The organism is Geodermatophilus sp. CPCC 205506 (genome assembly GCF_051383635.1).
Classification (GTDB): Bacteria; Actinomycetota; Actinomycetes; order Mycobacteriales; family Geodermatophilaceae; genus Geodermatophilus.
Genome location: NZ_JALPKP010000048.1, coordinates 1 through 43,292, shown reverse-complemented (window position 1 = coordinate 43,292; position 43,292 = coordinate 1). Strand labels below are relative to the sequence as shown.

The following is a 43,292-nucleotide window of genomic DNA, read 5'->3' as shown; positions in this document are numbered from 1 at the left end:
CGCCGCCCGTGCCGCCCGCCGGCCGGAGCCGCGTCCCGCCGCCCGCCCGGTGGCGGCGCCCCGCGCCGCCCCCGTGGAGACCCCGGTCGCCCCGGTGGAGGAGGTGCACCACACCGTCGGCCTGCCGCACCCGAGCCTGCCCCTGGCTCCGGTGCACCCGCTGCGCCCGGGCCGGGTGGTCGCCGCCCGCGCCGCGGCGCCGGCCGGCTGGCAGAACAGCGCCGTGGTGGGCCTCGACGACGACGACATCGGCTTCGCCGACATCGACGTCTACCAGCCCCGCAAGGTCGCCAACGGCTGAGCCGACGCTCCGGCGCCGCCCCCGTGGCGGCGCCGGAGCGCACGAACGGTAAGCTCTCGGTTCGTCAGGGGCTGTGGCGCAGACCGGTAGCGCACCTCGTTCGCATCGAGGGGGTCAGGGGTTCAAATCCCCTCAGCTCCACCCGACAGCACGACGCCCCGCCCGGGCTCTCCGGGCGGGGCGTCGTCGTCTGTGTGGGAGGTCCCCACCGTGGAGTCGCTCCGCGCACGGCCGACCACCCAGAGTGCCGGACCGTCCGGAGCGGCGCGGGCCTCCGGCGAGGCGCGTTGTCCGGGCCCGAGCCCTGCGGCACCGTCGCGCGGCATGCGGCAACGAGGCAGCGTCGTCCGTCGGTGGTCCGGCCGCGCCCTGCACCTGGGCGTGCTCGCGGCGCTCGCGGCGGGGACGCTGGCGGCCACGGCCGGCCCGGCCGGAGCTATCCCGGCGCTGACCGGTGGGTTCGTCGTCCAGGAGCTGCCCAGCGGCCAGGACGAGGCCCTCACCGACGTCGAGTTCCTGCCCGACGGCAGCTACCTCACCACCGGCAAGAACGGCCGGGTGGCGTGGGTGTCAGCGGACGGGGAGGCCCGGACGCTCGCCGAGCTGTCCGTGGTGACCACCGGCGACCACGGGCTGCTGGGCATCGCCGTCTCCCCGGACGCGGACACGGTCTACCTGACGCGCACCCTGGAGGTCGAGGGGCTGTGGACGGTGCGGCTGGCCGCCTGGACCCTCGTCGGCGGAGCCGCCCCGACCGCGCTGGCCGACGAGCGGGTCCTCTTCGAGCTGCCGGCCGGCACCGACACCCACGCGATGACCAGCGTGGTCGCCGACGACGACGACACCCTGTGGGCCTCGATCGGCGACAGCGCCGACCCCCGGATCGTCGACCCGCTGGCGCTGCGGGCCCTGGACCGCACCAGCGGCTACGGCAAGCTGCTGCACGTCCGCCCCGACGGCAGCGGGGTGCCGGAGAACCCGTTCTACGACCCGGACGCCCCGTCGTCGTGGCAGAGCCGGGTGTACGCCAGCGGCTTCCGCAGCCCGTTCCGGTTCAGCCTCGACCCGGTCACCGGCGTCCCCCTGCTCGGCGACGTCGGCCAGAACACGTGGGAGGAGGTGGACGTCGTCCGTCGCGGGGCGAGCTACGGCTGGCCGTGCTGGGAGGGCGACCTGCCGACGGCGGGCTACTCGGAGCTGCCGGCCTGCCAGGGCGTCCCCAACACCGCGCCGCTGCACTCCTACGTGCACGGACCGGCCGGAACCGCGGTCACCGGCGGCCTCGTCTACACCGGGACGGCGTACCCGGCCGAGTACCAGGGCGCCTACTTCTTCGGCGACTACTCCTCCCAGCGCGTCTACACGCTGCGCCACGACGACCAGGGCCGGCTGGTGCGGGCGCCGGAGGCCGACGGTTTCGGTGCGGACAACGGCGCACCCGTCTCCTTCGCCGCGCACCCCGGGAACGGGGACGTCGTCTGGGCCGACATCCGCGACAGCGTGCTCCAGCGACTGGTGTACGCGCCGGGCAACCGCCCGCCGCACGCGCGGGCCACGGCCACGGTGGAGGCCCTCACCAGGACGGTCACCTTCGACGGGGGCGGCTCGAGCGACCTGGACGGCGAGCCCCTGACCCACCGCTGGGACTTCGGCGACGGGGCCGTCGGTGAGGGCGCCCAGGCGGTGCACACCTACGCCGGGACCGGCACCGAGCCGGTGACCGCGACGCTCACGGTCACCGATCCCGGCGGGGCGACGGACACGACCACGGTGACCGTCGTGCCCGGCAACACCGCTCCGGTGCTCTCGCTCGACGCGCCGCCGGGCGACCGGCGGTGGGTCCCCGGCGAGCTGGTGCAGGCCTCGGCGACGGCGGTCGACGCCGAGGACGGCCCGCTGACCGTGCGGTGGCGCGAGGTGCTCGTGCACTGCAGCGCCGGGCTGTGCCACGACCACCCCGGCGAGTCCTCCACGGGGCCCGAGTACGCCCGGCCCTTCGTCGACCACGGTGAGGGCACCCGCATGGAGGTCGTCGTGACCGCGACCGACAGCGCCGGCGCCGAGGCCCGGGCCTCCTTCGTCCTCTACCCGGTGACGGCGGTCTGAGGTTCCGGCTTCCCGTCAGACGGCGCCGCGGAAGTCCGGCGGCCGCCGCTCGATGAACGCGCGCACGCCCTCGCGGCCCTCAGGATCGGCCGCGGACTCGGCGATCAGGCGCGCCTCGTCGTCCAGCTGCTCGTCCAGCGTCCGGACGGCGGCCTGCCGGACCAGCGCGCGGGTGCGGACCATCGCCCGGACCGGGCCGGCCGCCACCGCGTGCGCGAGCGCGATCGCCGCCTGGTGCACCTCCTCGTCCTCCACGAGGCGGGCGACCAGGCCGAACATGTGCGCCTCGGCGGCGGTGAGCGCCCCGTTGGTCAGCATGAGCTCCAGCGCGCGGGGCGCGCCGAGTGCCCGGGTGAGTGCCCACGAGGTGCCGCCGTCGGGGGAGAAGCCGATGGCGCCGTAGGCCGGCCGGATCTTGGTCGACCGGGCGCAGACGACGACGTCGCAGGCGCCGATGAGCCCGACCCCGGCACCGGCCACCGCCCCCTGGACCCCGGTGACGACCGGCACCGGGCAGTGCAGCAGTGCCCGGACGACCTCGTGCCAGTCGCGCGCGAGCCGGCCGACGTACCCGCCGAGGTCGTCGCTCGCGGCGAAGGTCTGGATGTCGCCGCCGACGCAGAACCGCTCGCCGTTGCCGAGCAGCAGCACGGTGCGGGTCTGCGGCGGGCGGTCGCGCAGGGCGGCGGCCAGCTCCTCGGCCATCGCCGGGTCGAGGGCGTTGCCCGCCTCCGGCCGGTCCAGGGTGATCCGCCAGACGTCACCGTCGATCCCGGTCAGCACCCGCGGCCGCTGCACTGCGCTGGTCATCGCCGTCCCTCCCGTGCCGGTGCCGTCACCGTAGGGGGCGCGGCCGCGGCCTGCTCAGAACCAGGAGGGGAACCACATCCGGTCCAGCCACTCGGCGTGCGACAGCGGCTGCCCGGTGAGCACCGGGTAGAAGAAGACGAACGTCGCGGCGACGACCCCCACGTACAGCGCGACGGCCGACAGCCCCACCTGGCGCCGCCACGGGTCGGCGCCGGGGCGGCCGAGCACGTCCTGCAGGACGAGGACGACGGCGAGCACGAAGAACGGCAGGACCGGAGCCGTGTAGAAGACGAACATCGTCCGCTCGGGGTTGAGGAACCAGGCTCCCCAGCCGGCGGCGATGGCGGTGGCCACGACGAGCGCGGCGGGGTCGCGGCGGGCGACCAGGCGCCAGACGAGCCAGACCAGCGCGGGCGCGAAGGCGAACCACAGCGTCGGCGTCCCGACCATCAAGATGTAGCGGACCACCTGGTCACCCGCGGAGTCGGTGAGCCCCTGCGGGTTCCACAGCAGGATCGGCCGGCCGTTCACCAGCCACGTCCACGGTCCCGACTCCCAGGGGTGCGGCGTCGACAGGCCGCTGTGGAACCGCAGCCACTCGGCGTGCTGGTGCCACAGCGAGCGCAGCGCGTCCGGGACCCACGGGACGGCCGTGTCCGGGTTCTGCTGCGCCCACGCCTTGCCCTGCGACGTCTCACCGAGGAACCAGCCGGTGAAGGCGGCCAGGTAGGTGAGCACGGGCACGGCGGCCAGCGCCCACAGCGCCCCGGGGAGCCCGCGGCGGGCCGCAACGAGCGTCGGACGGCGGACGCCGGCCTCGCGCCAGGCCGCGCGGTCCCACACCAGCGAGAGGACGGCGAACAGCGCCAGGAAGTAGATGCCGCTCCACTTCACCGCGCAGGCGCACCCGAGCAGGAACCCGGCAGCCAGCCGCCAGCCGCGCGGGCCGAGCGCGAAGCCGCCGGCGGCGCGGTCGCCCGCGGCCCGGACCCGCTCGCGCACCCGGTCGCGGTCGACCACCAGGCAGGCCACCGCGGAGACGACGAAGACCTGGAGGAACACGTCGAGCAGGCCGATGCGGGACAGCGTGAAGGCCACGCCGTCCAGCGCCAGGAGCACGCCGGCGACCAGGCCCAGCAGCGTCGAGCCGGTCAGCCGCCGGGTGAGCCGGGTGAGGACGACGACGGTGACCGTGCCGGCGACCACCGAGGGGACCCGCCAGCCGAACGAGTCATAGCCGAAGAGGTGGACGCCGCCGGCGATCAGCCACTTGCCCAGGGGCGGGTGGACGATGAACGTGTAGCCGCGGTTGTACTCGTGGCCCCACTCGAGCAGCTCCCGCGCCTCGGGCGGGTAGTACGCCTCGTCGAAGAGCAGGTCGCCGGGATAGCTGAGGTGCCACAGCCGGACGGCGGCGGTGGCCAGGGCGAGCACCGCGGTGAGCGCCCACGACAGCCAGGGGTCGGCCGGCAGGGGCGGCGTCCGGTCGCGGCGGGGGCGCGGCAGCGGCCGGCGGCGCACCGCCGACGGGCGGTCCCCGCCGGGCTCCCGGCCCGTCAGCTCGGGAGCCAGCACCGCCATGGGGCCAGGGTAGTGAAGGGACCCCCCTGCCCCCGGCACTCGCAGGCTCGCGCCGGGCCCCTGCAGGCGGGCCGGCGATTCCGGCCGTGACAGGCTCGGGCGCGTGACGGGACGTCTGGTGCTGGGTGGGGCGCCGCTGGGCCAGCCCGGGGACGTCGGCCCGCGGCTGCGGGCGGCCATGGCCGGTGCCGACGTCCTGGCGGTGGAGGACACCCGCCGGCTGCACCGGCTGGCTCAGGACCTCGAGGTGACGCTGACCGGCCGGGTGGTCACCTTCCACGAGTCGGTGGAGCGGTCCCGGCTGCCGGGGCTGCTCGCCGCGCTGGCCGAGGGGCAGACGGTGCTCCTGCTCACCGACGCCGGGATGCCATCGGTCTCCGACCCCGGCTACACGCTGGTGCGGGCGGCGATCGACGCGGGCGTGGCGGTCACGTCGGTGCCCGGACCGTCGGCGGTGACGACCGCGCTGGCGGTGTCCGGGCTGCCGGTCGACCGCTTCTGCTTCGAGGGGTTCCTGCCGCGCAAGGGCGGGGAGCGGCGGTCGCGGCTGGCCGGGCTGTCCGACGAGCGCCGCACGATGGTCTTCTTCGAGTCGCCGCACCGGCTGGCCGACGCGCTGACCGACGCGGCGGGCGCGTTCGGGCCCGACCGCGACGCCGCCGTCTGCCGGGAGCTGACCAAGACCCACGAGGAGGTCCGCCGGGGCACCCTCGCCGAGCTCGCGGACTGGGCGGCCGACGGGGTGAAGGGCGAGATCACGCTGGTCGTCGGCGGGGCGCCGGCCGGACCGGTGCCGCTCTCGCCCGCCGAGCTGGCCGCGGAGGTCGCGGCGGAGGAGGCGGCGGGCGCCACGCGCAAGGACGCCATCCGCGCCGTCGTCGTCCGGACCGGCCTGCCGCGCCGCACCGTCTACGACGCCGTCGTCGCCGCCAAGTCCCCGTGACGTCGCAGGCATAGGAAGCAATACGCACGTCTGCGCCGCCTCGACGTGGGCAGAGGATCCAATTCCCGCGCGGTCGACGGGTGGCCGGCACGCGAAGCGCCGGAGCGCGTCAGCTCACCCGGAGCTGGCTCGCCCGGGTCGCATAGACCTCGAGGACCCGCCGCCGCACGAGGTCAGGGTCGCGCCGGACGTCGGCGTAGGTGAACCGCAAGACCACCCAGCCCAGTGCGGCCAGCGCGGTGTCGCGTGCGAGGTCCTTGCGACGGTCCTCGGGAGAGGTGTGGTGCCGGGCACCGTCGAGCTCGACGGCGATCTTCACCTCCGGCCAGGCGCGATCGAGGCGGATCGCTCCACTCGGCAGCACGATCCGGTGCTGCCCGACGCTGCGTGGGACGGACGGGTGGCGGAAGACGTCGAGGACCCCGAGAGCCTCCAATTCGCTCTGGCAGCCGTCCTCTGCCAGGTCGATCGCCTGGGCGAGCAGCCGGTGCCCGCCGACGTTGGGTCGCTCCGCCAGAGCCCCCCGGAGGTGCAGCGCTGTGGTCAGTCCCTGACGGATGACGTCGAGCAGCAGGGGCCGCCGGTCGGCCGGGGCGAGCAGAGGCCATCCGTCGACGACCGAACGGGGCAGATCGGTGATCAGCAGGCCGCGGCGGACGACGCACTGCGGCGACTCGGGCGAGAACCGCAGGCGCCGGTGGACGATCAGGTCGGGTGCGCCGGCCCTGCGGATCGACTGGTCGACCGTCAGGTGCAGGGGGCGTTCCAGTGGCAGCACACCCCACACCGCCAGTGCTGTCGTGTGGCTGAGCGCGGCTGCGGGGCCGGCATGACGCAGTGCCGCGCGGAGCAGCAGGTCCTCGGTCATGCGACCGTCCGCAGCGCGGTAGACGTGCGGGAGGAGGCGAATGAGCGTGCGTCGTCCGATGTAGCCATCCAGCACGCTGCCGGGGACGCGCGCGAGCAGCTCCTGCCGGGTCGCCAGCCCGCCGTGCTCGTCCAACACCGCCGAGATCACCTGACGCCAATCCACGCGAGCAGGCTCACCGAAGGGAGGCCGTGCGTGGCGACGTCCGCCGGATCTGTGGACAGCGCAGTGCGACCCGACGACCGCCCCGCACGAGGCATAGGAAGCTTTTCCCACGTCTGCGGTCGGAGAACGTGCGAATAGCTTCCTATGCCTCGACTGCCGCGGTCAGAGCCAGCCGTTGCGCTTGAAGCCGCGGTAGAGGAGGACGCAGGCGGTCAGGATCACCAGCAGCACCAGCGGGTAACCGAAGCGCCAGGTCAGCTCGGGCATGTACTCGAAGTTCATCCCGTAGATCCCGGCGATGGCCGTGGGGACGGCGATGATCCCGGCCCAGGCGCTGATCTTCCGCATGTCCTCGTTGTCGGCCTGCGAGGTGCGCGCCAGCGAGGCCTGCAGGATCGAGGTCAGCAGCTCGTCGAGGCCGGAGACCTGGTCGCGGACGCGGATGGCGTGGTCCTCGACGTCCCGGAAGTACGAGCGCATGGCCTCCGGGACGACCTCGAACTGCCGCTGCGACAACCGCTGCAGCGGCACCTCCAGCGGGGAGACCGCCCGGCGCAGCGACATCAGCTCCCGCTTGAGCTGGTACAGCCGGCCGATGTCGTCGGAGCGCCGGTCGCTGAACACCGACGCCTCCAGCTCGTCGACGTCCTCCTCCACCTGGCTCGCGACGTCGACGAAGTCGTCGACCACCCGGTCGGCTACGCCGTACAGCACCGCCGCCGGCCCCAGGCACAGCAGCTCGCGCTGCTCCTCCAGGTTGCGGCGCAGGTCGGCCAGCCCCCCGTGCTCGCCGTGCCGGACCGTGATCACGTAGTGCGGGCCGAGGAACACCATCACCTCGCCGGTGTCGACCACCTCGCTGGTCGCGGTGAGCCGGTCGTGCTCCACGTACGTCGCGGTCTTGAGCACCATGAACAGGCCGTCGTCGTACCGCTCGAGCTTGGGGCGCTGGTGGGCGTAGACGGCGTCCTCGACGGCGAGGGGGTGCAGGCCGTACCGCTCGGCGATCGCGCCGAGCTCCACCTCGGTCGGCGCGTACAGCCCCAGCCAGACGAAGCCGCCCCGCTCGGTCGCCTCGCGCAGCGCGTCGTGCGGGTGGACCGGGTCCTGGCGGCGGCCGTCGACGTAGATCCCGCAGTCGACGACCGGGCTGAGCCCCTCGGCCCGGGACGGCGTCGTGCGCGGCGGGCCGGCCGGGCGGGGGCGGAGCGTCGGTGGCTCGGACTGGCCGGGGCGGAGGGTCGTTGGCTCGGCCGGCAGCCCCCCGGACGCACCGCGCGGGGTCTCGGTGCCGGTCATCCGCTCTCCTCTCCCGGGTCGCCCGTCCGGGTCGACCGGCTTGCCAGCGTAGGCATGCAGCCTGTCCACGACCGTGCGACGCTGCCCAGGTCGAGCTCCGCCGGCCGGACGCCGGCCCGCCGGGAGGGGACGCCGTGGCCGCGAACACGCGCCGGGTCAAGTCCGTCGAGGACTCCATCCGCGACACCGACGAACCCGAGCACCGGCTCAAGAAGAACCTCTCCGGCCTCGACCTCACCGTCTTCGGCGTCGGCGTCATCATCGGCACCGGGATCTTCGTGCTCACCGGGCTGGTCGCCCGGGACCAGGCCGGCCCAGCGGTGGCGATCAGCTTCGTCATCGCCGGCGTGGTCTGCGGGCTGGCCGCGCTGTGCTACGCCGAGTTCGCCTCAACCGTGCCGGTCGCCGGCTCGGCGTACACCTTCTCCTACGCGACCTTCGGCGAGTTCGTCGCCTGGATCATCGGCTGGGACCTCGTCCTCGAGCTGGCGCTGGGCGCCGCGACGGTGTCGGTGGGCTGGTCGGGCTACCTCAACCAGCTGCTCGACGACCTCGGGATGGCCCTGCCCACGTCGATCGCGGGGGAGACGGCGAGCTTCAACATCCCCGCGATGGTGATCGCGCTGGCCATGACCGCCGTCCTGGTGCTGGGCATCAAGCTCTCCTCGCGGGTCACCGCGGTCATCGTCGCGATCAAGCTGGCCGTCGTCCTGCTGGTGATCGTGGTCGGCCTGTTCTACGTCTCCGCCGACAACTACTCGCCGTTCATCCCGCCGGCCGAGCCGCCGGCCGAGGGGGAGAGCGGGCTGCACACCCCGCTCGTCCAGCTGCTCGGCTTCGCGCAGGGGAGCTTCGGGTGGAGCGGCGTGCTGGCCGGCGCCGCGATCGTCTTCTTCGCCTTCATCGGGTTCGACATCGTCGCGACGGCGGCGGAGGAGACGCGCAACCCGGGCAGGGACCTCCCGCGCGGGATCATCGGCTCGCTGGCCATCTGCACCACGCTCTACGTGGCCGTCTCGCTGGTCGTCGTCGGCATGCAGGAGTACACCGAGCTGTCGGCCGACGCGCCGCTGGCCGGGGCGTTCGCCGCCAACGGGCTGACGTTCTTCTCCAGCGTCATCTCCCTCGGTGCGCTGGCCGGCCTGACCTCGGTGGTCATGATCCTCATGCTCGGCCAGTCGCGGGTGCTGTTCGCGATGAGCCGGGACCACCTGCTGCCGGGCGGGCTGGCCCGTGTGCACCCGCGCTACGGCACGCCGTACAAGATCACCATCGCCACCGGCGCGGTCGTCGCGCTCCTGGCCGGCCTGGTCCCGCTCACCGCGCTGGCCGAGCTGGTCAACATCGGCACGCTCTTCGCGTTCCTGCTGGTGTCGGTCGGCGTGTGGCGGCTGCGGCGCACCCGGCCCGACCTCGAGCGGACCTTCCGGGTCCCGTTCGTCCAGGTGCTGCCGTGGGTCTCCGCCGCGGCCTGCCTCTGGCTGATGGCCAACCTCCCGGTCGACACCTGGCTGCGCTTCCTGGTGTGGATGCTGATCGGGATCGTCATCTACTTCGTCTACGGCCGCGGCCACAGCCGGATGGCGACCGGGGAGCGCGTCCCGGCGTCGACGGGCGGCAAGGACATCTCCCGCGCCTGAGCTCTCCTCCGGAGGGGTGAGGGGCACCTCCGTGGTCGTACAGCCGGCTCCCGCCGGCGCCGACCCGACTGGTGACCGTCGTCCCCGGCCAGGGAGAGCAGCACCGTGGCGAGCACCGTCCTCGACCCCCGGACCACCAGCGCACCGCCGTCCTCCGCGCGGGTCCACCCGCCGGTGACGGTGCTGGCGGCCGGCGCCGTCGCCGGCCTCGAGTCCGTGGCCCTGGTGGCCGGCGCGCTGACCGGGCTGGACGGCCTGCTGCTGTCCCCGCTGCGCCCCTCCGGCGCGCTGGTGGCGGTGGTCCTGGTCGCCCTGGCCGCGTGGGTGGTGCTGTGCGCCGGGGGTGGCGCGCTGCTCGTCGACGGGTCCGGACGGCGGCTGTTCACCGGTCTCGCCACCGCCGAGCTGGCCCTCGTCGGCGTGCTGCTGATGGCCAGCCTCGTCGGCCCGCTGCCCGCCGTCGCACCGGCCACGCTGCCGGCGCTGGTCCTGCTGCTCCTCGCCGTCCCGGTCGGGAAGCTGCTGCTCGCCGGCTCGCCCTCGGCGCTGGCCTGGGCGGCGCAGGGACCGCCGGTCCCGGCCGACCGCTCCGAGACCGGTCCGGCGCGGCCGGTGCTGCGCGCCGCCACGCTGGCCGTCATCGGGCTGGCGCTCTGCACCGTCGCGCTCAGCACGCCGGCCCCGGGCACCGCGAGCGACGCGCCGGCGACGGCGGGCACCAGCCGCCCCTGAACCGGCTGGACCCCCCTCCGTACCCTCGGACGCGTGAGTGATCGGCACATCCTGACGGCCGTGGCCTGGCCCTACGCCAACGGCCCGCGGCACATCGGCCACGTCTCCGGCTTCGGCGTCCCCTCCGACGTCTTCAGCCGCTACCACCGCATGGTGGGGGACAGGGTGCTGATGGTCAGCGGCACCGACGAACACGGGACGCCGATCACCGTGGCCGCCGACGCCGAGGGGATCACCCCGCGGGAGATCGCCGACCGCAACAACCGGATCATCGTGAACGACCTGGCCAGCCTCGGGCTGAGCTACGACCTGTTCACCCGGACGACGACGGTCAACCACGCCCGGATCAGCCAGGAGATGTTCCTGGGGCTGCTGAAGAACGGCTACGTCTTCCCGCAGACGACGCTCGGCGCGATCAGCCCGTCCACCGGCCGCACCCTGCCCGACCGCTACATCGAGGGCACCTGCCCCATCTGCGGCTACGACGGCGCCCGCGGCGACCAGTGCGACAACTGCGGCAACCAGCTCGACCCGGTCGACCTGATCAACCCGGTCAGCCGGATCAACGGGGAGACTCCGAAGTTCGTCGAGGAGGAGCACTACTTCCTCGACCTGCCGGCCTTCACGAGAGCGCTGGGCGACTGGCTGGCCACGCGGAAGAGCTGGCGGCCCAACGTGCTGAACTTCAGCGTCAACCTGCTCGACGACCTCAAGCCGCGCAGCTACACCCGCGACATCGACTGGGGCGTGCCGGTGCCGCTGGACGGCTGGCGCGACCGGCCGGACAAGCGCATCTACGTGTGGTTCGACGCCGTCGTCGGCTACCTGTCCGCGTCGATCGAGTGGGCCCGCCGCTCCGGGGACGCCGAGGCGTGGCGGCAGTGGTGGCAGGCGCCGGACTCCGACGCCTACTACTTCATGGGCAAGGACAACATCGTCTTCCACTCCGAGATCTGGCCGGCCCAGCTGCTCGGCTACAACGGCGCGGGCGACAAGGGCGGGACGCCGGGCTCGCTGGGCCGGCTCAACCTGCCCACCGAGGTGGTCTCCAGCGAGTTCCTGACGATGGAGGGGCGCAAGTTCTCCTCCTCCCGCCAGGTCGTGATCTACGTGCGCGACTTCCTGGCCCGCTACGACGCCGACGCGCTGCGCTACTTCATCGCCGCGGCCGGCCCGGAGAGCCAGGACACCGACTTCACCTGGGCGGAGTTCCGCCGCCGCAACAACGACGAGCTGGTCGCCGGCTGGGGCAACCTGGTCAACCGCTCGGTGTCGATGGCGGCCAAGAACGTCGGCGCCGTCCCCACGCCCGGTGAGCTCACCGAGGCCGACCAGGCCCTGCTGGCGACGACGAAGGCGGCGTTCGGGCCGATCGGCGACCTCCTGGCGCGCAACCGGCAGAAGGCCGCGGCCGCCGAGGCGATGCGGGTGGTCGGCGAGGCCAACAAGTACCTGTCCGACCAGGCGCCGTGGAAGCTCAAGGAGGACCCGGCCCGCCGGGACACCGTCCTGCACACCGCGCTGCAGGCGATCAGCGACTGCAACGCGCTGCTGACCCCGTTCCTCCCGCACTCCGCGCAGAAGATCCACGAGCTGCTCGGCGGCACGGGTGTGTGGTCGCCGGCCCCGCGGATCGACGAGGTGACCGACCTCGACGACGGCTCGCCCTACCCGGTCATCACCGGGGACTACGACGCCGCGCAGGCGGTCTGGGCGTCCCGGCCGCTGTCGGCCGGCACGCCGCTCGCCCCGCCCACCCCGGTGTTCACCAAGCTCGACGAGTCGATCGTCGCCGACGAGCTGCGCCGCCTGGAGGACGGCGGAGCCTCCTCGTGAGCCGGTCGGCCGGCGCCCGCGCCAACCGGCGGGGCGAGCCGCCGCCCTCCCCGGAGCCGCTGCCGTCCCCGGCGGTCGACAGCCACACCCACCTCGACATCGCCCTCGACAGCGACCGGCGGCCCGACGAGGCCGCGGTGGACGCCGAGATCGCGGCCGCCGTGGCCGTCGGCGTCACCCGGCTCGTCCAGGTCGGCGTCGACGTCGGCTCGTCCCGGTGGTCGGCGCAGCTCGCGGCCCGGCACCCGAACGTGCTGGCCGCGGTCGCCGTCCACCCGAACGAGGCGGGGACCGGAGCGGCCACCGACGACGTGCTGGCCGAGATCGACCGGCTCGCGGCGCTGCCCCGCGTGCGCGCGGTGGGGGAGACCGGGCTGGACCGCTTCCGCACCGGTCCCGAGGGCTGGGCGGCGCAGGAGGCGTCGTTCCGGGCGCACATCCGGATCGCGAAGGAGCGGGACGTCGCGCTGGTCATCCACGACCGCGACGCCCACGAGGAGATCCTCCGCGTGCTCGACGACGAGGGGGCGCCCGAGCACACCGTCTTCCACTGCTTCTCCGGGGACGCCGCGTTCGCGACGGCCTGCGTCGAGCGCGGTCACGTGCTCTCCTTCGCCGGCACCCTGACCTTCGGCAACGCCGGCTACCTCCGGGAGGCCGCGGCGCTCACGCCGCTGGACCAGTTGCTGGTCGAGACCGACTCACCGTTCCTCACGCCGATGCCGCACCGCGGCCGGCCGAACGCCTCGCGTCTCGTGCCGCTCACCGTGCGGGCGCTGGCCGAGGTGACCGGCGCGGAGCTCGACCAGCTGTGCGCCGCCCTGACGGCCACCGCCGAGCGGGTCTTCGGCCCGTGGGGCGGGGACGGGACGCCCGCCGGCTGACGACGGACCACAGCCTCTCCCGTTCCCGGCGGAAGAGTGGACACTGGGCGCCGTGGGTCGCCTCATCGCCGTCGTGCTGTTCATCGCCGTCCTGGTGCCGGGTGTCCTGCTGGCCCGGGCATGGGCGCAGGCCGCGGGCCACCGGGCGGTGGCCGCGGCGGCCGTCGAGTTCGCCGTCCCGACCCCGGAGGGGAGCGCCACGCTGCGGCGTCAGGCGCAGCACGGTCGCCGGGTCCGCCGGTTTGGGTTCCTGCTCGGCGTCGTCGGCATCGTGGTCAGCGTCGTGCTGTTCGGCGAGGCCTCGGTGTTCCTGTGGGCGCCGGCGCTGGCGATCGGGCTGCTGACCGGCGTCGTGCTCGCCGAGGCGACCCGCCCGCGCCCGCGGTGGCGCACCGGCACGGCGGCCCGCCGGCCGCGCCGCTCGGAGCAGATCTCCCTGTTCCTGCTCTGGTCGATGCGCGTGGTGATGGCCGCCGAGCTGGTCACCGCCGTCCTGATGTGGCAGCAGGACAACCTGCCCGACTCGGTCGGCTGGGTCGCGATCGTGGTGCCGGCGGCGACCTGGGTGCTGGCCGAGGTGGCGCTGCTGCGGGTGCTCGTCCGCCCGGTGCCGGCCGAGGGCGCCGACGTCCCGGTCGACGAGGCGCTGCGCACCTGGACGACGCACCTGGTCACCGCCGCCACGAGCGTCCTCGCCCTGCTGCCGCTCGGCACGCTCCTCCTGGCGGCCGGCATCGACCTGGGGGACCGGGTCACCGACGGGTTCGACCTGCTGCCCGTCGCGCTCGTCGCGGGCGGGTTCGCCTCGCTGGCCGCGGGCCTGGCGGTCGCCGTCTTCCTGGTCACCTGGCTGCGGCCGATCCGCTCGAACGACCGCGCCCTCGCCGGGTAGCGGCCGGGTGTTCTGCCCCTGAGCGGTCTTCGCCACACTGTGGGGTTGGTCACCCCTCCCGCCTCACGCTGCGCAACTGTCACACCCGCCCCACGCGGCCCGGCGCACACGGAGAGTGTCGGCGCGTCCACAAGTCGACAGGACGCTCCTCTGCTTCACTCGCTGCGCACCGGTGCAAGACGCACCGTGTTCGTTATCGTGTCGTGACCAGCCGGGGTGGGGACCGACCCGGACGGCACCGCGACCGGGAGCGCTGAGCTCCCGGTCGACTGCCGTTCGAGCCGGGGACGCGCTCGGTGCCCGCCTGCCGGTGGGCTCCTGCGCGGCCTCCTCTGCCCGGGTCCCGTGACCCCGTGGAAGTGTCGTGCCCCGATCGCTGAAGCTCGCCCTCTTCGCCCTCGTCCTGCTCGGACTGGTGGGCGGCTCCCTGGCCTACTTCGCCGCCCAGAAGTCCCTGACGCTGACCGTCGACGGGCAGGCGCGTGAGGTCAGCACCTACGCCGGCACGGTCGGCGAGGTGCTCGAGGAGGAGGGCCTCGAGACCCGGTCGCACGACGTCGTCCTCCCCGACGCCGGTGCCACCGTGGCCGACGGCGACACCGTCGTGGTCAACCGCGCCCGGCCGCTGCGCCTGACCGTGGACGGCGTCGAGAGCGAGGTCTACGTGACCGCGCTGTCGGTCGACGAGGCCCTCGAGCAGCTCGGCTACCGCGCCGCGGACCTCGTCGTCTCCGCCAGCCGCAGCGAGCGCCTCCCGCTCGACGGCATGGCGCTGTCGATCAGCACCCCCAAGGACGTCACCCTGCTGGTCGACGGCCGGCAGCTCGTCGTGACCACCACCGCCGCCACCGCCGGCGACCTGCTCGCCGAGCAGGGCGTCACCCTCGGCGCCACCGACCGCACGAGCCTCTACCCCGAGCAGGCACTCATGAACGGGATGCGGCTGCAGGTCTTCCGCGTCCAGGTCAACGAGGTCACCGAGACCACCGCCATCGGCCACAACACGGTCGAGACCGAGGACCCCAACGTCCTCGAGGGCGACGAGACCGTCACCCAGCCGGGCGTGGACGGCGAGCAGGCCACCACCTTCCGGGTCACCGTGGTGGACGGCGTCGAGACCGCCCGCGAGCAGCTCAGCACCACCGTGACCCGCCAGCCGGTCGACGAGCTGGTCACCGTCGGCACCAAGGAGCGCCCCGCGGCGTCCAGTGGCAACGCGCCGTCCGCCGACGGCCTCAACTGGGCCGCGCTGGCGCAGTGCGAGTCCGGCGGCCGCCCCAACGCGGTGAGCTCCACGGGCAAGTACCACGGCCTCTACCAGTTCTCGCAGGCGACGTGGAGCGCCGTGGGCGGCACCGGGGTCCCCTCGGCCGCCTCCGCCGACGAGCAGACCTACCGCGCGCAGCTGCTCTACCAGCGCTCGGGCGCCGGCCAGTGGCCGCACTGCGGCTCCCGGCTGTTCGGCTGATCGGCTCCTCCTGACTCCCCCTCCCGAGCCGACCGACGGGCTGCTGGGCCCGGCCGCGATCCGCGACCTGGCCCAGCAGCTCGAGCTGCGTCCGACCAAGAGCCTCGGCCAGAACTTCCTGCACGACGCCAACACCATCCGGCGGATCGTGCGCACCGCCGAGCTGACCCCGGACGACGTCGTCCTGGAGGTCGGGCCGGGCCTCGGCTCGCTCACCCTGGCCCTGCTGCCCGCCGTCGCGCACGTGACCGCCGTCGAGATCGACCCGCGCCTGGCGGACCGGTTGCCGCGCACCGTGGCCGAGCGTGCGCCGGCGGTGGCCGGCCGGCTGACCGTCGTCGAGGCCGACGCGCTGCGGATCACCGGAGTTCCCGGGCCGGCTCCCACCGCACTGGTGGCCAACCTGCCGTACAACGTGGCGGTGCCCGTCCTCCTGCACCTGCTCGAGCTGCTGCCGACGCTGCGCCGCGCGCTGGTCCTCGTGCAGGCCGAGGTCGCCGAGCGGCTGGCCGCCGCGCCGGGCAGCGGCGCCTACGGCGTGCCGTCGGTGAAGGCGGCCTGGTACGGCGAGGTGCGGCGGGCCGGCTCCGTCGGCCGCCGGGTGTTCTGGCCCGAGCCCAAGGTCGACTCCGGGCTGGTGGCGCTGGTGCGGCGGCCGCCGCCGCCGGGGGACCGCGCGGCCACCTTCGCGGTCGTCGACGCCGCCTTCGGCATGCGCCGCAAGGGGCTGCGCGCGGCGCTGGCCCGCTGGGCCGGCAGCCCCGCGGCCGCGGAGGAGCGGCTGCGGGCGGCGGGGATCGAGCCCACCACCCGCGGCGAGCAGCTGTCGGTCACCGACTTCGCCCGCCTGGCAGCGACGCAGGCGGCGACGTGAGCTGGTCGTCGCCCGGGGGTCCTGGTCGCCTGGCCGGGGACGGCGCGGTCGCCGCACGGGCGCCGGCGAAGGTCAACGTGCACCTCGCCGTCGGCCCGCTGCGCGCCGACGGCTTCCACGAGCTGCGCACGGTCTACCTGGCCGTCTCGCTGTTCGACACCGTGACCGTGCGCCCCGGGGACGGGCTGGCGCTCACCGTCACCGGCGAGGGGACGACGGGAAGCGGCCCGGACGCCGTCCCGGCCGACCGCCGCAACCTCGTCTGGCGGGCCGCCGAGCTGCTCGCCGAGCGCGCCGGGGTGCCGGCCGAGGCGACCATCACCATCGACAAGTCGATCCCGGCGGCCGCGGGCCTGGCCGGCGGCAGTGCCGACGCGGCCGCGGCGCTGGTGGCCCTGGACGCACTGTGGGGCACCCACGCCACCCGCGGCGAGCTGTCCGCCCTCGCCGCGGAGCTGGGCAGCGACGTCCCGTTCAGCCTGCAGGGCGGCATCGCCCTCGGCTCCGGACGCGGGGAGCGGCTCTCGCCGGTGCTGGCCCGCCGCCGCTGGGACTGGGTGCTCGGCATCGCCGGCGAGGGGCTGTCGACGCCGGCGGTCTACGCCGAGCTCGACCGGTTGCGGGCCGAGGACCGGGTGCCCGACGGCACCGAGCCGGCCGCCCCCGAGCCGGTCATCGCGGCCCTGCGCAGCGGGCCGGTGTCCGCCCTCGCCGCCGCCCTCTCCAACGACCTGCAGGGCCCGGCGCTGTCGCTGCGGCCGGCCCTGCGGCGGGCCCTGCGCGCGGCCACCGGAGCCGGCGCGCCGGCGGCGATCGTCAGCGGCTCCGGGCCGACGGTGGCCGCGCTCGCCGAGGACGAGGAGGCGGCGGTGCGGCTGACGGCCCAGCTGGCCGGGGAGGGTGTGTTCCGCACCGTGCGGGCCGTGCACGGTCCGGTGCCCGGCGCGCGCCTGGTCGGCTGACCGACCTCAGGACGCCGGGCGGGCCGGCGGCTCGGCCAGCAGGACCGGGTGCGGGTCGAGGTGCGCCAGGCCGTGGTAGGCCAGGTTCACCAGGTGCGCGGCGACCTCCTGCTTGTCCGGCCAGCGGTGGTCGAGCCACCACTGCCCGACCAGCGCCACCATGCCCAGCAGTGCCTGGCTGTAGAGCTCGGCGAGCCGGGGGTCGTACCCGCGGGCGTCGAACTGGGCGGCGAGGATGTGCTCGACCTTCCCGGCCAGTTCGCCGATCAGCGACGAGTAGGTGCCCCGGCTGGTCGGCGGCGAGTCGCGGCTGAGCACCTGGAAGCCGTCGGTGTCCTCCTCGATGTAGTCGAGCAGGACCAGTGCCGCCCGCTCGAGCAGCTGGCGCGGTGTGCCCCCCGCGGCCAGCGCCGTGGTGAAGCGGTCGAGCAGCCGCTGCATCTCCCGGTCGACGACGACCGCGTACAGCCCCTCCTTGCCGCCGAAGTGCTCGTAGACGACCGGCTTGCTGACGTCGGCGCGGGCGGCGAGTTCCTCGATGGAGGTCGCCTCGTAGCCGCGCTGGGCGAACAGCTCGCGCCCGACGTCGAGCAGCTGCCGGCGCCGCTCGGCGCCGGTCATCCGCACCCGGCGGCGCGACGCGCCGCCGGGGGAGCCGGTCAGGGTGTGGCCGTCGCGGCGGCCCGCCGCTTGGCGGCGAGCCGGACGGGGTCGGGCCACTTGACGTCGCGCGCCCAGCCGAGCTTCTCGAACAGCCAGATGACGCGGGCGCTCATGTCGACCTGCCCGCGCAGCACGCCGTGCCGGGCGCAGGTGGGGTCGGCGTGGTGCAGGTTGTGCCACGACTCGCCGCCGCTGAGGATCGCCAGGGGCCAGAAGTTGGTCGCGCGGTCCCGCGAGGCGAACGGCCGGGTGCCGACGACGTGGCACACCGAGTTGATCGACCAGGTGACGTGGTGCAGCAGCGCCACCCGCACCAGGCCGGCCCAGAAGAACGCCGTCCACGCGCCGGCCCAGCCGCCGGTCACCAGACCGCCGATCGCGGCCGGCAGGGCCAGGCTCAGGAAGGCCCAGACGACGAACAGCCGGCTGGTGCGGCGCAGGGCGGCGTCCCTGAGCAGGTCGGGGGCGTACCGCTCCGGGTTGGTCTGCCGGCGGTCGAACAGCCAGCCGAGGTGCGCGTGCCACATGCCCTTGAGCAGCGCCCGGGTGTCGGTGCCGTACCGCCATGGCGAGTGCGGGTCGCCCTCGCGGTCGGAGAAGGCGTGGTGCCGGCGGTGGTCGGCGACCCACTGCACGACCGGACCCTGGATCGCCATGCAGCCCACGATCGCCAGCGCCATGCGCAGCGGCCGGTTGGCCTTGAACGAGCCGTGCGTGAAGTGCCGGTGGTAGCCGACCGTGACCCCGAGCAGGGTCAGGAAGTAGAAGCCGACCGCCAGACCGACGTCCAGCCAGGACAGGCCCCAGCCCCACACGGCGGGGACGACGGCGGCCAGCGCCAGGAACGGCACGACGACGAACACGTAGAGCGTGATCTGCTCGACCGCGCCCTTCTCCTTGCCCAGTGCGTTCGCCGGCAGCCCGGAGTCCGGGTCGGCGGTGGGGCGCACCGGAGCGGTGGGCCTCGTGCGAGCGGGAGCGGACAAGCGACCTCCAGGGACGGGCCCGGCAGGGCGCATGGGCTGGCGCCGCAGGTGCCGGGGGTTCGAGGCCGTAACCTACGTGACCGTAGGGAGCCGCGCCCGTCGAGCGGACGGGTGGTCTCCCGAGGTGACCGGTGCCCGGGCCCGGCGCGCGTCCTAGTCTCCAGGGGGACGCCGGCCGGCGTCCGTGACGCCGCAGTGGGGGATGGGGTAATCGGCAGCCCGCCGGCCTTTGGAGCCGGGAAGTCTCGGTTCGAGTCCGAGTCCCCCAGCAACGCCGACCCGAGCCCCAGGCACGAGGAGATCCGTGACCCACCCGAACGTCGCCGCCGTCGTCGTCCTCGCCGCTGGCCAGGGCACCCGGATGAAGTCGGCGCTGCCCAAGGTCCTGCACCCGCTCGGCGGGCGCAGCATGCTCGGCCACGTGCTGGCCGCCGTCGAGCCGCTGGCGGCCCGGCACACCCTCGTGGTCGTCGGCGCCGGACGGGAGACGGTGGCCGAGCACCTGGCCGCGACCGCGCCGGGGGCCCGGCCGGTGGTGCAGGAGGAGCAGAACGGGTCGGGGCACGCTGCCGCCGTCGCGCTGGCCGCCGTCCCGGACCTGGAGGGGCCGGTGCTGCTGGTCAACGGCGACGCCCCGCTGCTGCGCCGGGAGACCATCGGCGCGCTGGTCGACGCGCACACCGCCGCGGGCAACGTGCTCACCGTCCTGACCGCCGAGGTCGACGAGCCCACGGGGCTGGGCCGGATCGTGCGGGCCGAGGACGGCGGGGTGCTGGCGATCGTGGAGGAGCGGGACGCGACCGACGCGCAGCGGGCGATCCGCGAGGTGAACGCCGGCGTCTACGTCGGCGACGCGGCCGCGCTGCGCCGGGCACTGGACCGGGTCGGTGCGGCCAACGACCAGGGCGAGCAGTACCTGACCGACGTCCTCGGCCTGCTCGTCGCCGAGGGTGCCCGTGTCGGCGGCGAGCGTGCCGCGGACCCGGTCGACGTGCTCGGCTGCAACGACCGGCGGGAGCTCGCCGCCCGCCGGCGCACGCTGAACGAGCGCGTGCTCGACGAGCTCATGCGCTCCGGCGTCACGGTCGTCGACCCGGCCACCACCTGGGTCGACGTCACCGTCACCGTCGGGCCGGACGCGCTGCTCGAACCGGGCGTCCAGCTGCAGGGGACGACGTCGGTGGCCTCCGGCGCGGTCGTCGGGCCGGACAGCACGCTGGTGGACACCGCGGTGGGGGAGGGCGCCAGCGTCGTCCGGGCGCACTGCGTCGGGGCGGAGATCGGCCCCGACGTCTCGGTCGGGCCGTTCGCCTACCTGCGCCCCGGCACCCGGCTGCACGCCGGCGCGAAGGTCGGCACCTTCGTCGAGACGAAGAACGCCGAGGTGGGCGCCGGCTCGAAGGTGCCGCACCTGTCCTACGTCGGCGACGCCACGATCGGCGAGGGCTCGAACATCGGCGCGGCCACCGTCTTCGTCAACTACGACGGCGTGCACAAGCACCACACCACGATCGGCAGCCACGCGCGGACCGGAGCCGACAACATGTTCGTGGCACCGGTCACGATCGGGGACGGCGCCTACACCGCCGCCGGCTCGGTGATCACCTCGGACGTGCCCCCGGGGGCCATGGCCGTGGCGCGGGCCACGCAGCGCAATGTGGCAGGCTGGGTGGCACGGCGGCGGCCCGGAACGGCCGCCGCGAAGGCCGCCGAGGCGGCCAGGGATGCAGCAGCCGGGACAGCGACCGACACTGGGACCAGGGGGTCCGAGTAGACGGCGGCGGATTTCGACCACCAGGGGTAACAGAGCCGATGAGCGCCATCCGGCAAGCCACCAGCAAGAGCCTGATGCTGTTCTCCGGGCGGGCTTATCCGGAGCTGACCGACGAGATCGCCGGCCACCTCGGGGTGTCGCCGACGCCGACGGCGGCCTACGAGTTCGCCAACGGCGAGCTGTTCGTCCGGTTCGAGGAGTCGGTACGCGGCTGCGACGCCTTCGTGGTGCAGAGTCACACCGCGCCGCTGAACACCTGGCTCATGGAGCAGCTGATCATGGTCGACGCGCTCAAGCGCGCCTCGGCCAAGCGGATCACCGTCGTCGCCCCGTTCTTCCCCTACGCCCGGCAGGACAAGAAGCACCGCGGCCGCGAGCCGATCTCCGCCCGGCTGGTCGCCGACCTGTTCAAGACCGCCGGCGCCGACCGGCTCATGACCGTCGACCTGCACACCGCACAGATCCAGGGCTTCTTCGACGGCCCGGTCGACCACCTCTTCGCCCTCGACCTGCTGGTGTCGCACGTCTGCCAGCGGTGGGGCGACCGCGACATCACCGTCGTCTCGCCGGACTCCGGCCGGGTGCGCGTCGCCGAGCGCTGGACCGACAAGCTGGGCGGCGTCCCGCTGGCCTTCATCCACAAGACCCGCGACCCGATGAAGCCCAACGAGGTCAAGGCCAACCGCGTCGTCGGTGACGTCGCCGGCCGGGCCTGCATCCTGGTCGACGACATGATCGACACCGGCGGCACGATCGTGAAGGCCGCCGAGACGCTGTTCGAGGCCGGCGCCGCCGACGTCATCGTCACCGCCACCCACGGCGTCCTCTCCGGCCCGGCCGTCGACCGGCTGAAGAACAGCCAGGTCAGCGAGGTCATCGTGACCAACACGCTGCCGATCGAGTCGGCCCGCCAGTTCGACAAGCTCACCGTGCTCTCCATCGCCCCGCTGCTCGCCCGGGCGATCAAGGAGGTCTTCGAGGACGGCTCGGTCACCAGCCTCTTCGACGGCGCGAGCTGAGCACATCGTCGTCCTACCGGACGACACCGCGGCCAGGTGCCGTCCCCCTGGTGCGCTGAGCCCCTCCCGTGTCCCGGCCGGGAGGTCCTCCGGACCCCCGCGGCCGGTCCACTCCGGGTCCGTGCCGTCCCCGACGGGGTCAGCGGATCTCGCCGCTGCGGGTCGGCCCATTGCGGACTTTCCGCGCCGAAAGTCCGGGTGGGGGCGTCGGGTATCCTGGGGTGGTTGCCCGGCGAGGGAGACGGTTCCTCCGTACTCCGTGATCGACGTGCGTGTGCCTCCAGGTGGGGTGTGCCGCGCCGTGTGCCGGCCACCGACACCGACCACCTCTCGAGGAGCACACCACCGTGGCTGACTTCCGCCTCGTCGCCGAGTCCCGCACCGAGTTCGGCAAGGGCGGCGCCCGCCGCACCCGCCGGGCCGGCCGCATCCCCGCCGTCCTCTACGGGCACGGCCAGGACGTCGTGCACCTGTCCCTGCCGGCCCGCGAGTTCGCCGCGGCGCTGCGCAACGGCGGCGCCAACGCCCTGCTGACCGTCGTCCTCGACGGCAAGGAGGAGCTGGCGCTGACCAAGGCCGTGCAGCGCGACCCGCTGACCCGCCAGCACGAGCACGTCGACCTGCTGCTCGTGCGCCGCGGTGAGCGGACGACCGTCGAGGTCCCGATCGTCGTCGTCGGCGAGCCCGGCATCGACTCGATCCCGAACCACCAGCTGAACACGGTCGCCATCGAGGCCGACGCCACGAAGCTGCCCGAGGCCATCGAGGTCGACATCACCGGCCGCACCGCCGGTCAGAACATCGCCGCCGGCGACCTCGTGCTGCCCAGCGGCGCGACGCTGATCACCGACGCCGAGGCGCTGGTCATCGGCTTCCTGGGCGCCCCGACCGCCGAGGCCCTCGAGGCCGAGCTGGCCGAGGCCGAGGCCGAGGCCGGCATCGAGCGCGAGGAGCACACCGAGCCCACCGAGGAGGCCACCTCCGAGACCGAGGGTGCCGTCCCGGCCGACGCCGGCGAGAACACCGGCGTCCAGCCCTGAGCAGCGACGCAACGACCCGCGGGGGCGCCGGCGATGCCGGGGCCCCCGCGGTCGTGTCCGAGGGCCCCTTCCTGGTCGTCGGCCTCGGCAACCCCGGCCCGTCCTACGCCGGCCACCGGCACAACGTGGGCGCGATGGTGCTCGATGAGCTGGCCGCGCGGGCCGGCATCCGGCTCTCGCCGGGCAAGGGCGCCCGGTCCCGCGCGCTCTCCGGTGAGGGCCGGCTGGCCGGACGGCGGGTCGTGCTGGCCCGCCCCACCACCTACATGAACGAGTCCGGTGGGCCGGTGCGCGGCCTGCTGGACTACCACCACCTCCCGGCCTGCGACCTCGTGGTGCTGCACGACGAGCTCGACCTCCCGTTCTCCTGCGTGCGGCTCAAGCGGGGCGGCGGCGAGGGCGGCCACAACGGCCTGCGGTCGATCACCCGGTCCACCGGCACCAAGGACTACCTCCGGGTGCGCGTCGGCATCGGCCGCCCGCCCGGCCGGCAGGACCCCGCCGACTTCGTGCTCAAGGACTTCTCCGGCACCGAGCGCAAGGAGCTCGGCCTGCTGCTGGCCGAGGCGGCCGACGCGACCGAGGAGCTCCTCACCCGCGGGCTCGAGGCCGCGCAGAACGTCGTCCACCCCCGGACCTGACGCCCCGTCACCCCTCCCCGCCCCGACCGGGTGACTCCTGCTCCCATGGGGGTGAACGGTCGCCCCGCGCGTTGACCCGGTCGTGACGCCCTGTGATGGTTGCTGCGAAGTCGGGCTGCTGAGGCCCGCAGGACCGCCCGTTCCCGGGCTCCCGCACTCGGTTCCCGACTACGTACCGTCACGCGCGTCCGGGGGGAACCGTGCTACTCGACCACACCAGGGTCCGGCTGGGGACGGCTTCGGCCGTCCGGGCCAGGACGGCGACGCCGCGGCTCCGCACGGTGACCCGGGCCTGGGTGGGCCGCTTCTCACTCGCCCTCACCGGCTTCGAGGCGCTCGCCGCCGCCGGTGCCGGGGCGCTCGTCCTCGCCACCCGGGCGGAGGGATGGACCTCCGGCGCCGCGCTGTCGTGGGTGGTCCTCGCTCTCGTCGCCGCGTGGCCGCTGCTGCTGCACGCGGTCGGCGCGCACTCCGAGCGGGTCTTCGGCACCGGCAGCGACGAGTACCGGGCGGTCGGCAAGGCCGGCCTCGTCCTCCTCGCGCTGCTCGGTTTCCTCTCCTACGCCGCCGCGCTCGATCTCAGCCGCGCACTCGTCGTCGGCGCCGTCCCGGGTCTCACCCTCGTCACCCTGCTGGGCCGGTTCGCCGCCCGCTGCGCCCTGCGCGGGCTGCGGGCCTGCGGGTGGTGCACCAAGCGCGTGGTCGTCGTCGGCCGCGGGACCGCCGTCCTGGAGCTGGTCCAGCGGGTGCGCCGGGAGAACTACGCGGGCCTGGACGTCGTCGCGGCCTGCGTGACCCCCGACGACCGGGTGCGGGTGGCCCAGGGTGCCGCGGTCCCCGTGGGCGGTCTGGACGACGTCCTGGCCATCGCCGCGGAGCACGGCGCGGACACGATCGCGGTCACCTCGGCCAGCGAGACCGCCGCCGAGTACCTGCGCCGGCTGTCCTGGCAGCTGGAGGGCACCGGCATCGAGCTGCTCGTCGCGCCGGGCCTGGTCGAGGTCGCCGGCCCCCGCCTGCACATCCGCCCGCTCGAGGGGCTGCCGCTGCTCACCGTGGAGCAGCCGCGGTTCACCGGCTGGCAGCGCGTGGTCAAGGGCAGCCTGGACCGCGTCGCCGCCGCGCTCGCGATCGTCGCGCTCGCCCCGGTGCTGCTGGCCCTCGCGGCGGCGATCCGCCTGACCAGCCCCGGCCCGGTCCTCTACCGCCAGGAGCGGGTCGGCGTGAACGGCCAGGCCTTCACGATGCTGAAGTTCCGGAGCATGGTCGTCGGCGCCGACCGCCAGGTCGACGGGCTGCGGGCGGAGAACATCTCCGACGGGCTGCTGTTCAAGATGCGGGTCGATCCGCGGGTGACGCCGGTGGGCCGGCTGCTGCGCCGGCTGTCGCTGGACGAGCTGCCCCAGCTGTTCAATGTCCTCGGCGGCTCCATGTCGCTGGTCGGGCCCCGGCCACCGCTGCCCGGGGAGGTGGCCCGTTACGACACCTCGGTCAGCCGCCGGCTGCTGGTCAAGCCCGGCCTGACCGGGCTGTGGCAGATCTCCGGCCGCAGCGACCTGCCGTGGGAGGAGGCCGTCCGCCTCGACCTCCGCTACGTGGAGAACTGGTCGCTGGCGATGGACGCGCTCATCCTCGCCAAGACCGCCCGCGCCGTCCTCAGCCGCTCCGGCGCCTACTGAGGGCGCCAGCCCTCGCCCGCGTGACCCATGCGGGTGAGGGCGACCGCGCTGCGCTCCACGACCGGGTGACCGGCGTCGATGCTGCCTGGGAGAGACGGCACCCGTGCGACCCGCAGGGGCCCCCGCCGTCCGCTCGGAGGCAGGGATCGGAGGCCAGGTGGACGCGCTCAGCATCGCCATGGTGGGGACGCGAGGTGTCCCCGCCCGGTACGGCGGTTTCGAGACCGCCGTCGAGGAGGTGGGACGCCGTCTCGCCGACCGCGGGCACCGGGTCGTCGTCTACTGCCGGACCCCGCCGGGTGCGACCGAGCCGCCGCCGGCCGGGTACCTCGGCATGGAGCTGGTGCACCTGCCCGCCGCGCGCCGGCGCGCGCTGGAGACCCTGAGCCACACCGCGCTGTCGGTGCGGCACCTGCTCACCCACCGCACGGACGCCGCGTTCGTCTTCAACGCGGCCAACTCGCCGCTGCTGCCGGCGCTGCGCGCCGCCCGCATCCCGGTCGCCACGCACGTGGACGGGCTGGAGTGGAAGCGGGCGAAGTGGGGCCCGACCGGACGGCGCTACTACCGGGTCGCCGAGGCGCTCGCCGTCCGCTGGTCGGACGCGCTCATCGCCGACGCGCGGGGCATCGCCGACTACTACCGGGACGCCTTCGCCGCGCCGACGACGCTGCTCACCTACGGGGCGCCGCTCATCGACCCCGGCGCCGACCGCCTCGCCGAGCTCGACCTCGTCCCGGGCGGCTACCACCTCGTCGTCGCCCGCTTCGAGCCGGAGAACCACGTCGACCTGATCGTCGCGGGGTACGCGGCCAGCGCGGCGGCCAAGCCACTGGTCGTCGTCGGCTCCGCGCCGTACGCCGACGCGTACACCCGCCGGGTGCACGCGCTCGCCGACGAGCGGGTCCGCTTCCTCGGCGGGGTCTGGGACCAGCAGGTGCTCGACCAGCTCTACGCCAACTGCGCCACCTACCTGCACGGGCACTCCGTCGGGGGCACCAACCCCTCGCTGCTGCGCGCCATCGGCGCCGGCGCGGCGGTGACCGCGTTCGACGTCGACTTCAACCGCGAGGTCGTCGCCGACGCCGGCCGCTACTTCCGCACGCCCGAGGACGTCGCCGGGCACGTGGTCGCGGTCGAGGCCGACCCCGAGGGCACGGCCCGCGCCGGCCGGCGGGCGCGCGAGCTGGCCGGCGGCTACGACTGGGACCAGGTGGCCGCCGGCTACGAGGAGCTGGCCCGCGTGCTGGCCGAGCGCCGGTTCCCCGGGCGCCGGCCCTCCGGGCGCCGGAGGCCGACCGCCGCCGACGCACCCGCCTCCTGGCACCGGCCGGCCGAGCTGCCGCCGGTGACCGGGGCCGTGCCGCCGCCGGTGACCCCGGCCGTGCCCGCACCGGCCGCCGCTCCCGCGGTGGAGCAGCTGCTGGCCGGTCAGCAGTGACCGCGACCGTGCCGGCCCCGCCCCCGGCGGGGCTGGGGGACACCCTGCGCCGCCTGGGGACGGCGCAGAAGGGAGCGCAGGGCGCGCCGGCCTACTCCCGCTTCGTCAACCGGCGGCTGGGCCGGCTGCTCGCCGCGCTGGCCTTCGGAGTCCGGCTCACCCCCAACGCGGTCACCACGATCAGTGCCGCGTTCACCGCGACCGGCATCGCCGTCCTCGCCCTCGCCCGGCCGGGCTGGGGCACCGGGGTCGCCGTGTCGGCGTGCCTGGCCGTCGGCTACGCCTTCGACTCCGCCGACGGCCAGCTTGCCCGGCTGCGTGGCGGCGGCTCCCCGGCCGGCGAGTGGCTGGACCACATGGTCGACGCGGCCAAGACCTCGAGCCTGCACCTCGCCGTCCTGGTGTCGCTGTACCGCGTCGAGACCGTCGACCGCGGACCGCTGCTCCTGGTGCCGCTCGGGTTCTGCGTCGTGGCCGCGGTGCTGTTCTTCGGCACGATGCTCAACGAGGCCCTCCGCGAGCGGCACGGCGCGGCGACCCGTGCGCAGCGCACCGCCGAGCGGCCCAGCGTGCTCCGGTCGCTGCTGGTGGTGCCCACCGACTACGGCCTGCTGTGCTGGGTGTTCGTCCTCATGGGCGCTCCGGCCCTGTTCTTCTCCGCCTACTCGCTGCTCTTCCTCGCCACGGCCGGCTACCTGGCCCTGGCCTGCCGGAAGTGGTTCGGCGAGATCGACCGGTTGCCCAGCCGGGCCCCGACGACGACGACGACGACGACAAGGACGACCGCACCGTGACCACCCAGACCCCCGCGACCGCGCCGGCCTCCCCGCCCGAGCTCCCCGGCCGCGGCCGCCGCGGCCTGCTCGTCGCCGGCGCCGCCGCGCTGCTCGTGGCCGCGCTCGTGGCGCTGCTGCTCGTGCTCGGGAACGAGGACGAGCAATCGCCGTCGTCGGCGGCGACCGCGACCTCCACCCCGGCCGACGCGACCGTCCCGGCCCCCCTGCCGACGCCCGAGCCGACCGGCCCGACGGAGGACGTCGACGAGCTGCCGGCGGCCCTTCCGGAGGTCGCGCTCGACGAGCCGGCCGCCGTCGGCAACGGCATCGTCGCCCGCATCGCCGGCCTCGAGGCGGTCGACGGCACCGCGGTCGGCCCGGGCAACATCGCCGGCCCCGCGCTGCGGATCACCGTCAGCATCGAGAACGGCACCGAGGAGCCGGTGTCCCTGGGGGGAGTGGCCGTCAACGCCTCCTACGGAGCGGACCGCACGCCGGCCTCGCCCCTGGAGGACGAGGCGCAGCGGGCCTTCACCGGCCTGCTCGAGCCGGGGGAGTCGGCCGACGGCGTGTACGTGTTCAGCGTCCCCGCCGACGCCCGCGACCGGGTGACCGTCGAGGTCGGCTACCAGGCCGGCGCCCCGCTGCTGCTGTTCACCGGCTCGGCGCCCTGACCCCTGCGCCGTCCGACCGGCCCCCGTCCCCGCCGCACCGCGGTGGGGCGGGGGCCGTCGTGCGTCCGGGACCCGCCGGCCGGCTCACTCGGAGGAGGGGGCTCGCCGGTCACGGTGGGTGAGTGTCGAACGCCCCTGACCTGCACAAATGCGCAGGTCGTCACCGGATCGGGCGGGGTGATCACCCTGGCCGACCGTCGATCGTGACGCTTAGTGTTCGGCGCTCGTCCCATCGGGACGCTGCACACGGGGACGATCGACGGGGGAGCACCATGGGGGAACGGTTGTCGGCTGCGCCGAAGCGGCTGGTGTCGGGGGTCCTGAGCACGCTGCTCATGGCCGGCGGGTTGGCCTTCCTGGCACCCGGGACCGCGCTCGCCGACTCGGCGCCGGCCACTCCGTCGGCCGCGAACCCGGCCACCGTCACCGCCGACCCGCTGCCGACCGTCCAGATCGACGGCGTCGTGTGGTCGCAGGTCGTCGTCGGCAACACCGTCTACGCGGCCGGCTCGTTCACCCGGGCCCGCCCGGCGGGCGCCCCGGCGGGCACCTCGGAGACGGTCCGCAACAACCTGCTCGCCTACGACATCCGCACCGGCGAGCTGGTCCAGTCCTTCGCGCCCGACCTCAACGCCCAGGCGCTGGTCGTGGCCGCCTCGCCGGACGGCTCGCGGATCTACGTCGGCGGTGACTTCACCCGCGCCAACGGGCAGGTCCGCAACCGGATCGCCGCCTACGACACGCGCACCCACGCCCTGGTCGCCACCTGGGCACCCAGCGCCAACGGCCAGGTGCGGGCGCTCGCGGCCACCGCCTCCACCGTCTACTTCGGCGGCAGCCTGACCGCGGTCGGCGCCGTGAGCCGCACCCGGCTGGCCGCGGTCCGCGCCTCCGACGGCGGCCTGCTGCCGTGGGTGCCGGTGCCGGGTGTCGGTCCCACCAGCGGCAACCGACTGCCCTTCTTCGACGCCAAGGGCAACGCCATCCCCAACACCAGCGACGCTGCGCGCAACGCCATCACCTCCAACGAGGTGATGGCCCTGGTGGTCGCTGGTGGCGGCTCGCAGGTCGTGGTGGCCGGGCGGTTCTACGCGATGAACGGGGTCAAGGCCACGGGCGTCACCGCGCTGGACCCCGGATCCGGGGCCACCCGCCCCTTCGCCGCCAACCAGCTGATCACGAACCACGGCAACAACTCGGCCGTCTGGAGCCTGTCGACCGACGGCGACGCGGTCTACGGGACCGGCTACGACTTCTACGGTCCCGGCAACCTCGAGGGTTCCTTCGCCGCGGACGCGGTGGGCGGGCGGCTCCGGTGGGTGGCCGACTGCCGCGGCGACACGTACTCGGGGTTCCCGACCGGCGGGGCGCTGTACCTGGCCTCGCACGCCCACAGCTGCGTCAACATCGGAGGCTTCCCCGAGCAGGAGCCGCGCGTCTGGAAGCGGGCGACGGCGCTGAGCCTCTCCCCGGCGGCCTCCGTGGGCATCGTCGCGCAGAGCAACCTGAACTTCACCGGGCAGCCGGCGCCGGCGGTCCTCACCTGGTACCCGAGCTTCGCCCAGGGTGAGTACACCCGGCAGTTCCAGGGCGGCTGGAGCGTCAGCGGGAACGACCGGTACGTCGTCTACGGCGGGGAGTTCCCGCGGGTCAACGGGCAGGCGCAGCAGGGCCTGGTCCGCTTCGCCATGCCGGAGCTCGCCCCGAACGCCGTCGGTCCCACCGCCGGCTCACCGACTGCCGCGACCGCCATCGCGCCCGGCGCGGTCCGCGTCAGCTTCCAGGCGGCCAGCGACGACGACAACGGCACGCTGACGTACTCGGTGTTCCGGGACGGGGCCACGACGCCGGTCGCCCGGTTCAGCCGGCCGTCGTCGTGGTGGCAGCGTCCGGTGCTCGCGTGGACCGACCGTGCGGTGGCCGAGGGAGCGCACAGCTACCGCGTGGTGTCCGCCGACCCGTACGGCAACGAGGTCGACCTCGGGACGGCGACGGTCGCGGTCTCGGGCACCGGCTCCGCCCGTGCCTACGCCGACGCGGTGCACGCCGACGGCGCCACCGAGTACTGGCCCCTGGGCGAGCGCTCCGGTGCCATCGCCTACAGCCAGGCCGGTGCCAACGACAGCACGATGACGCCAGGGGTCCAGTTGAACTGGCCCGGCGGACTGCAGGGCGACGCGGACACCGCGGCCTGGTTCGACGGGACCTCCGGTTCACTCGGCTCGCAGACGGCCGTGCGCGGGCCCGACACCTTCAGCGTCGAGGCGTGGTTCGAGACCCGGACGACGGCCGGCGGTGTGATCATGGACTTCGGCAGCGCCCGAACCGGGCTGAGCAGTGACAACGACCGGCAGATCTGGCTCGACCCCGCTGGCCGGGTCAACTTCGCGGTGTACCCGGACGCCCCGCGCATCCTGACCAGCCCGGCCGTCTACAACAACGGGACCTGGCACCACGTCGTGGGCACGGTCGGACCGGACGGGATGTCGTTGTACGTCGACGGGCGCCTGGTGGCCTCCCGCGCCGACACCACCGGCGCCTACGACATCACGGGCTTCTGGCGGATCGGCGCGGACCGGCCATGGGCGTCGACGCCGTACTACAACGGTCGCCTCGACGAGGTGGCGGTGTACCCGGCGGCGCTGACCGCGGAGCAGGTCGCGCGGCACCACGCCCTCGGCAGCACCGGGACGGCGCCCAACGCCGCGCCGTCCGCCGCGTTCCTCGCCAGCGTGTCCGACGCCGAGGCGTCGTTCGACGCCTCGGGCTCGAGCGACAGCGACGGCGCGATCGCCTCGTACGCCTGGGACTTCGGCGACGGCAGCACCGGCACCGGCCCGACCGTGGCGCACCAGTACCGCGCCACGGCGACCTACACGGTGACGCTGCGAGTGACCGACGCGAGGGGTGCCACGGCGACCACGACCCGCCCGGTCGCGATCGTCGTGCCCCCGCCGAACCAGCCGCCGACGGCGGCGTTCACCGCGACGACGACCGGGCTGGTCGCCCGCGTCGACGGCTCGGCGTCGGCCGACGCCGACGGCACGGTCACCGCCCGCGCCTGGGACTTCGGCGACGGCACGTCCGGCACCGGCGCGACCGCGTCGCACGCCTACTCCGCGGCCGGCACCTACACGGTGCGGCTGACCGTGACCGACGACGACGGTGCCACGGCGACCACCACCCGCGACGTGACCGTGGCACCCACGGCCGGACCGGCCGTGCTGGCGCAGGACGGTTTCGGGCGGTCGGTGTCGAACGGGCTGGGGGTCGCTGAGGTCGGCGGGGCGTGGTCGGCGTCGGTGGGTGGCACCCGGTTGTCGGTGTCGCCGGGTGCGGCGGAGTTCGCGCTGCCGGCGGCGGGCAACAACACCGCGGCGTTCCTGGGTGAGGTGGCGCAGACCTCGGCCGACGTGCGGACGGCGTTCGCGCTGAGCGCGGCGCCGACCGGGGCGGGCACGTACGTGTACGTGTCCGGCCGGCGGGTGAGCGCGACCCTGGAGTACCGGGTGCGGGTGCGGGTGATGGCCGACGGCCGGGTCGGGCTGGCGCTGTCCCGGCTGGCCGGGGGTGAGACCTTCCCGGGTGGGGAGGTCGTGGTCCCGGGGCTGTCCTGGACGCCGGGCACGGTGCTGAACGTGCGGGTGCTGGTGGCCGGCGTGGGCGGCACGGAGGTCACCGGTGCGGTGTGGGCGCAGGGCACGCCGGAGCCGGCGCCGCAGCTGGTCCGCACCGACTCGACCGCGGCGCTGCAGGCGCCCGGCGGGGTGGGCCTGGCCGTGCACCGGCCCGGCGGCACCACCACCGCCACGACCGTCCGCTTCTCGCCCGTCGCGGTGACCGCGGTCGGCGCGGGCGGGGGCGCCGAGCAGCCGCCGGCCGAGGAGCCCCCGGTCGAGCAGCCGCCGGCCAACGTGGCCCCGACGGCGGCCCTCACCGCCGCGGTGTCCGGGCTCGGCGTGGCCGTCGACGGCTCGGCGTCGGCCGACGCCGACGGCACGGTCACCGCCCACGCGTGGGACTTCGGCGACGGGTCCACCGGGTCCGGGGCCACGGCCACCCACACGTACTCCGCGGCCGGCACCTACACGGTCCGGCTGACGGTCACCGACGACGACGCGGCCACCGGCACGGCGGAGCGCCAGGTCACCGTGACCGCGCCGCCGGTCCAGGAGCCCCCGGCCGAGGAGCCGCCGGCCGGACCGGCGGTGCTCGCCCGGGACGGTTTCGGGCGGTCGGTGTCGAACGGGCTGGGGGTCGCTGAGGTCGGCGGGGCGTGGTCGGCGTCGGTGGGTGGCACCCGGTTGTCGGTGTCGCCGGGTGCGGCGGAGTTCGCGCTGCCGGCGGCGGGCAACAACACCGCGGCGTTCCTGGGTGAGGTGGCGCAGACCTCGGCCGACGTGCGGACGGCGTTCGCGCTGAGCGCGGCGCCGACCGGGGCGGGCACGTACGTGTACGTGTCCGGCCGGCGGGTGAGCGCGACCCTGGAGTACCGGGTGCGGGTGCGGGTGATGGCCGACGGCCGGGTCGGGCTGGCGCTGTCCCGGCTGGCCGGGGGTGAGACCTTCCCGGGTGGGGAGGTCGTGGTCCCGGGGCTGTCCTGGACGCCGGGCACGGTGCTGAACGTGCGGGTGCTGGTGGCCGGCGTGGGCGGCACGGAGGTCACCGGTGCGGTGTGGGCGCAGGGCACGCCGGAGCCGGCGCCGCAGCTGGTCCGCACCGACTCGACCGCGGCGCTGCAGGCGCCCGGCGGGGTGGGCCTGGCCGTGCACCGGCCCGGCGGCACCACCACCGCCACCACGGTCCGCTTCACCACCCTCGCGGTGACCGCCGCGGAGTGAGCCGGGGGGGGCGACGGCGGTTCTCGCCGACCGTCGCTCCCCGCTCACGCTTGGTGACAGCGACCTCCCTCGGTGGAGGGAGGAACACGGTCCGTCACCGGAATGGGTGTACCTGCAGGTCAGAACCCAGTGACATGGTCACTCTCGGTACACGCCCATCGCATGCCGTGGTGGGCGGTCGAGCAGTGGGGGAACGGCATGAGCACATCGTCGGCGCCTGCGCCGAAGCGGGTCATCTCCGGTCTGGTCACCGTGGCACTGGGGGCGGGCGTCTTCGCCCTGCTGCCGCCGGCCGCGGCGTCGGCCGACACGGCGCCGGTGGGGGAGGTCTCCGCCGCCGCGCCGGTCACGGTGAGCGCCGACGCGCTGCCCACCGTCCAGATCAACGGGGTGGCCTGGTCTCAGGCCGTCGTCGGCAACGCCGTGTACGTCGGCGGCGCCTTCAGCTCCGCGCGGCCGGCCGGTGCCGCCGCGGGCACGCAGGAGATGCCCCGCGCCAACCTGCTCGCCTACGACATCCGCACCGGGGAGCTGGTCACCTCGTTCGCGCCGGTCCTCAACGGGCAGGTGCTCGTGGTGACCGCCTCGCCGGACGGCAAGCGGATCTACGTCGGCGGCGACTTCACCGAGGTCGACGGCCAGGTCCGGCGTCGCGTCGCGGCCTTCGACACCGCCAGCGGCAGCCTGGTCGCCACCTGGAAGCCCAGCATCAACAGCCAGGTCCGCGCCATCGCCGCCACGGACGACACCGTCTACCTCGGCGGCAGCATCACCGCCGTCGGCGGCGTCAGCCGCTCGCGGCTGGCCGCGGTCCGCGCCTCCGACGGCGGGCTGCTCCCGTGGGCGCCGGTGCCCGGCGTCGGCTCCACCGCGGGCAACACCAACGGCGCCAAGGGCACCAGCGACGCCGTCCTCTCCCTGGTGGTCACCGGCGGGGGCACCCAGGTCGTCGCCGCCGGCCGCTTCGACTCCATGAACGGCAGCAAGGCCACCGGCGTCGCCGCGCTCGACCCGGTCACCGGCGTCAACCGCCCGTTCGCGATCAACCAGATGATCACCAACCAGGGCGTCAACTCCGCGGTCTACAGCCTCTCCACCGACGGCGACGTCGTGTACGGCACCGCCTACGACTACTACGGGCCGGGCAACCTCGAGGGCTCCTTCGCGGTCCGCGCCGACGGGGGCACGGTGGTCGAGGTCAACGAGTGCCGCGGCGACACCTACTCGAGCCACGCCATGAACGGCGCGCTCTACGTCGCCAGCCACACCCACGACTGCGGCAACATCGGCGGCTTCCCCGAGCAGAACCCGCGGGTGCACAAGTTCGCCAGCGCCTACAGCACCGCGGCCACCGGCAAGGTCGGCACCAGCACGCTGAAGAACGCCAACTTCCGCGGCCAGCCGGCCGGCACGCAGCTCGCCTGGTTCCCCACCATGACGCCGGGCACCGTCACCGGCCAGGGGCAGGCCGGCTGGCACGTGACCGGCAATGGCGAGTACCTCGTCTACGCCGGGGAGTTCCCGCGGGTCAACGGCGCCGGCCAGCAGGGGCTGGTCCGCTACGCGGTGCCCGCCACCGCGCCGAACCGGGTGGGCCCGAGCACCGACGGCTTCACCGCCGCGGTCACCTCGCCGGCCGCCGGTCAGGTGACGGTCTCCTGGACCGCCACCAGCGACCAGGACAACGCCACCCTCACCTACCGCGTCGAGCGGGAGGGCGCCGCGCTGCCCGTCGCCGAGCAGGTGCAGACCTCGACCTGGTGGAAGCGGCCGGCCATGTCGGCCACCGAGTCCGGCGTCAGCGGTTCGCTCCGCTACCGGGTGGTCGCCACCGACCCGTTCGGCACCTCCGTCGCCACCGAGTGGGCGCCGGTCGAGGTGGCCGCGGCCGTCACCGGCGCGCAGACCACCCGCTACGCCGACGCCGTCCGGGCCGACTCGCCGCAGTCGTATTGGCGGCTGGGGGAGACCGCCGCCGGGACGACGGCCGCCGACACCCAGGGCCGCGCCGCCCTGACGGTCGGGTCGGGCGTCACCCGGGGGGCCGAGGGCGCCCCGACCGGTGACCGTGACACCGCCTACTCCTTCAACGGCAGCGCGACGGCGACCCTGTCGACGCCGACCGCCACGGCGGCGCCCAACACCTTCACCCAGGAGGCCTGGTTCCGAACCAGTTCCTCCTCGGGCGGGCGGCTCCTCGGCTTCGGCAACGCGAAGTCCGGCACCAGCTCCACCTTCGACCGCCAGGTCTACCTGGACGCCAAGGGCCGGGTCGTCTTCGGCGTCAACCGGCGGGTGCTGTTCTGGAACCTGCCGACGACCGTCACCAGTACCGCCTCCTTCAACGACGGCAAGTGGCACCACGTCGCCGCGACGCTCGGCTCGGCCGGCATGGCGCTCTACGTCGACGGCAAGCTGGTCGGGTCGCGCACCGACACGACCTCGGGGCTCGCCTACAGCGGTCACCTGCGGGTCGGCAGCGACAGCGGCATGGGCGGGGTCAACACCTTCACCGGCCGGATCGACGAGGTGGCGCTCTACGGCACCGCCCTGTCGGCGACGCAGATCGCCGCGCACGCCGCGGCCGGCGGCACCGGGACCCCCGCCAACACGGCCCCGGCGGCGCGCTTCACCGGCACCACCGCCGAGCTCACGGCCGCGTTCGACGCCGGCACCTCCTCCGACACCGACGGCCGGATCGCCTCCTACGCCTGGGCCTTCGGCGACGGCGGCTCGGCCACCGGGGCGACCGCGCAGCACACCTACGCGGCGGCCGGCACCTACGTCGTCACGCTGACGGTGACCGACGACAAGGGCGCCACCGGCGTCTCCAGCCGGCTGGTCACGGTCGCCCCCGCGCCGCCGAACCAGGCGCCGACGGCGTCGTTCACCACCGCGGCCGCCGGCCTCACCCTCGCCGTCGACGGCGCCGCCTCGACCGACGCCGACGGCACCGTCGCCGGCCACGCCTGGACCTTCGGGGACGGCGGCACCGGCACCGGCGCCACGGCGGAGCACACCTACGCCGCGGCGGGCACCTACCCGGTCACCCTCACGGTGACCGACGACGACGGCGCCACGGCCGTCACCGAGCAGCAGGTGGTGGTGACCACGCCGGTGAGCTCCGAGCTCATCGCCAAGGACACCTTCAACCGCACCGTGCAGAACGGCCTGGGCACGGCGGACGTCGGCGGCACCTGGGTCGCCTCGGTGGGCGCGGGCCGGCAGTCGGTGACCCCGGGCGTGGCCGAGCTGGCCGTGCCCGCCGCGGGCAACAACACCGCGGCCCACCTGGACGGCGTGGCCGCGACGGCGGTCGACGCCCGCACCTCGTTCTCGCTGTCCTCGATGCCGACCGGCAACGGCACGTACGTGTACGTGACCGGCCGGCGGGTCGGGTCCGGTGAGGAGTACCGGGTGCGGGTCCGGGTGCAGGCCGACGGGTCGGTCGGGCTGGCGCTGTCCCGGGTGTCGGGCGGCACCGAGGCCTTCCCCGGCGGGGAGGTCGTCGTCCCGGGCCTGACCTACACCGACGGCGGCACGCTGGACGTCCGCCTGCAGGTGTCCGGCACCGGCACCACCGAGGTGCGGGCCACCGTCTGGGCAGCCGGCACGGCCGAGCCGGGCACGCCGCAGCTGGTCCGCACCGACGCCACCGCGGCGCTGCAGGCGGCCGGGTCGGTCGGGCTCGCGGCACATCGCCCGGGCAGCAGCACCGCCGCGACCGCCGTCCGGTTCACCACGTTCGGCGTCACCGCGATCGGCTGACCGCACCCGCTGGACCGAGGCCGGCTCCCCACGACGGGGAGCCGGCCTCACCCGTCCGGGGTGCGACCGCTCCCGGTCCACCCGACCCGTTGGGAGGATCGAAGGATGACCCGACTGCTCCGGCTGGCCCGGCGGCCGGCCGCCGGCGCGGTCGCCGGTCAGGTCACGCAGGCCGTCGCCGGCCTGGTGCTCTCGGTGGCCGCCGCCCGCTGGCTGGGCGCCGCGGGCCTGGCCACCTTCGCCCTGGTGTACGGCGCCGTGGTGCTGGTGACGGCGCTGGTCAGCGGGCTGGTCGGCGACTCGCTGACCGTCCTCGACCGGCACGACCGGGGCACCCGCGCCGCCCTGCACGTGTGGGCCGCGGCCGTCGCCGTCGCCGCGGGTGCCGCCGGCGGCCTCCTGGCCGTGGCGACCGACGTCGTCCGGCCGGCCGCGGCCGCCGTCCTGGGCCTGGCGGTCACCGCGTTCGTCCTCGAGGACACCCTCCGCCGGCTGCTCATGGCCACCGGGCGGTTCTGGTCCCTGCCCGCCGTCGACGGCACGAGCCTGCTGCTGGCAGCCGGCACCCTGGCCGCCTGCGCGGCCACCGGCCGGCTCACCCTCACCTCCTTCTTCCTCGCCCTGCTGGTCGGGCAGGCGGGCGCGTCGGCCGTCGCCTGGGCGGGCTTGCCGGCTCCCGAGCGGCCGCGCGGCCCGTGGCGGGCGCCGGACCTGGCGGGGGTCTGGGGCTTCGGCGCCTGGCGGGCCGCATCCCAGGCCGTCCGCCCGGCGCTGCTGACCGGCCTGCGGCTGGCCGTGGTCGGGCTGGCCGGTGCCGCCGCGTACGGCCCGCTCGAGGCCGCGCGGGTCTACACGGCCCCCACGCTGGTCCTCGTCACCGGCCTCGGCTCGTTCCTGCTGCCGCACTCCGTGGCCATCCGCGACCGGCCGGCCGGCGACCAGCTGCGGGCCGCCGACCGGGCGGTCCTGCGGCTCGCCGGCGCGGTCGCCGCGCTGGGGGCACTCAGCGTCGCGCTGCAGCCGGTCGTGGCGCCGCTGCTCACCGGGGGCGCGTACGCGGTGCCCGTGGCGGCCGTCGCCGGCTGGAGCGCCTACGCGGTGGCCGGCGCCGTCCTGCTGCCGTACTCGGTGCTGGCGACCGTGCACCGCCGGCAGCGGCGGGTGCTCGCGCTGCGGCTGCTCGAGGCCGTCGGTCTCGCGGTCGTCGTCGCGCTGGTCGCCCTGGTCGACGGGAGCGAGGTGTGGGCCCCGCTCGCGCTGGCGATCGGGCCGCTGCTGGTCGCCGTCGCCGTCCGGCAGGCCGTGCTGCGCCCGCTCGCCGGTCGCCCGGACGCCGCGGTCCGGCCGGTGCCGGTCCCGGCCTGAGGACCGCGCTCGCCGCCTCCCGGAGGCCCGCCGTCCGGGTCTAGCGTCGGCCTCCCTCGGGGGCACACCAGGCGGACAAGGGAGCCGGACGATGCCGCTCTACCTGACGAGGTTCAGCTACACCCCGGAGACGTGGGGCAGGCTGATCAACAACCCGGAGGACCGCCGTGAGGCGGCTCGCACGTACATCGAGTCGGTCGGCGGGACGCTGCACGGGTTCTGGTACGCCTTCGGGCCGCACGACGGGTACACGCTCTGGGAGGCCCCCGACAACGTGTCCATGGCGGCGGTGACCGTGGCACTGGCCAGCGGAGGCGCGCTGAGTCCGGTGGAGACGACGGTCCTGCTGACCGTCGAGGAGACGCTGGAGGCGCTGGGCAAGGCCAAGCAGGTGCGGTACCGGCCGCCGGGGGCGTAGCCCCGCTGATCAGCGCCCGGACCGGCCGGGCTGGTCCAGGTCGCGGCCGGCGGCGGCCAGCACGGCCTCGCGGACGCGGTCGAGGGTGGGAGCGCGCAGCCGCCACTGCTGCCAGTACAGGACGACGTCGACCGCGGCGGCCGGGTCGAGGGCGACCAGTTCCACCCCTCGCGCCTGCAGGTCGGGCACCATGCCCCAGCCGAGGCCGAGGGTGACCGCGGCGACGTAGTCCGCCGACGCGGGCACGTGGTGCACCGGCGGAGCGACGTCGGGACCGGCCTGCGCGTGCAGGTAGCGGTGCTGCAGGTCGTCCTTGCGGTCGAAGACGACGACCGGGGCACCGGCGAGGGCCTCGGGCGTGGGGCCGGCGGGGAACCAGCGCCGCGCGAAGCCGGGGGAGGCCATCGGCCGGTAGCGCATCCCGCCCAGGCGGGTGGACGTGCAGCCGGGCACCGGCTCGGCGTCCGCGGTCACCGCCGCCATGACGGTGCCGGCGCGCAGCAGGGCGCTGGTGTGCTCCTGGTCCTCGCGGTACAGGTCGAAGCAGACGTCGCCGGCCAGCGGCGCCAGCGCGGGCAGCACCCAGGTGGCCATCGAGTCGGCGTTGACCGCGATCGGCAGGGTGGGCACGCGCTCGGCCGCGGCGTCGTCGCCCAGTTCTCGGGCGACGTCGGCGGTGAGCAGGTCGACCTGCCGGGCCAGCCGCAGCACGGCCTGTCCGGACTCGGTGACCTGCACCGGCCTGGTCCGCACCAGGAGGATCCGGCCGGTGGCGACCTCCAGTGCGCGCAGCCGCTGGCTGATGGCCGACGGGGTGACGTGCAGCGCCCGGGCGGCGGCCTCCAGCGTGCCGCCGCGGACGGTGGCGTCCAGGGCCCGCAGCTGGGCGAGGTCCAGCTCCATGAACAGTGACTCTAATGATGCGTGAGAACCATTAGCTGGACGGCGGACGGCCGCCTTCCTAGCGTCGGCGGCGTGCTCACCCCTCCGGCGCTGCTCGCCGTCGCGTCCGGGCTCGCGCTGGGCCTCGGGCTGATCGTCGCCATCGGTGCCCAGAACGCCTTCGTCCTGCGGCAGGGGCTCCGCCTCGAGCACGTGGCCGCGGTGGTGGCGGTGTGCGCGCTCTCCGACGTCGCGCTGATCGGCGCCGGGGTGCTGGGCGCCGGCGCGGCCCTGGAACGGGTGCCGTGGCTCATCCCGGTGGTGTGCTTCGCCGGGGCGGCGTTCCTGCTCTGCTACGGCGCCATGGCCGCGCGGCGGGCGCTGCGGCCCGGCGCGCTGCTGCCCGACGCCGCCGGCGCCCGCACCGGTCTGGCGGTGACCGTCGGCACGTGCCTGGCGCTGACCTGGCTCAACCCGCACGTGTACCTGGACACGGTGGTGCTGCTCGGCTCGATGGCCTCGACGTACGGCGAGCACCGGTGGGAGTTCGCCGCCGGTGCCGGTCTCGGCAGTGCCGTCTGGTTCACCGGCCTCGGCTACGGCGCCCGCCTGCTCCGGCCGGTGTTCGCCCGTCCGACGGCGTGGCGGGTGCTCGACGGCGGCATCGCCGTCGTCATGGCCGCCCTGGCCGTCTCCCTGGCCGTGCGCGGCGTCGTGGGAGCCTGAGGCGTGATCGACGTCGACCTGCCGGCTGGACCTCCGGCGGGCGCGCTCGTCCGGGGGTTCGCCGCGTGCCTGGCGTCGGTCACCGAGGTGCCGGTGACCGACGTGCCGCTGCCGGACGACGACCTGGCGCACGCACTGGGCGCCTGGCGCAGCTGGCTGGCCGGGCACGGGTCGGGGCTGGTGCCCATCGCCGACCCCGCGCGCTTCCAGTGGGCCGGCTGGTGGATCGCCGTGGTCGAGGACCCGGCCGGTCCGGGCGCCGGGGTGGCCGTGCTGGCCTTCGGGACGCCGCCCGGCGTCGTCCTCAGCCCGCAGGCGCCCGCGTTGCTGGGCCGGGCTCCCGCCGACCTGCGCATCCGCGAGGCCCACGCCGTCGCCTCCCTCGATCCCGTGCTGCGCCGGCCGCAGGGCGCGCCGGAGCTGCGCGGCACCGTCGAGGGCCTGGCCGTGGCGCCGACCGCGGAGGCGCCGATGCGGCTGCTCGAGGTCGCGCAGGCCCGCGCCGGCCGCGGGTTGGACGGCGACCGCTACGCCGCGGCGGCCGGCACGTTCAGTCCCCGCGCCGGACGCCGCCCCGGCTACGACCTGACGCTGATCGCCGCCGAGATCCTGGACGAGCTGGCCGCGGCCGGGCACGACCTGGACTTCGCGGGCACCCGGCGCAACGTCCTCACCCGCGGCATCGACGTCAACGCGCTGGTCGGGCGGCGCTTCCGGATCGGGGACGTGCTGTGCGAGGGGCGCCGGCTGTGCGAGCCCTGCGTGCACCTCGACCGGCTCAGCGGACCGGGGGTCATCCGGCCGCTGATCCACCGCGGCGGGCTGCGCGCCGACGTCCTCACCGACGGCGAGATCCGCGTCGGAGCACCCGTCCGCTCCGCCTGACCGGACGGTCAGCGGAGGGCGAGTCGCTCCTCGAGTCGCTCCTCGAGTCGCTCTTCGACGGCCGCGCGGATGCGGCCCACCACCTCGGTCCAGGCGGGCACCTCGACGGCCGGGCTGGGGCTCGGCGGACCGGCGAGCTCGGTCCGGACGGCCGCGGCGATCGACGCCGGGTCGAGCGGGTCGAAGAACGCGGCCCCCGGCGCGAGCTCCCGGAACGCGGGGATGTCGCTGAGCGCCATCGGGGCGCCGGACAACCCGGCCTCCACGACGGGCAGGCCGAAGCCCTCGTCCAGGGACGGGAAGACGAACAGCCGGCAGTTCCCGTAGAGCCATGCCAGCGCGCCGTCGTCCACCCCGCCGACGAAGCGCACCCGGCGGTCACCGGGATCGTGCCGGGCGGCGGCCAGGCCGTCGGGCTCGCCGACCACCACCAGGGGGCGGTCGGGCGTCACCAGGCCGGCGGCGAGGACCGCCTCGACCAGCCGGCCGGTGTTCTTGCGGGCGTTGAGCCGGCCGACGCACAGCAGGAATCCGCCCGGTGCCAGCCCCAGGCCGGGGTCGGTGGCCCGGCGGGAGCGGAAGGACTCCGGCACCCCGAGCCCGACCGGCACCACCTTCGCGGCGAGCCCCGGGCGCACGCGGGCGATGCGGTCGGCCTCGGCGCGAGTGGAGGTGAGCACGAGGTCGGCACGGCGGGCCGACCAGGGCATGCCGGCGAAGTAGAGCCGCTCGAGGCGGGTGAAGAACTCGGGGTGCTCGTCGAACATCAGGTCGTGGATGAAGGTGGCGCGCAGCGCCCGCGTCCGCAGCGGGGTGAAGTTCTGCGCGATCACGACGTCGGCGTCGGCCGCCGACCCCAGCTCGGCGAGCACGCTCACCCCGTGCGGGTTCAGCCGCACCGGTGCGATGCCGATCGGCGCGTCCCCCACGAGCTCGCGCACCCGGTCGACGTGCCGGCGGGGCACCGCCACGGTCAGCTCGTCGTCCGGCCGGGTCGCCGACCACGTGCGGACGAACGAGTCGACCACACGCCGGCCCGAGGGCTGGCCCTCCACCCACCAGTAGGCGTCGAACAGCACCCTCACCGGACCGGTACCTCCTCCCGCGCCGCGGGCGCGGGCGCGGGCAGCTCCTCCCGCAGCCGCCGGCGGGATCCGCCCTCGGCCAGCAGCGAGACCGCGACCAGGCACAGGAAGGCCGGGGTCGCGTCGAACAGGCCGCTCTCCACGGTGCTGCGGCCGAGCAGGAACACCAGCAGCCCGAGGAAGAGGGCGCGGTGCGACCGCGGCGCGTGCAGCGCACCGCGCACCGTCCACACCGCCCACACCAGGGCGGCCAGCAGCCCGAGCAGCCCGGCCTGCACGAGCGCGGAGACCCAGCTGCTGTCCAGCGGCTGCTCGTCCCACCACTGGCCGCGGACCTCGATGACCTTGACCGAGAGCCCGCCGCCGAAGACCAGCTGCCAGCCGCTCTCCGCCCACGTGCCCGCGGCGTCCCAGGCGATGAAGCGGGACTCCAGCGTGCTGGTCCCCGCACCGTCGCGGGCCGCGAAGCCGCTGAGGACGCCGGTGGTCAGGGCACCGACCGTCGCGACCGCGGCCAGCACCAGGCCGCCGACGACGAGGCCGACCGGCGGACGTCGCAGGTGGGCGGCGACGACCGCCAGGCCGAGCAGCAGCATGAGCAGGCCGGTGCGCGAGCCGGTGGCCCAGACGACCGCCAGCGCGCCCAGGACCACCGGCGCGCTCCACCAGTGCCGCTCGCCCAGGACGACGAGCCAGGCGACGACGAGGACCACGATCCCGGCCAGCAGCGCCAGCTCGTTGGGGCTCAGCGGCGGCAGCCCGCCCGCCAGCCGCCCGGTGGCGGCGCTCGGCAGGCCGGTGGCGGCCGCGACCAGACCCACGGTCCCGCAGGCGGCGGCCAGCGCGGTGGCGGCCTGGCGCACGGTTGCCGTCCGCAGCAGGCAGGTGACGGCGACGACCAGCACGGCCACCCGGGCGGCGACCATCGCGCCGGCCAGCAGGCTGCCGTGCGTCAGCGCGCCGAAGACGGAGCTGCCGAGCAGGACCGCGGCCGCCCACCAGGTGCCGGTGCCCAGCCGGCGCCGGGGACCGGCGGAGGCCGCCAGCAGCGCCAGGACCACGGCGAGGACGCTCAGCGCGGCCTTGGCGACGACCACCGGGTCCAGCGACCCGGAGAAGTACTGGCCGCGCCGCCAGCCGACGGTGCTGGCGACCAGCAGCAGCGCGACGGCGTACCGGGCCCCGGCGCCGCGCAGCGGGGACGGGCGCGCCGGCGTCACCGCCGGGGGCGGGCTGCGGCGGCCACCGGCTGCCGGGCCGGCGCCGCG

Annotated in this window: 33 protein-coding genes, 2 tRNA genes and 1 pseudogene; 27 read left to right on the top strand and 9 right to left on the bottom strand. The window is 75.1% G+C overall.

The annotated features are described in order from the left end of the window. The 3 genes and pseudogenes from MY520_RS22355 to MY520_RS22345 all read left to right on the top strand — a co-directional run. Positions 1-301, top strand: a pseudogene (locus MY520_RS22355) (hypothetical protein); the annotation flags it as partial. Between the two features lie 67 nt (positions 302-368). Further along, positions 369-442 (top strand) — tRNA-Ala (locus MY520_RS22350). A gap of 183 nt (positions 443-625) precedes the next feature. After that, complete coding sequence (locus MY520_RS22345) at positions 626-2,407, top strand: PQQ-dependent sugar dehydrogenase (protein WP_436694772.1); 1,782 nt, start codon at positions 626-628, stop codon at positions 2,405-2,407. Between the two features lie 15 nt (positions 2,408-2,422). On the opposite strand, the gene MY520_RS22340 is transcribed toward MY520_RS22345, so the two are convergent. Then, the gene (locus tag MY520_RS22340) at positions 2,423-3,217 is read right to left on the bottom strand and encodes an enoyl-CoA hydratase/isomerase family protein (protein WP_436694771.1); all 795 of its coding nucleotides are present in this window, start codon (positions 3,215-3,217) and stop codon (positions 2,423-2,425) included. Positions 3,218-3,271: 54 nt separating this feature from the next. Then, the gene (locus tag MY520_RS22335) at positions 3,272-4,798 is read right to left on the bottom strand and encodes a dolichyl-phosphate-mannose--protein mannosyltransferase (RefSeq protein WP_436694770.1); all 1,527 of its coding nucleotides are present in this window, start codon (positions 4,796-4,798) and stop codon (positions 3,272-3,274) included. Between the two features lie 103 nt (positions 4,799-4,901). Between MY520_RS22335 and rsmI the strand changes: the two genes are divergently transcribed. Further along, a complete protein-coding gene (gene rsmI / locus MY520_RS22330) occupies positions 4,902-5,741 on the top strand; it encodes a 16S rRNA (cytidine(1402)-2'-O)-methyltransferase (protein WP_436694769.1) in 840 nt (279 codons plus the stop codon). A 109-nt stretch (positions 5,742-5,850) separates the two neighbouring features. Here rsmI and MY520_RS22325 read toward each other — a convergent pair whose 3' ends face one another. Both MY520_RS22325 and corA read right to left on the bottom strand, forming a co-directional pair. Beyond that, positions 5,851-6,774: a DUF559 domain-containing protein gene (locus MY520_RS22325; protein WP_436694768.1), complete on the bottom strand. Its 924-nt coding sequence runs from the start codon at positions 6,772-6,774 to the stop codon at positions 5,851-5,853. 162 nt (positions 6,775-6,936) lie between these two features. After that, a complete protein-coding gene (corA, locus tag MY520_RS22320) occupies positions 6,937-8,073 on the bottom strand; it encodes a magnesium/cobalt transporter CorA (RefSeq protein WP_436694767.1) in 1,137 nt (378 codons plus the stop codon). Between the two features lie 134 nt (positions 8,074-8,207). Here corA and MY520_RS22315 point away from each other — a divergent pair, with 134 nt between their 5' ends. The 8 genes from MY520_RS22315 (at position 8,208) to MY520_RS22280 (ending at position 17,361) form a co-directional block, all read left to right on the top strand. Continuing rightward, positions 8,208-9,713: an amino acid permease gene (locus MY520_RS22315; RefSeq protein ID WP_436694766.1), complete on the top strand. Its 1,506-nt coding sequence runs from the start codon at positions 8,208-8,210 to the stop codon at positions 9,711-9,713. 105 nt (positions 9,714-9,818) lie between these two features. Next, complete coding sequence (locus MY520_RS22310; RefSeq protein ID WP_436694765.1) at positions 9,819-10,445, top strand: hypothetical protein; 627 nt, start codon at positions 9,819-9,821, stop codon at positions 10,443-10,445. 33 nt (positions 10,446-10,478) lie between these two features. Further along, positions 10,479-12,281: a methionine--tRNA ligase gene (gene metG, locus MY520_RS22305; protein ID WP_436694764.1), complete on the top strand. Its 1,803-nt coding sequence runs from the start codon at positions 10,479-10,481 to the stop codon at positions 12,279-12,281. Then, positions 12,278-13,165, top strand: a complete 888-nt coding sequence (locus tag MY520_RS22300) for a TatD family hydrolase (RefSeq protein WP_436694763.1) — start codon at positions 12,278-12,280, stop codon at positions 13,163-13,165. Before metG ends, MY520_RS22300 begins: the two co-directional genes overlap by 4 nt. 52 nt (positions 13,166-13,217) lie before the next feature. Continuing rightward, on the top strand, positions 13,218-14,057 hold the full coding sequence (locus tag MY520_RS22295) for a hypothetical protein (RefSeq protein WP_436694762.1): 840 nt from the start codon (positions 13,218-13,220) through the stop codon (positions 14,055-14,057). 364 nt (positions 14,058-14,421) lie between these two features. Continuing rightward, a complete protein-coding gene (locus MY520_RS22290; protein WP_436694761.1) occupies positions 14,422-15,525 on the top strand; it encodes a ubiquitin-like domain-containing protein in 1,104 nt (367 codons plus the stop codon). 148 nt (positions 15,526-15,673) lie between these two features. After that, entirely contained in the window at positions 15,674-16,399 is a 726-nt protein-coding gene (rsmA, locus tag MY520_RS22285; protein ID WP_436694760.1) for a 16S rRNA (adenine(1518)-N(6)/adenine(1519)-N(6))-dimethyltransferase RsmA, read from the top strand. Next, on the top strand, positions 16,396-17,361 hold the full coding sequence (locus MY520_RS22280; RefSeq protein WP_436694759.1) for a 4-(cytidine 5'-diphospho)-2-C-methyl-D-erythritol kinase: 966 nt from the start codon (positions 16,396-16,398) through the stop codon (positions 17,359-17,361). The genes rsmA and MY520_RS22280 overlap by 4 nt, the downstream gene beginning before the upstream one ends. 6 nt (positions 17,362-17,367) lie before the next feature. On the opposite strand, the gene MY520_RS22275 is transcribed toward MY520_RS22280, so the two are convergent. Continuing rightward, a complete protein-coding gene (locus MY520_RS22275) occupies positions 17,368-17,982 on the bottom strand; it encodes a TetR/AcrR family transcriptional regulator (protein ID WP_436694758.1) in 615 nt (204 codons plus the stop codon). 38 nt (positions 17,983-18,020) lie between these two features. After that, positions 18,021-19,010, bottom strand: coding sequence for an acyl-CoA desaturase (locus MY520_RS22270; RefSeq protein WP_436694757.1), 990 nt, complete (start codon positions 19,008-19,010; stop codon positions 18,021-18,023). A 196-nt stretch (positions 19,011-19,206) separates the two neighbouring features. On the opposite strand from MY520_RS22270, the gene MY520_RS22265 reads away from it, so the two are divergent. From MY520_RS22265 to MY520_RS22205, 13 genes are all read left to right on the top strand, one after another. Continuing rightward, positions 19,207-19,279 (top strand) — tRNA-Gln (locus MY520_RS22265). A gap of 35 nt (positions 19,280-19,314) precedes the next feature. Further along, positions 19,315-20,784 carry a bifunctional UDP-N-acetylglucosamine diphosphorylase/glucosamine-1-phosphate N-acetyltransferase GlmU gene (gene glmU, locus MY520_RS22260; protein WP_436694756.1) on the top strand — a complete coding sequence of 490 codons (1,470 nt, stop codon included), beginning with the start codon at positions 19,315-19,317 and terminating at the stop codon, positions 20,782-20,784. A gap of 38 nt (positions 20,785-20,822) precedes the next feature. Then, positions 20,823-21,803, top strand: a complete 981-nt coding sequence (locus MY520_RS22255) for a ribose-phosphate diphosphokinase (RefSeq protein ID WP_436694755.1) — start codon at positions 20,823-20,825, stop codon at positions 21,801-21,803. A 347-nt stretch (positions 21,804-22,150) separates the two neighbouring features. Next, positions 22,151-22,843, top strand: coding sequence for a 50S ribosomal protein L25/general stress protein Ctc (locus MY520_RS22250; RefSeq protein WP_436694754.1), 693 nt, complete (start codon positions 22,151-22,153; stop codon positions 22,841-22,843). A 53-nt stretch (positions 22,844-22,896) separates the two neighbouring features. After that, positions 22,897-23,484 carry an aminoacyl-tRNA hydrolase gene (gene pth / locus MY520_RS22245; protein WP_436694753.1) on the top strand — a complete coding sequence of 196 codons (588 nt, stop codon included), beginning with the start codon at positions 22,897-22,899 and terminating at the stop codon, positions 23,482-23,484. A gap of 281 nt (positions 23,485-23,765) precedes the next feature. Next, on the top strand, positions 23,766-25,163 hold the full coding sequence (locus MY520_RS22240) for a sugar transferase (protein WP_436694752.1): 1,398 nt from the start codon (positions 23,766-23,768) through the stop codon (positions 25,161-25,163). Positions 25,164-25,320: 157 nt separating this feature from the next. Next, positions 25,321-26,604 (top strand): DUF1972 domain-containing protein, encoded by a 1,284-nt coding sequence (locus tag MY520_RS22235; RefSeq protein ID WP_436694751.1) that lies wholly within the window; start codon positions 25,321-25,323, stop codon positions 26,602-26,604. After that, positions 26,601-27,398: a CDP-alcohol phosphatidyltransferase family protein gene (locus MY520_RS22230; RefSeq protein ID WP_436694750.1), complete on the top strand. Its 798-nt coding sequence runs from the start codon at positions 26,601-26,603 to the stop codon at positions 27,396-27,398. Before MY520_RS22235 ends, MY520_RS22230 begins: the two co-directional genes overlap by 4 nt. Continuing rightward, positions 27,395-28,054, top strand: a complete 660-nt coding sequence (locus MY520_RS22225) for a hypothetical protein (protein ID WP_436694749.1) — start codon at positions 27,395-27,397, stop codon at positions 28,052-28,054. The genes MY520_RS22230 and MY520_RS22225 overlap by 4 nt, the downstream gene beginning before the upstream one ends. A 284-nt stretch (positions 28,055-28,338) precedes the next feature. Further along, positions 28,339-32,895 carry a PKD domain-containing protein gene (locus MY520_RS22220; RefSeq protein ID WP_436694748.1) on the top strand — a complete coding sequence of 1,519 codons (4,557 nt, stop codon included), beginning with the start codon at positions 28,339-28,341 and terminating at the stop codon, positions 32,893-32,895. A gap of 198 nt (positions 32,896-33,093) precedes the next feature. Continuing rightward, the gene (locus tag MY520_RS22215; RefSeq protein WP_436694747.1) at positions 33,094-36,663 is read left to right on the top strand and encodes a PKD domain-containing protein; all 3,570 of its coding nucleotides are present in this window, start codon (positions 33,094-33,096) and stop codon (positions 36,661-36,663) included. 105 nt (positions 36,664-36,768) lie between these two features. Further along, entirely contained in the window at positions 36,769-38,028 is a 1,260-nt protein-coding gene (locus MY520_RS22210; RefSeq protein WP_436694746.1) for a hypothetical protein, read from the top strand. Between the two features lie 91 nt (positions 38,029-38,119). Then, positions 38,120-38,446 (top strand): GYD domain-containing protein, encoded by a 327-nt coding sequence (locus MY520_RS22205; RefSeq protein WP_436694745.1) that lies wholly within the window; start codon positions 38,120-38,122, stop codon positions 38,444-38,446. A gap of 9 nt (positions 38,447-38,455) precedes the next feature. Here MY520_RS22205 and MY520_RS22200 read toward each other — a convergent pair whose 3' ends face one another. Then, positions 38,456-39,349 (bottom strand): LysR family transcriptional regulator ArgP, encoded by an 894-nt coding sequence (locus MY520_RS22200; protein WP_436694744.1) that lies wholly within the window; start codon positions 39,347-39,349, stop codon positions 38,456-38,458. Positions 39,350-39,421: 72 nt separating this feature from the next. Here MY520_RS22200 and MY520_RS22195 point away from each other — a divergent pair, with 72 nt between their 5' ends. Next, complete coding sequence (locus MY520_RS22195) at positions 39,422-40,054, top strand: LysE/ArgO family amino acid transporter (RefSeq protein WP_436694743.1); 633 nt, start codon at positions 39,422-39,424, stop codon at positions 40,052-40,054. 3 nt (positions 40,055-40,057) lie between these two features. Next, complete coding sequence (locus tag MY520_RS22190) at positions 40,058-40,939, top strand: MOSC domain-containing protein (protein WP_436694742.1); 882 nt, start codon at positions 40,058-40,060, stop codon at positions 40,937-40,939. An 8-nt stretch (positions 40,940-40,947) separates the two neighbouring features. On the opposite strand, the gene MY520_RS22185 is transcribed toward MY520_RS22190, so the two are convergent. Further along, positions 40,948-42,024 carry a glycosyltransferase family 4 protein gene (locus MY520_RS22185; RefSeq protein ID WP_436694741.1) on the bottom strand — a complete coding sequence of 359 codons (1,077 nt, stop codon included), beginning with the start codon at positions 42,022-42,024 and terminating at the stop codon, positions 40,948-40,950. Next, positions 42,021-43,292 (bottom strand): hypothetical protein (locus tag MY520_RS22180; RefSeq protein WP_436694740.1); only part of this gene is annotated, 1,272 nt, incomplete at its 5' end. The genes MY520_RS22180 and MY520_RS22185, both read right to left, overlap by 4 nt.

Excerpts from the sequence above, each read along its gene's own strand:
- MY520_RS22345 (WP_436694772.1), top strand. The coding sequence starts at position 626 with ATGCGGCAACGAGGCAGCGTCGTCCGTCGGTGGTCCGGCCGCGCCCTG.
- MY520_RS22340 (WP_436694771.1), bottom strand. The coding sequence starts at position 3,217 with ATGACCAGCGCAGTGCAGCGGCCGCGGGTGCTGACCGGGATCGACGGT.
- MY520_RS22335 (WP_436694770.1), bottom strand. The coding sequence starts at position 4,798 with ATGGCGGTGCTGGCTCCCGAGCTGACGGGCCGGGAGCCCGGCGGGGAC.
- corA (WP_436694767.1), bottom strand. The coding sequence starts at position 8,073 with ATGACCGGCACCGAGACCCCGCGCGGTGCGTCCGGGGGGCTGCCGGCC.
- MY520_RS22275 (WP_436694758.1), bottom strand. The coding sequence starts at position 17,982 with ATGACCGGCGCCGAGCGGCGCCGGCAGCTGCTCGACGTCGGGCGCGAG.
- MY520_RS22255 (WP_436694755.1), top strand. The coding sequence starts at position 20,823 with ATGAGCGCCATCCGGCAAGCCACCAGCAAGAGCCTGATGCTGTTCTCC.
- MY520_RS22215 (WP_436694747.1), top strand. The coding sequence starts at position 33,094 with ATGAGCACATCGTCGGCGCCTGCGCCGAAGCGGGTCATCTCCGGTCTG.
- MY520_RS22210 (WP_436694746.1), top strand. The coding sequence starts at position 36,769 with ATGACCCGACTGCTCCGGCTGGCCCGGCGGCCGGCCGCCGGCGCGGTC.
- MY520_RS22205 (WP_436694745.1), top strand. The coding sequence starts at position 38,120 with ATGCCGCTCTACCTGACGAGGTTCAGCTACACCCCGGAGACGTGGGGC.
- MY520_RS22200 (WP_436694744.1), bottom strand. The coding sequence starts at position 39,349 with ATGGAGCTGGACCTCGCCCAGCTGCGGGCCCTGGACGCCACCGTCCGC.